At 61.6% G+C, this 57,671-nt stretch carries 43 protein-coding genes and 1 pseudogene (1 of these 44 cut by a window edge); 23 read left to right on the top strand and 21 right to left on the bottom strand.

The features are described 5' to 3' along the window. The 4 genes in view from EN804_RS29725 to EN804_RS29710 are tightly spaced (at most 31 nt apart) and all read left to right on the top strand, a layout consistent with a single transcriptional unit that may run on beyond the window. Window positions 1-670: the 3' portion of a carbohydrate ABC transporter permease gene (locus EN804_RS29725; RefSeq protein ID WP_127275490.1), read on the top strand. The gene continues 221 nt to the left of window position 1, outside the view; only the last 670 of its 891 coding nucleotides appear in the window; the start codon falls outside the window, past its left edge; its stop codon occupies window positions 668-670. A gap of 10 nt (window positions 671-680) precedes the next feature. Continuing rightward, window positions 681-1,778, top strand: a complete 1,098-nt coding sequence (locus EN804_RS29720; RefSeq protein ID WP_135921911.1) for an ABC transporter ATP-binding protein — start codon at window positions 681-683, stop codon at window positions 1,776-1,778. Window positions 1,779-1,809: 31 nt separating this feature from the next. Next, window positions 1,810-2,973: a mandelate racemase/muconate lactonizing enzyme family protein gene (locus tag EN804_RS29715; protein WP_135921910.1), complete on the top strand. Its 1,164-nt coding sequence runs from the start codon at window positions 1,810-1,812 to the stop codon at window positions 2,971-2,973. 23 nt (window positions 2,974-2,996) lie between these two features. Next, on the top strand, window positions 2,997-3,737 hold the full coding sequence (locus EN804_RS29710; RefSeq protein ID WP_135881784.1) for a ribonuclease activity regulator RraA: 741 nt from the start codon (window positions 2,997-2,999) through the stop codon (window positions 3,735-3,737). A 97-nt stretch (window positions 3,738-3,834) separates the two neighbouring features. On the opposite strand, the gene EN804_RS29705 is transcribed toward EN804_RS29710, so the two are convergent. From EN804_RS29705 to EN804_RS29685, 5 genes are all read right to left on the bottom strand, one after another. Beyond that, entirely contained in the window at window positions 3,835-4,887 is a 1,053-nt protein-coding gene (locus tag EN804_RS29705; RefSeq protein WP_127275494.1) for an ABC transporter permease, read from the bottom strand. After that, window positions 4,884-5,681, bottom strand: coding sequence for an ATP-binding cassette domain-containing protein (locus EN804_RS29700; protein ID WP_127275495.1), 798 nt, complete (start codon window positions 5,679-5,681; stop codon window positions 4,884-4,886). Before EN804_RS29700 ends, EN804_RS29705 begins: the two co-directional genes overlap by 4 nt. A gap of 86 nt (window positions 5,682-5,767) precedes the next feature. Continuing rightward, complete coding sequence (locus EN804_RS29695; protein ID WP_135921909.1) at window positions 5,768-6,781, bottom strand: substrate-binding domain-containing protein; 1,014 nt, start codon at window positions 6,779-6,781, stop codon at window positions 5,768-5,770. A gap of 98 nt (window positions 6,782-6,879) precedes the next feature. Continuing rightward, window positions 6,880-7,788: a sugar phosphate isomerase/epimerase gene (locus tag EN804_RS29690; protein WP_135864922.1), complete on the bottom strand. Its 909-nt coding sequence runs from the start codon at window positions 7,786-7,788 to the stop codon at window positions 6,880-6,882. After that, on the bottom strand, window positions 7,785-8,816 hold the full coding sequence (locus EN804_RS29685; RefSeq protein WP_135921908.1) for a Gfo/Idh/MocA family oxidoreductase: 1,032 nt from the start codon (window positions 8,814-8,816) through the stop codon (window positions 7,785-7,787). The genes EN804_RS29690 and EN804_RS29685 overlap by 4 nt, the downstream gene beginning before the upstream one ends. Window positions 8,817-9,009: 193 nt before the next feature. Between EN804_RS29685 and EN804_RS29680 the strand changes: the two genes are divergently transcribed. Then, window positions 9,010-10,035: a LacI family DNA-binding transcriptional regulator gene (locus tag EN804_RS29680; RefSeq protein WP_135921907.1), complete on the top strand. Its 1,026-nt coding sequence runs from the start codon at window positions 9,010-9,012 to the stop codon at window positions 10,033-10,035. Between the two features lie 251 nt (window positions 10,036-10,286). Here the strand turns inward: EN804_RS29680 and EN804_RS29675 are convergent, their stop codons facing one another. Next, window positions 10,287-11,183: a LysR family transcriptional regulator gene (locus tag EN804_RS29675; RefSeq protein WP_135921906.1), complete on the bottom strand. Its 897-nt coding sequence runs from the start codon at window positions 11,181-11,183 to the stop codon at window positions 10,287-10,289. Window positions 11,184-11,458: 275 nt separating this feature from the next. Between EN804_RS29675 and EN804_RS29670 the strand changes: the two genes are divergently transcribed. From EN804_RS29670 to EN804_RS29655, 4 genes are all read left to right on the top strand, one after another. Further along, window positions 11,459-12,193, top strand: coding sequence for an SDR family oxidoreductase (locus tag EN804_RS29670; RefSeq protein WP_135921905.1), 735 nt, complete (start codon window positions 11,459-11,461; stop codon window positions 12,191-12,193). Window positions 12,194-12,275: 82 nt separating this feature from the next. Next, window positions 12,276-12,875 (top strand): NAD(P)-binding domain-containing protein, encoded by a 600-nt coding sequence (locus EN804_RS29665; RefSeq protein WP_246693504.1) that lies wholly within the window; start codon window positions 12,276-12,278, stop codon window positions 12,873-12,875. A 200-nt stretch (window positions 12,876-13,075) separates the two neighbouring features. Further along, window positions 13,076-13,984 (top strand): MBL fold metallo-hydrolase, encoded by a 909-nt coding sequence (locus tag EN804_RS29660; RefSeq protein WP_135864905.1) that lies wholly within the window; start codon window positions 13,076-13,078, stop codon window positions 13,982-13,984. 10 nt (window positions 13,985-13,994) lie between these two features. Next, entirely contained in the window at window positions 13,995-14,462 is a 468-nt protein-coding gene (locus tag EN804_RS29655; protein ID WP_135864903.1) for a metallophosphoesterase family protein, read from the top strand. Between the two features lie 166 nt (window positions 14,463-14,628). On the opposite strand, the gene EN804_RS29650 is transcribed toward EN804_RS29655, so the two are convergent. The 11 genes from EN804_RS29650 to EN804_RS29600 form a co-directional block, all read right to left on the bottom strand. Then, window positions 14,629-15,966: an HlyD family type I secretion periplasmic adaptor subunit gene (locus tag EN804_RS29650; RefSeq protein WP_135864900.1), complete on the bottom strand. Its 1,338-nt coding sequence runs from the start codon at window positions 15,964-15,966 to the stop codon at window positions 14,629-14,631. A gap of 19 nt (window positions 15,967-15,985) precedes the next feature. Beyond that, complete coding sequence (locus EN804_RS29645; protein WP_127870428.1) at window positions 15,986-17,680, bottom strand: type I secretion system permease/ATPase; 1,695 nt, start codon at window positions 17,678-17,680, stop codon at window positions 15,986-15,988. A gap of 64 nt (window positions 17,681-17,744) precedes the next feature. Beyond that, complete coding sequence (locus EN804_RS29640; protein WP_135921903.1) at window positions 17,745-21,743, bottom strand: VCBS domain-containing protein; 3,999 nt, start codon at window positions 21,741-21,743, stop codon at window positions 17,745-17,747. 594 nt (window positions 21,744-22,337) lie between these two features. Further along, window positions 22,338-23,054, bottom strand: coding sequence for an ABC transporter permease (locus EN804_RS29635; protein ID WP_135921902.1), 717 nt, complete (start codon window positions 23,052-23,054; stop codon window positions 22,338-22,340). Beyond that, a complete protein-coding gene (locus tag EN804_RS29630) occupies window positions 23,051-23,764 on the bottom strand; it encodes an ABC transporter permease subunit (protein ID WP_135921901.1) in 714 nt (237 codons plus the stop codon). The genes EN804_RS29635 and EN804_RS29630 overlap by 4 nt, the downstream gene beginning before the upstream one ends. Window positions 23,765-23,840: 76 nt before the next feature. Next, complete coding sequence (locus EN804_RS29625) at window positions 23,841-24,638, bottom strand: transporter substrate-binding domain-containing protein (RefSeq protein WP_127276468.1); 798 nt, start codon at window positions 24,636-24,638, stop codon at window positions 23,841-23,843. 69 nt (window positions 24,639-24,707) lie between these two features. Further along, window positions 24,708-26,717 (bottom strand): DUF2817 domain-containing protein, encoded by a 2,010-nt coding sequence (locus EN804_RS38740; protein ID WP_135921900.1) that lies wholly within the window; start codon window positions 26,715-26,717, stop codon window positions 24,708-24,710. A 22-nt stretch (window positions 26,718-26,739) separates the two neighbouring features. Beyond that, window positions 26,740-28,248 carry an FAD-binding oxidoreductase gene (locus EN804_RS29615; RefSeq protein ID WP_135921899.1) on the bottom strand — a complete coding sequence of 503 codons (1,509 nt, stop codon included), beginning with the start codon at window positions 28,246-28,248 and terminating at the stop codon, window positions 26,740-26,742. Continuing rightward, complete coding sequence (hisC, locus tag EN804_RS29610) at window positions 28,245-29,366, bottom strand: histidinol-phosphate transaminase (protein ID WP_127873496.1); 1,122 nt, start codon at window positions 29,364-29,366, stop codon at window positions 28,245-28,247. Before hisC ends, EN804_RS29615 begins: the two co-directional genes overlap by 4 nt. A gap of 47 nt (window positions 29,367-29,413) precedes the next feature. Then, window positions 29,414-30,541, bottom strand: a complete 1,128-nt coding sequence (locus EN804_RS29605; RefSeq protein ID WP_135921898.1) for a 2Fe-2S iron-sulfur cluster-binding protein — start codon at window positions 30,539-30,541, stop codon at window positions 29,414-29,416. Then, on the bottom strand, window positions 30,538-31,578 hold the full coding sequence (locus EN804_RS29600; RefSeq protein WP_127276478.1) for an aromatic ring-hydroxylating dioxygenase subunit alpha: 1,041 nt from the start codon (window positions 31,576-31,578) through the stop codon (window positions 30,538-30,540). The genes EN804_RS29605 and EN804_RS29600 overlap by 4 nt, the downstream gene beginning before the upstream one ends. A gap of 123 nt (window positions 31,579-31,701) precedes the next feature. Between EN804_RS29600 and EN804_RS29595 the strand changes: the two genes are divergently transcribed. Both EN804_RS29595 and EN804_RS29590 read left to right on the top strand, forming a co-directional pair. After that, window positions 31,702-32,622 (top strand): LysR substrate-binding domain-containing protein, encoded by a 921-nt coding sequence (locus tag EN804_RS29595; protein WP_135921926.1) that lies wholly within the window; start codon window positions 31,702-31,704, stop codon window positions 32,620-32,622. Between the two features lie 523 nt (window positions 32,623-33,145). After that, a complete protein-coding gene (locus EN804_RS29590) occupies window positions 33,146-34,486 on the top strand; it encodes a calcium-binding protein (protein WP_135921897.1) in 1,341 nt (446 codons plus the stop codon). 347 nt (window positions 34,487-34,833) lie between these two features. Here EN804_RS29590 and EN804_RS29585 read toward each other — a convergent pair whose 3' ends face one another. From EN804_RS29585 to EN804_RS29575, 4 genes and pseudogenes are all read right to left on the bottom strand, one after another. Beyond that, window positions 34,834-35,271 (bottom strand): hypothetical protein, encoded by a 438-nt coding sequence (locus tag EN804_RS29585; RefSeq protein WP_127873499.1) that lies wholly within the window; start codon window positions 35,269-35,271, stop codon window positions 34,834-34,836. Between the two features lie 552 nt (window positions 35,272-35,823). After that, window positions 35,824-36,279 (bottom strand): annotated as a pseudogene (locus tag EN804_RS38255) (IS630 family transposase); the annotation flags it as partial. A gap of 156 nt (window positions 36,280-36,435) precedes the next feature. Further along, window positions 36,436-37,062: a Crp/Fnr family transcriptional regulator gene (locus EN804_RS29580; RefSeq protein WP_189522182.1), complete on the bottom strand. Its 627-nt coding sequence runs from the start codon at window positions 37,060-37,062 to the stop codon at window positions 36,436-36,438. Between the two features lie 407 nt (window positions 37,063-37,469). Continuing rightward, window positions 37,470-38,057, bottom strand: a complete 588-nt coding sequence (locus tag EN804_RS29575; RefSeq protein WP_135921896.1) for a hypothetical protein — start codon at window positions 38,055-38,057, stop codon at window positions 37,470-37,472. Between the two features lie 421 nt (window positions 38,058-38,478). On the opposite strand from EN804_RS29575, the gene EN804_RS29570 reads away from it, so the two are divergent. The 12 genes from EN804_RS29570 to EN804_RS29515 form a co-directional block, all read left to right on the top strand. After that, window positions 38,479-40,575, top strand: a complete 2,097-nt coding sequence (locus EN804_RS29570) for a polysaccharide biosynthesis tyrosine autokinase (protein WP_135867761.1) — start codon at window positions 38,479-38,481, stop codon at window positions 40,573-40,575. A gap of 14 nt (window positions 40,576-40,589) precedes the next feature. Then, entirely contained in the window at window positions 40,590-41,144 is a 555-nt protein-coding gene (locus EN804_RS29565; RefSeq protein WP_135921895.1) for a transcription termination/antitermination NusG family protein, read from the top strand. A gap of 196 nt (window positions 41,145-41,340) precedes the next feature. Then, window positions 41,341-43,146, top strand: a complete 1,806-nt coding sequence (locus EN804_RS29560) for a hypothetical protein (protein ID WP_246693503.1) — start codon at window positions 41,341-41,343, stop codon at window positions 43,144-43,146. 254 nt (window positions 43,147-43,400) lie between these two features. Then, the gene (locus EN804_RS29555; RefSeq protein ID WP_127276025.1) at window positions 43,401-43,844 is read left to right on the top strand and encodes a GFA family protein; all 444 of its coding nucleotides are present in this window, start codon (window positions 43,401-43,403) and stop codon (window positions 43,842-43,844) included. A 60-nt stretch (window positions 43,845-43,904) separates the two neighbouring features. Further along, window positions 43,905-45,125, top strand: a complete 1,221-nt coding sequence (locus EN804_RS29550; protein WP_135921894.1) for a glycosyltransferase — start codon at window positions 43,905-43,907, stop codon at window positions 45,123-45,125. A 125-nt stretch (window positions 45,126-45,250) separates the two neighbouring features. After that, window positions 45,251-46,603: a polysaccharide biosynthesis/export family protein gene (locus EN804_RS29545; RefSeq protein WP_246689240.1), complete on the top strand. Its 1,353-nt coding sequence runs from the start codon at window positions 45,251-45,253 to the stop codon at window positions 46,601-46,603. A gap of 129 nt (window positions 46,604-46,732) precedes the next feature. Beyond that, complete coding sequence (locus EN804_RS29540; RefSeq protein WP_246693502.1) at window positions 46,733-48,928, top strand: type I secretion system permease/ATPase; 2,196 nt, start codon at window positions 46,733-46,735, stop codon at window positions 48,926-48,928. 30 nt (window positions 48,929-48,958) lie between these two features. Further along, complete coding sequence (locus tag EN804_RS29535; RefSeq protein ID WP_127873503.1) at window positions 48,959-50,275, top strand: HlyD family type I secretion periplasmic adaptor subunit; 1,317 nt, start codon at window positions 48,959-48,961, stop codon at window positions 50,273-50,275. A gap of 68 nt (window positions 50,276-50,343) precedes the next feature. Continuing rightward, the gene (locus tag EN804_RS29530; protein ID WP_135921893.1) at window positions 50,344-51,222 is read left to right on the top strand and encodes a sulfotransferase; all 879 of its coding nucleotides are present in this window, start codon (window positions 50,344-50,346) and stop codon (window positions 51,220-51,222) included. A 186-nt stretch (window positions 51,223-51,408) separates the two neighbouring features. After that, on the top strand, window positions 51,409-52,914 hold the full coding sequence (locus EN804_RS29525) for a lipopolysaccharide biosynthesis protein (RefSeq protein WP_245511849.1): 1,506 nt from the start codon (window positions 51,409-51,411) through the stop codon (window positions 52,912-52,914). Window positions 52,915-53,076: 162 nt separating this feature from the next. Next, window positions 53,077-55,587, top strand: a complete 2,511-nt coding sequence (locus tag EN804_RS29520; protein ID WP_246693501.1) for an RTX toxin — start codon at window positions 53,077-53,079, stop codon at window positions 55,585-55,587. A gap of 200 nt (window positions 55,588-55,787) precedes the next feature. Next, on the top strand, window positions 55,788-57,671 hold a 1,884-nt coding region (locus EN804_RS29515; protein ID WP_189524612.1), incomplete at its 3' end, for a cadherin repeat domain-containing protein.

Genomic DNA, 57,671 nt, shown 5'->3' with positions numbered 1-57,671 from the left:
GCTGCTCGATCCGCAGAACAGCGTCGGCCAGGACTTCCTTCGCTTCTTCTGGAACAGCCTGTTCGTGTCGACCGTCACGACAATCCTCTCGGTGATCGTGGCTGTCCCCGCGGCCTACGCGTTTTCGCGCTTCACCTTCCCGGGCCGCAACTTCCTGTTCTTCGCAGTGCTGCTGCGCAACATGTTCCCGGCGGTGATCTTTCTCGTGCCGCTCTTCATCCTGATGCGCGCGATCGGGCTGGTGAACACGCATGGCTCGCTGGTTCTCACCTACCTCACCTTCGGCCTGCCACTGGCAATCTGGCTACTCAAGGGTTTCTACGACAACATTCCGGTGCAGCTCGAGCAGGCGGCGCGCATCGATGGCGCAACACGGTTCCAGGCCTTCATCATGATCGTGATGCCGCTTTCGACGCCGGGGATCATCGCCACCGCGATCTACTCCTTCATCGGCGCCTGGAACGAGTACATCTACGCCTACACCTTCCTCTCCAAGAACGAGCAGCTGACGCTGCCGGTCGGCATCCAGCGCTTCTTCTCGGAAAACACGACGGACTTTCCGGGCCTGATGGCGGCGAGCTTCATGATGAGCGTGCCCGTCGTGGTGCTGTTCCTCGTCCTGCAACGATACTTCGTACGCGCCCTGACAGAAGGCGCGGTCAAGCATTAGGGAGTTGCCGATGGCCCACGTGGTCCTCAAAGATCTCGTCAAGACCTACGGCAACTTCAAGGCCGTCAACGACGTTTCGCTGACGGTCAACGACGGCGAGTTCGTTGCGCTCGTCGGCCCTTCAGGCTGCGGCAAGACAACCACTCTCAATCTCGTCGCGGGGCTGACCCCGATCACCTCGGGCGACATCGTCATCGGCGACCGGGTGGTCAACGACCTCGACCCCAAGGACCGGGACATCGCAATGGTGTTTCAAAACTATGCGCTCTACCCGCAAAAGTCGGTTTACATGAACCTGGCGTTCCCGCTGCAGATGCGCAAACTGCCAAGGGACGAGATCGACAAGAAGGTCAAGGAGGCGGCGCGGGTGCTCGACATGACGCACCTGCTCGAGCGCAAGCCACGCGAACTTTCGGGAGGCCAACAGCAGCGTGTGGCCCTCGGCCGCGCCCTTGTGCGCGATCCCGCCGTGTTCCTCATGGACGAGCCGCTCTCCAACCTCGACGCCAAACTGCGCGTACAGATGCGGTCCGAGATCAAGCGCTTCCACCAGGACCTCAAGGCGACGATCATCTATGTGACGCACGACCAGCTCGAAGCCGTGACGATGGCCGACAAGATGGCGGTGATGAACGGTGGCTTCCTGCAGCAATACGATTCGCCGGCGCAGGTCTTTGCCCATCCGGTGAACATGTTCGTCGCCAGCTTCATCGGCAGCCCGGCGATGAGCCTCATTCCGCTGGAGATATCGACAGCAAACGGCGGCACCGTGTTGACCAGCGCGGAGGGCTGGAGCCTCGGGCTCTCGCCGCGCAACGTCCAGAAGGTCACGAAGGCAACGACCAAAAAGGTCGTGCTCGGCGCACGCCACTCGACGATCAAGCTGCACAAGACTGCAGTGCCAGGCAGCATTCCGGCCAAGGTCTACACGGTGGAGCCAACCGGAGACGTCACCTTCGTGCAGGCGTTCCTATCCGGTGCCATCGTCAACGTCAGCGTGCCACCGAACATTGCCGTGACGCCCGACGAGCGGATCTGGCTCGAGTTCGACCAGGAGCGGATGCATCTGTTCGATGGCGAAACCGAAATGGCCCTCGAGGCCAGTTGAGCAGGCGGATGCGTATGGAACGTGGGCGTGGATGACCAGGAAGCTTAAGATTACCGCGATCAAGCCCTATCCAGTGTGGGTGGGAACGCGCAACCAGATGCTGGTCAAGGTCGAGACCGATCATGGCATCTTCGGCTGGGGCGAGAGCGGCCTGAGCGGCCGCGAGAAGGCCGTGGCCGGCGCGGTCGAGCACTATCGCGAATTTCTCGTCGGCCGCGACCCCATGCAGACCGGGCGGATCTGGCAGGAGGTTTATCGCAGCCAGTATTTCGAAGGCGGGCGCGTTCTGCAGGCGGCGATCTCCGCCATCGACATCGCCCTTCACGACATCAAGGGCAAGGCGCTGGGGGTACCGGTCTACGAGCTGCTGGGCGGCAAGCAGCGCGACCGGATCCCCACTTTCGCCTCGACCGGAGACGAGGCCGAGGGGGACGTGGCCATCGAACGGGCCCGCGAACTGCACGCGCAGGGCTGGCAGGCAATCCGCTTCTTTCCCGTCGGGCAAAACAGCAAGGATGTCTTCGAGCCGCGCGAGTCGATCGGCGCAACAGCGACGATGCTGAACAAGGCGCGCCAGGCGCTGGGCGACGACGTCGTCCTCGGCATCGATTATCATCATCGCCTGTCGGTGGCGGAGGCGGCGAGCTTCTGTAACAAGCTCGACCGCGGCGTGCTCGATTTCCTCGAGGAGCCGATACGCGACGAGACGCCGGAAGCCTACGAATCCCTGCGCAAGATGACCGAGATCCCCTTCGCCATCGGCGAGGAATTTGCCAGCAAGTGGCAGTTCCTGCCCTATGTCGAGCGCGGCATCCACCAGTTCAACCGGCTCGATATCTGCAATGTCGGCGGCTTCACCGAGGCGATGAAAGTCGCCGGCTGGAGCGAGGCGCACTATGTGGACCTGATGCCACACAATCCGCTGGGTCCAGTGTGCACGGCCGCGACCGTGCATCTCGCCGCCGCAGTGCCCAACTTCTCGTGGCTCGAGACCAGGGCGCCCGAAGCAAAGCTCGGTTTCGACAATTCCGACTTCTTTCCGGTGCAACCACGGCTCGACGGCCCCGATTATCCCGTCACCGATCTGCCGGGGCTCGGCGTCGAGGTCAACGAAGAGGCGGTCCAGGCGCAAAGCTTCCGTTTCTGGGAAGCGCCCCACCTCAAGCGCCGCGATGGTTCTGTCACGAACTGGTAGTTCCCATTCAATCGGAGTCCACAATGACGCATACTTCCGACATCACGCGGCCGCCCAGGGATCTGATCGACGCGCTAAAGGAGATCGGCGCCGCGACGGTTGCCGGCACGCTTGGCCATATGGGTTTCCGCAATCCGCATATGGTCGGTCCGGTGGCGCAGAACCACGGCAAGTCGATCGTCGGGCCGGCGCTGACGCTGCAGTTCCTGCCGCAGCGGCCCGATCTTTTCAACGAGGGAGAATATGCCGATCCGGAGACACAGCTCCACCGGCATGTGCTGTACCACGCACAAGAGGGGGATGTGGTCGTGGTCGACGCGCGCGGCGACATGAGCTCGGGCGTGTTCGGCGATATGATGTCGACATACTTCAAAGGCAGAGGCGGCGCGGGTATCGTCATCGACGGCTGCATGCGCGACCGGCCCAATGTCGAAAAACTCGACCTGGCCCTATGGCTGCGCGGCTGGACGCCCAACTACCATGTGCAAACCAGCATCTATCCCAATGCCGTCAACGTTCCGATTGCCTGCGGCGGCGTCACGGTGATCCCCGGCGACATCATCGTCGCCGACGATGACGGGGTGGTCGTGCTGCCCGTCGCAATGGCCGCGAAGGTGATCGAGGAATCCCAGAAGCATCACGACTGGGAGGAGTTCTCGCGTGAGAAACTCATGCAGGGCGGGTCGTTGCAACGCTACTATCCGCTCCACCCAAGTGCAAATGATGAGTATGAGGCTTGGCGGAAAGCCAACCCGAAATCTTGATGGACGGACGAGGTCGCGGGTATCTCCCAGTCGTCCATTGCCTTGTCAGGCACGGGCTTATTGCCGCGCCGTCGGCTCTCGCACCAAGCTGATCGTGTCACCGATACCGTGCCTGGTTCCATTTGTGGCCAAGCAGCGAAAGGATGATGATCAGCCCGTTGAAGAACTGGACGTAGAAGCCGCTCAGGCCAGCCGCCACGACGCCGGTTTGGATAAACGACACCGTGACGGCGCCGATCGCGCCGCCGGCCACCGTGCCGATGCCGCCCCAGGTCGGCGTGCCGCCGACGAACACCGAGGCCAGCACCGGCAAGAGATAACCGTCGCCGGCCGTTGGCCACCAGGTGAAGTTGATCATTACGGAGAACGTGCCGGCGATCGCGGCCCCGATGCCGACGAAGACGAACACTTTCACCCGCACGCGCTTGACGTCGATGCCCATCTGCTGGGCACTGTCGGGATTGTCACCGACCACCCTCACCTGCGCGCCGAAGCGGTGGCGGTTGTAGAGCATCGCCGAAAAGACGACGAAGGCGATCGCCCAAAAAATCTGCACCGGAATGCCCCAGATCTGGCTGGAGAAGATCCGGTAGGCCCAGCTGTCGGCAAGGCTGGTCAGCGAGGTCGATCTGCCCTCATTGATGATCTGGATCAGGCCGCGCAGCAGGAAATTCATGCCGAGCGTGGCGATCAGCGACGACAGCCCGCCATAGACCACCAACGACCCGACGAGGAAACCAAGCAGCGTGCCCGTGACCAGCGCTGCCGCAATGCCGAGGAACGGATCATAACCGGCCTGCACAACCAGCGCGAAAACCCAGGAGGCGAAACCCATCGTCGCGGGAAACGACAGGTCGATCTCGCCGCACGTGACGACGAAGACCAGCGGCACGACCACGAACAGCGCCACGGGAAGCGTGGTGAGCACGGCGCTGTAGAGATACCAGGTTGTGAAGACCGTCGGGTTGGCGATCATGAAGACCGCCATCATGACGATGAACACGGCGAGCGTGCCAAGCGACGCCCGATTGTCGAGGACGAAGCCGCGCAGCCAGTGGTCGGACGGGTGCTTCCACTCGTTCCGGGAACTGCCTTGGCGGGAGATGCCAGCCGACGGCTCGTGCAGATCGGGCTCCATGGTCTTGCTCATCGTGCTCTCTGCTCCGCGTCGCCGGTGTCGTGCAGTCCGGCCAACCCGCCCGGATGCGCGACGTCTTCCATGAAATTGATGAGGTCTTCGGCCGACTTGACCTCGCTCCGGTCGGCGGTGAGCGCGACCTTGCCGCGATCCAGCACCACGAAGCGATCAGCGATGTCGAAGACATGATGGATGTTGTGGCCGATAAACAGGATAGAGCGACCGCTTGCCCGCACTTGGCGCACGAAATGGAAGACCTTGGCGGTCTCGGTCAGAGACAGCGCCGTCGTCGGCTCGTCGAGTACGATCAGTTCCGCCTGCTTGTAGATGGCGCGCGCGATCGCCACGCCCTGGCGTTCGCCGCCCGACAGCTGGCCGACGATCGAGTGCGGCGTGAATACTTTCGAGGTGAAGCCGATCTCGCGCATCAGCCGACTCGCCTCATCGATTTCCTTGCTGACCTTCAGCCAGCCGAGAAAACCGGTGAGTTCGCGGCCCATGAAGATGTTGCGCACGATCGTCTGCTGTACGGCCAGCGCCCGGTCCTGGAACACCGTTTCGATGCCGGCCTCGCGCGAACGTGCCGCATTCCAACCGGTCACCGGCTTGCCGCGGATGAGGATCTCGCCGCTGGTCGGCTTGACCACGCCGGAGAGGATCTTGATCAGCGTCGACTTGCCGGCGCCGTTGTCGCCGATGAGGCCGACCACCTCGCCGCGGTCGACGCTGAGATTGACCCCGCCAAGTGCATAGACGTGGCCGTAGGACTTGGCGATATCGCGCAGTTCTATGAGACGTTCGGCCATCGGATCCTCGCTTGATTGTCTCGCACCGGCCTTCTCGCCGGCGGTGCCGCCGGCCGGGGCCTGATCCCGGCCGGCGGCTTGGGAGGTCAGCGCAGCGCCTGCTTGGCGAGTTCTGCGACGATCGCGTAATTTTCGGGCGTCACGAAACCGGCGCCGGTGTCGACATTCATCGGCGCCAGACCCAGCACCACCTGCTGGCAAAGGCTGAGGATCGGCAGATAGCCCTGCAGGAATGGCTGCTGGTCGGCCGTCAGTTGCACCCAGCCGCCCTTGAAGCCCTCGACGATCTGCGGGCTGGTGTCGAAACCGAAATTGAAGATATCGCCGGGCTTGCGCCCCGCCGCCTGCATGTAGGTGGAGACATTGCCGAGCATCTGTCCGCCGGGATAGCCGACCGCCTTGATGTCGGGGTGATTGAGGAGCGCCGCCGTGATCACCGGAATGGCGAGGTTGGGGTCGGACGCCCATTCGCCGCTCGGCGGCGAGGACAGCTGGATGACCTCGACCCCCGCTTCCTTCAGCGCCGCCACCGTGCCGCGCTCGCGCGCGCCGCGGTTCTCGTTCTCGAACGGGCCGATCATGATTGCCTTGTCGCCGGCCTTGAGCTTGCCGAGCTTGAACGCTTCGGCGCCGAGCGCGCGGCCCTGCTGTTCCTGCTGCGCGCCGACATAGCCGCCGCCGAACGCCGCCGTCACCTTCGGCACCGGGACGTTCTGGTACATCATCTTGATGCCGTCCTTATGCGCCTCTTCGGCGAGCGGCATGATCGCGGCATCGCCCGGATGGCCCATCATGGCGATGCCCTGGGGCTTGACCGCGACCGCTTCGCGCAATTGCTGCACCATCTTCTCCGCATCCCACTGGGAGAAGATGTAGTCGACCTTCGGCCCGAGATCGGCCGCGGCCTGCTTGGCGCCATTGTAGACGATTGTGCCGAAGGCGTCGCCCTCGGCTCCGCCGACGAAGAAGCGGATGTGGACGTCCTTGCACCATTGGGCGTCGAGCGCCTGCGCCGGCAAGGTGGAGATTGCGGCGGCAAGCGCCGTGGCCGTCGCCACGACGGTCGTGCGCAGAAGTGTCGTTCTGGTCGCGATGCTCATGCACGTTCCTCCCATTGTTTCCCTCGTCAGCCGAGGGCCTTTTCGAACGATTGCCTTGGCAGTACCACTTGCGGCCGGCTCCTCCCGCCGGCCGGTCCTCACGCCGGATTTGGCAGGTAGCTCGCACCTCCCCGGCATAGCTTGAGATACTCCAGGGCGCGTGCCTGTCCCGTGATCTCGAGGTCGCCGCGATAGACCGGGTCGTGCCAGCCTTCGATGTCGATGGCGCCTTTGTACCCGGCCAGCCGCAATTCGCTGATCACCCGCGTCCAGTCGCTGTCGCCGAAGCCCGGCGTGCGCATCTGCACGAACGGCAGGCGGCCGAACACGCCGTGCTCGCGAATGACGTCCCAGCGCACCGTCGCGTCCTTGCCATGAACGTGGAAGATGCGCGGCGCCCATTTGCGGATCTGTGGCATCGGATCGATCAGATAGACGAGTTGGTGGCAAGGCTCCCATTCGAGGCCGAGATTGTCGTCAGGCAACTCGTTGAACATCAGCTCCCAGGCGTCCGGATTGTGGGCGATGTTCCAGTCTCCGGCAGCCCAGTTGCCGTCCATCGCACAGTTCTCGAAGGCGATGCGAACGCCCTTGTCGGCGGCTCGCCTGGCCAGCGGCCCCCACACCTCGCGAAAGCGCGGCAGGCTGTCTGTCAGCGGCTTACCGCGGAGCCGGCCGGTAAAGCCGCAGACCATCGAAGCGCCGAACAAATGGGCATTGTCGATGACCGTCTCCCAGGCCTGGAGGACGCCACGGTCGACATCGCCGCCCTCCAGCGGATTGCCGAACACGCCGATCGAGGACACCGTGACATCGGCATCGCCGATCGCCTCGCGGATCTGCCCGGCCAGCCGGGGTAGGTCCTTGCCACCCAGGGTCTGCCAGAAGAAGGGTTGGATGCTCTCGAAGCCGAGCGGCAGGATTGCCTTGATGTAGGCGGCCGGGTCGTCGAGGTTGGCCCGCACCATGGTGCCGATCCTGATGTCGAGAAGCGGGTTTGGCATCATTGTGCTTCCTTTGCGATCATCACGCGACGTCCGGTTTCGGCGCTTTCGATGGCGCCAAAGACCATGGCCAGGCTCTTGATGTTGTCGGCGCCGCGCGTTTCCGGTTCTGTGCCGGTCTCGATGGCGCGCATGAAATCCCTGATGATGCCGAGATGGCCGTCGATGCGGTCGGCGGGATCGAGCGCCGGCACCTCGATTGGCTGGATCTTGTCGAACATGCCGTCGCGGCCCGGCATCACCACTTCCGCCTTCAACCCGTCATGGCCGTCCCAGATCAGGCTGCCGCGCTCGGCGACGATGCGCCAGCTGCCCTCCCAACTGGTGCGGAAGCCGGCCGCGCACCAGCTGCCCGCATAGGTGAAGACCTTGCCGCCGCCGAGATCGAAGACAGCGCTGGCCGATGAGCCCTGTCGGTACCAGGAATTGGCCGGTTCCCATTCCTGGCAATGGACCGCGGCCGGCTCGCCATTGACCATGTAGCGGGCGGCGTCGAATGTGTGGATCGCCATGTCGAGCAGCAGCACGTGCGCCATCTCTTCGCGAAAACCGCCGAAATGCGGTGCGACGAAAAAGTCGGCGTGGATGCTGGTCGCGGCACCGATGGCGCCGGAGTCCAGAAACCTCCGGATGCGCCGGACATTGGCGACGTAGCGGCGGTTTTGGACGACGGCATGGATGCGCCCGGCCTGGCGGGCGGCCTCGACGATGGCGCGGGCATTCTCCGGGCTATCGGCGAGCGGCTTTTCCGTCAGCAGATGGCAATGATGGGCAAAGGCGGAAAACGCAACGTCGCGCCGGGCGGCGGGAACCACCACATCGAACACCGCTTGCGGTCGGGTCTGGTCGAGCACGGCGTCGAGACTGGTGCCGATGACGGCACCACCGAGATCGTATTCGCGCGCCCTCGCCTTCGCCCTGTCGGCATCGAGGTCGACAAGGCCGACAATGGCGAGCCCGTCGATCTGCCGCGCGGCATCGAGCCAGGCCTTGCTCATCGCTCCGCAGCCGACAAGAACGGCGTCGATCATCCAGCTCTCCTCCTCTCGGCCCCTCCAGGCCGATCGTTCCGGCATTCACGGCGTGACCGTAAACGTTTTTCCGTAAACGTTTACGAGAACACACCCGAAGGCGTAGAATGTCAATCGGCCGCCGGCGAAAATCGTCGTTGCGCCTTGGCCCGGGCGGCCACCGGTGCTAGCCAAGCAAGGGGAGAACAGTCACTTGGCGTCCAGCATTCACGACCTTGCCCGTCACCTGAACATTTCGATCGGCACGGTGTCGCGGGCACTGAACGGCCGCGCCGACGTCAATGCCGACACGCGCCAGCGCGTTCTCGAGGCGGCCAGGGCTCTCAACTATTCGCCGAACCAGTCCGGCCGCAGTCTCAGGCAAGGCGCTACCCACTCGATCGCCTTCATGCTGCAGCCGCATCCGGGCGACCAGGAATATGGCGAGCCGTTCTTCATTCCGTTCCTGACTGGGTTGCAGGGCCGGCTCGCCGAAAGCGGACTGGACCTGATCGTGGTGATGGGCGCGCCGGGCGACTATCAGCAGGAGCGCCTGCGGCGTGTCGTCGAGACGCGCCGTGCCGATGCGGTGGTGCTGGCCTGGACGCGGCGCGAGGACGAGCGCATCGACTATCTCACCCAGGCCGGCTTCCCCTTCGCCACGCTCGGCCGTAGCCGCTCCGGCGGCAAGGCCTACCCCTCGCTCGATCTCGATTTCGAAAAAGCAGGCGCCGACGCGGTCGACCGGCTGGTGGAGCGCGGCCACCGCCGCATCGCTGCCATCCGCCCATCGCTCGATCTGAATTTCGGCTATCTGTTCCTCGACGGTTACCGCAAGGCCTTGCGCCGGCATGGCATCGCGGTCGATCCCCACCTGATTGCCGACGGCTTCATCAACGAGGCCGGTGGCTACGAAGTGACCCCGCGGGTGATGCGCCGCAAGGACCCGCCGACCGCCATCATCTTCAACAATGACGCAATGGCGCTAGGGGGATGCAAGGCGCTGGCCGAGATGGGGATCAAGCCGGGTCACGACATGGCGGTGACCGTCATCGTCGATACGCCGCTCTGCCGCTATTTCTCGCCGGCGCTGACTGCTTTCCGCCCGGCGCTGCAGCCGATGGGACGGCGGCTCGCCGAAATGCTGCTGGCGTCGCTTCCTGCCTTCGCCGGCCCGGAGGGTCCACGTATCATGCGCGAGGTCTGGCCGCTGGAGCTAATTGCGCGCGATAGCGATTGATGTACCAGATCCCGGTGCAGATCGAAGCCGCGGGTCGCCTGAACGAGTAGCTTTGCCGGATACCCTGATCCTCGATCATGGCCGCATCGTCGAGATTGGCAGCCACGACGATCTTGTTGGTGCAAGCGGCCACTGCAGGCGGCTTTCGATGATCGGGAAAGCCATCGCCGCGAACGGAACCGCCGCTTCAGGCGCTCGCAGCTCGGCTTCCGACCTGATTGCGGCAAGCGTCGCCAGTGACCTGCCGGGCGTCAGTCGCGCGATATGGACAGCCCCGTGAGGAGCGGAGCGTACGCGGCGAGCCTGCCGGATACGAACTCCGTGAAGAGCCGCACGCGCTTCGTCTTGCGTGTCTCCCCCTGGGTGAGAAGCCAGAGCGTTCCGTACATGTGCAGGTCGGTGCCTGGCACCCTCACCAGTAGGGGGTCGGCATCTCCGACGAAGCACGGCAACGTCGTGATCCCGAGCCCTTGCCGTACGGCAACGATCTGCGCCTCGCCGTCCGTGTTCCTGAACGGAACCCCCGTTGTGCGAACCTCACCCTCGCTGGCCCAGTCTGGTATTCCATGAATGCTTATGACGATCCACCGGATGGGATCCGGCGCGCCCGCACGCCACGCGGCCAGTCGATCGCGGGAGATGTAGACGCCGCCGAACAGCTCCGGTCCCTTCAGTCCGTGAAGATTGAGCGGCAGGGTTTTGCGGTCGTAGACGACACGGATCGCCACGTCGGCCTCTCGGTTGGTCAGATTTGCCAGCTCGCCGACCGACAAGATTTCCATCTCGATGTCGGGATGCAGACGCGCGAAATCGGCGAAGTCCGGCATGAGCAGGTGAGTCGCGAGGGGCGGTGCCAGCGTCACCCGAAGAAGCCCGCGCACACTCTGGTCGCGACCGAAGACGCGGGTCTCCAGCTGGTGCGACGACGCTTCCATCTGGTTCGCGAGCTCGAGGACCTCTTCGCCCGCAGCCGTCAGGCGGTAGCCCGAAGGCAGCTTTTCGAACATCTGCGCCCCGAGGCGTTCCTCGAGCTGTGCGATGCGTCGCAGCACGGTCGAGTGATACACCCCGAGGCCCTCGGCGGCAGCCCGCACCGAGCCTCCGCGCGCGACGGCAAGAAAGTAGCGAACGTCATCCCAGTCGATCATGGTGCAATCCCGCACCGCGCGGTGCGCCTTACAAAGCCCGTGTCCAACGCCATCGTACAGCAGTACGGCCGTCATCATAGCCTATGTCGCCGGGCGCGGCCCAATTCCCAACGGCAGACACCGATCGCCGCGGCTGGCATCAGTCATTCAGCCGGATCGATTTTGCACCACCGATGTGCGCGTTTCCGCACTCAATGCCTGGCTGCAGCGGACCCATCTTGAGGGTCTCGGGGGCCTCCCCGAACGACCAAAGTTGGAGTCTGAAAGGAAAAATCATGGGAAAGCTTGAAGGTAAGGTTGCCGTCATCACGGGTGGATCGAGCGGCATGGCGCTGGCGACCGCCAAACGGTTCGTTGAAGAAGGCGCCTATGTTTTCATCACGGGCCGGAGGCAGGAGGCGCTCGACGAGGCCATCAGGCTGGTTGGCCGGAACGTGACCGGCGTGCGGGGCGATGCGGCCAATCTCGACGACCTCGACCGCCTGTTCGATACGGTCAAGCGGGAAAAGGGCAAGATCGACGTCCTGTATGCGAGCGCCGGCACGGGCGAAGCCGTCCCACTGGGTGAGATTACCGAGCAGCATTTCGATGCGACCTTCGGCCTGAATACGCGCGGCACACTGTTCACGGTGCAAAAGGCGTTGCCGCTGTTCAACGATGGCGGATCGATCTTCATGACCGGATCAGTTGCTTCGGTGAAAGGTTTTCCTGGTTACAGCGTGTATGCGGCGAGCAAGGCGGCGTTGCACGCATTCGCACGCGGGTGGCTCAACGAGCTGAAGGGCAGGAATATCCGGGTGAACGTGCTGCACCCCGGGCCGATCGCCACACCGATGCAGGACCAAGTTCTCGACGAGGAGGGGAAGCGGATGTTCGAATCCCTGATCCCGCGGGGAAAGATGGGGCGTCCTGAGGAAATTGCGACGGCCGCGCTGTTTCTTGCTTCAGACGATTCGAGCTTCGTGAACGGGCTGGAGTTGTCCGTCGACGGAGGCTTCTCGGCCATCTGAAATCGCGTCGCCATGCAGCGAACGGATAACCCAGCGCCGTTGAGGCCGGGAAATCAATACCAACACGGATCGGAGAAGCATCATGAGCTATGCGATTATAGGATTCGGTAAGATAGGCCAGGCCCTCGCCCACGCCTTCGCCCGTAATAACATCGACGTGACCGTCGCGAGCCGCCGGCCGCCCGAGGCGTTGGCGCCGCAGGCTCGGGCAATTGGACCCACGGTCCTCGCCAAGTCGCTGCGGGATGCACTCGAGGCCGACACAATCATCCTGGCGGTCCCGTTCGGGGAGCACCGCGAGGTTGCGAAGGCCCTGCCGAGCTGGAAAGGCAAGACGGTCATCGACGCGATGAACGCGTTTCCAGTCCCTGAAGAGTTGGACGGTCTCCCGTCCTCCGCCTTCGTCGCCAAGGCGTTCAGCGGCGCCAAGTTCGTGAAAGGTTTCAATCACCTGATTGCGGCCACGCTGGCTGCCGATCCGATCGTCGAGGGCGGGCACCGGATCGTCTTTCTGTCAAGCGACGACGAGGACGCGGTCGCGCCCGTGGTGGCCTTGGCCAAACAACTCGGGTTCGCACCCGTCAAGCTGGGAAAACTCGACGAGGGCGGCGCGCTGGTGCACGCACGCGGCCGCATTTGGGGCCAGCTCATCTTCCAGGATTTGTTCAAGAAGGAGCAGTAATCGATCTACGATCCGTATGATCGATGCCGAGAACCGGTCGCGTGCCAATTTCTTCGAGCAGCGCGCGACCGGCATCCCTCCCACCGGCGTTCTCGGCCGGCAAGTTCGCCAACAACTGTTGCGCCGCTTACGCTAAGTCTATCCAGGACCGCTCTTTCGCCGGCTTTGAGGTCTCGTTGCCCGCGAGGTAGACTGCTCGCATGACCTTCAGGCTCATCTTCCTCGGCACCTCGGCCAGCGTGCCCTCGGCCGAGCGCAACCACCCGGCGCTGCTCGTTGAAGCCGGCAGTCAACGGGTGCTGGTCGATTGCGGGGAAGGCACCCAGCGTCAGCTTCTGCGCAGCGGCGCCGGATTCAGGCGACTTGATCGCCTGCTCCTCACGCACGCGCATTTCGACCACGTGCTCGGAATTCCGGGCTTGTTCTCGACGCTGCGGCTCCGGCAGAGCGAGGACCTTGTGACCATTCATGGCAGCGCCGACACTCTCGAGGTCGTCGCCCGCATGCTCGCTGGCCTTTGGGGTGAGGGACGCGCGCCGATCCCGCTGCAACTGGTGCCGCTTGTGCCCGGAGGCGTGTTCGACGTGGATGAGTTCACGGTCGACTGCTTTCAAGTTCGCCATCGCGACACCGACAGCTACGGCTTCGTCTTCGAGACGCCGGCGCGTCGTCACCTCGTTTCGGACCGCTTGGCAGCTCTCGGTGTGCCAGACGGCCCGATCCGGAAGGACTTGGCCGAAGGCCGCTCAATTTCTCTCCCCGACGGCAGGACGATTGCTCCCGAAGCAGTTCTCGGACCACCCGAGGCTGGCAAGAAGCTGGTCATTGTAGGTGACACCGAAACCACCGATGGATTGGCCGACAAGGTGAGCGGCGCCGATCTGCTTGTCATCGAAGCCACATTCCTGGAACGAGATGCAACGATGGCGCGCGACTACGGACACCTGACAGCCGCGGAGGCAGCATCGCTGGCAGCGACCAGTGATGTAAAGCAACTCGTTCTTACGCACATCTCCGGCCGCTATCCCGACGACGAAATTCTCGCGGAAGCCGTCCGGACGTTTACGAACAGCCTTGTCGCAACGGATTTGAGCACCCTCACCGTCTGATGGCAGAGCCATGACATTCAGAATTGGCATCATCTCGGACACGCACGGTCTGCTGAGGCCGCAGGCGCTGCGCTGCTTGGCCGGGGTCGACCACATCATTCATGGAGGAGACATCGGTCGCCCTGAGATCATCGCAGCGCTTCGCGGTATCGCACCGGTTACCGCAATCAGAGGAAACGTGGACACCGGTGGGTGGGCAGTGGAATACGCGGAAACCGAGCTCGTCCGCCTCGCCGGGCGAGCAATCTATGTGCTTCATGATCTCAAGACGCTGCAGATCGACCCGGTTGCCCAGGGCATCGATTTGATCGTGTCCGGTCACTCGCATGTGCCAAGCATGGAGACAGTGGATGGCGTGCTCTATTTGAATCCGGGCAGCGCTGGCCCACGGCGGTTTAAGCTGCCTGTCACCCTTGCGACGGTCGACATCACCCGGGACAGCATGCAGCCCTCGATGTGGAGCTTGGTAAGCGGCTGAACCGCGCAACCATACACACGTCCACGCTTATATCCGACGGTCTCCTGGATTCTTCACCAGACGGCCAGACGCGCCGCAACGCGGAGAGAAGCATTTTCCACGACAGGTCGGCGGGGGTTCTCGCCGCGTCGGGAGTTCTCGCCGCGCGCGGTGTTGGACTGAACCGTCATTTCTGGCGAAACGCGGAGTGGAACGACACAACCAGCGGGCCTAAAATGTAGTCGAGTGCCGTGCGTTGCTCGGTAACGATCATGACCGACGCCGGCATGCCCGGATAAAGCGCGATCTGTGGGGCCGCGGCTAATTCCACCGGATCGACCGCCACGTCCGCGAGATAATAGGGAAAGCCGGTCTTGGTGTCGGTGATGCGATCCGCCGAAATGCGGGTGACGCGTCCATGAATGATGGGTATCGAACGCTGCTTGTATGATGTGAAACGAACTTCGGCGGCCATGTCGGGACGCAGGTTCGATATATCCTCGACGCGAACCTGTGCCTGGACGATCAGCGAATTCTCGGTCGGCACGATGTCGAGGATGGTCTGGCCCGGCGCCACGATCGCACCGATCGAGAAAACGCTTAGATCCATCACTTGGCCGTCATAGGGCGCGCGCACCTCGGCCCGGTCCATGGCAGCCTGGGCGGCGAACATCTTGGGTATGAGGTCGGACAGGTTCGATTGCGTATCGATCAACATGGCCGACAACTTGGTCCGGCGCTCATTGGTCAATTGTGCGATCTGGCTCTCGAGTTCGGCTTTGCTCTGTTGGCTGCCGCCGATGGCGCCGAGATTATCGTCGATCAAGCCCTGCAAATCCGAGGCCGACCTTTCCAGTTCCAGGATGCGTGGGCGGGTCGTCAAACCGGCCTTGAGCAGCTTCGACAGGCTGGCCTTCTCGTCGATCGTCGATTTGAGCTGGGCCTGGTAGGATTCGACTCGGGACTGCTTGCCCCGTATCTGCTCCTCGAGCTCGGCAATACGCCGCTGAAGGATCTGTTTGGCGCCGGCCATCGAGGCGCGTTGGCTTTCCAGGTCGGCGATCTGGTTTGCCATTGCGTCCTTGAGGTAGTCCTCGTGCTCTTTGAGGATGTCCTTGGGAAAGGCAACAGCCTCGCTGCCGTCCAGTTCGGCACGGATCCTGGCATCGGCTGCGCGCAACAGCGCATATTGCTGGGCATAGAGATTGAACTCGGACCGAATCCTGGTGTCGTCCAGCTTCAGCATTATGTCGCCCTTCCTGACGACGTCGCCATCCTTGACGCGGATCTCCTTCACCGTACCGCCGTCGAAATGCTGGACGCTCTTGCGATTGCCTTCCACCTTGACGATGGCATCGGCGAGCACGGCACCGTTCAGAGGGGCAAAGGCTGCCCAGCCGCCGAAAATGCCGAAAAAGGCCATTATGATCAGCAGGCCGATATAGGCCGGCACCCGGATGGAATCCGGAGCCAGGATGCCGGCCTCGCCGGGCAGGCTATGGTAAGTGAGGGCGCTGTCGCTCATCGATCTCTCCGACCACGGCTCATTGGGTCGCCACCGCCATTGGAGCCGCGCGCTGGTTGAGCAGCGCCACGATCTCGTTTCTCATGCCGAACGCCTCGACGGCGCCATCGCGCAACAGAAGTATCTTGTCGACATTCGCCAGGGTCGAGGGACGATGCGAGACGATGATAACCGTGCTGCCGCGGCGCTTGAGCTCGATCGCGCAGTCGCTCAGCGCGCGGTCGCCATCGGCGTCGAGGTTGGAACTCGGCTCGTCGAGAATGATCAGTTTCGGCGTTCCAAACACCGCCCGGGCAAGAGCAATCCGTTGCCGGTATCCTCCCGACAGCACGGCGCCGCCCTCGCCGATCTGCGTCTCGTAGCCCTGCGGCAGGCGGATGATCATCTCGTGTACGCCGGCGAGCCGCGCGGCCTCGATCACCTCCTGGTCGACATTGGTCTTGAAGCGCCCAATGTTGGCGGCGACCGTATCGGAGAAGAGTTCGATATCCTGCGGCAGGTAGCCGATGTGATCGCCGAGCGCGTCGTGCCCCCATTGCGACAGGTCGGCGCCATCCAGCCTGACCGTGCCTCGGCTGGGTTGCATGACGCCGGCAAGGTGGCGCGCCAGGGTCGACTTGCCGGCGCCGGAGGGGCCAACGATCCCGAGCGCCTCGCCAGCCTCCAGCCGAAACGACACCTCGCGCAGAAGCACCTTCTGCTGGCTGAGAATTGCAAAGCTGACCTGTTCGACGGAGATCGTGCCACTGGGCTTGGGCAGGTTGAACGCCCTTTCGTTGCGCGCGCCGCCGTCGACCAGCTTCTCGACCCTTGCCAAGGCAGCCCGCGCCAGGATCAGGCTGCGCCAGAGGCCGACGATCTGCTCGACAGGCTGCAGCCCCCTGCCCAGCAGGAGACTCGCCGCGAACATGGTGCCGCCGGTAATTTGCCGTTCGATCACCAGATAGGCGCCGAGGCCGAGGATCAGCGATTGCATGGTGAGCCGCAGGAACCGGATAAGGCCCGACATCAGGGCGGCGCGGTCGCTTGCCTCCGCCTGGCGCCGCAGCGCCAGGTTGCGGTCGCGCCCCCAGCGGCGGATTAGACCGTCGATCATCCCCATGGCGCGAACGACTTCCGAGTTCCTGAGACTCATCTCGGTGAAGTTATAGTTGTTCGTCGCCAGCTCGTTGGCCTGCTTCAGCGGCGAGCGCACGAGATACTCGTTGAGCACGGCCATGCCGATCAAGAGCAGCGAGCAGCCGAGCGCGAAGAAGCCGAGCCAAGGATGCAGCAGGAAGATGATGCCGATGTAGATGGGCGACCATGGCAGATCGAACAGGGCGTGGATGCCGCTGCCGGTGATGACCTGCCTGAACGTATCGAAGTCGCGGATCGGCTGGCTCGGCGAGGAGCCGGGCGATGGGGTTTCCACGGACGCGGCGAGGATCCTTGCCGAGAGCAACCGGTCGAGCCGGGCGCTGGCACGCGTCAGGATCCAGGCGCGGACAAGGTCGAGACCGGCCAGCGAAAGGAACGCCGCCAGCAACACCAGGGTCAGCATCACCAGCGTGGTTTCGCTGCCGCTGGTGACAACCCGGTCGTAGATCTGCAGCATGTAGAGTGGGGAGGCGAGGTAAAGCAGGTTGATCGCCAGGCTGAATGCCGCCGCAACCAGGAAATAGCGGCGGCATGCCCGAAGCGCATCCTTCACAATTCGAGACTTGCTATCCACTTCCAGAACCCCACTCGATACTCGTCAGGTCAAGGGAGCCGCCGCAGCCGGCGGCCCTGTTCGCTCACACCACCAAGTCGCTCGAAATCGCCCCACTGCCGATGCCGGTCAGCGTGAATTCCGCCGGATTGTACGAAACGACGGTATGGCCCTGGCCATCGTCGGCAAGCTTGAAGGCGTTCGCATCATAGCTGCCGACCAGATGCAATGCGGCGCCATGGGTGCCGTCCGAAACGGTCAGCGTTCCGCCGCTGCCATCCTGGTTTGCCTGATAGACGGCCGTCGTTCCCGCACCGAACAGGATATCGCCGAGGTCCAGTCGGTCATCATTGGTGATGCCGCCGATGCGTCCGCTGTAGTCGAAGGAATCGTCGAGTTGCAGCGTGCCGGCAGCGTCGTGTCCAAAGGTGACGTCCGTCGACGAGGCGCCGCCGAACTCCAACTTCGACAAGTTGCCGATGGTGGCATCGCCGTCGCCGGTGACTTGGCCATGGATTACGATGTCACCGCCATTGGCCCAGAGCATGCCCGAATTCGCCAGGCCGCCGGTGATCGTCAGCCCGCCCGAACCCGTTGCTTCCAGCGTTCCGGAGTTGGTGACGACACTGCCTCCGGTATCGATGACCAGCGCATTCGAGCCGGAGGCGATGATGGTCCCCCTATTGTCGAGGCTGAGCATGCCGCCGCCCAGCTGGCCGGCGCCCGAGATCGTGTTGTCGACGTTGACGAGAGTGACATTCGGCCCTGTGCCGGAAATCATGTTGGCGGCGCTGTCGGAGAGCAGGATCTGCCCGCCCCCCTGCAAGGTCACGCCGTGCTGGATAACCTGCAGCAGCGTATCGCTGCCGGTCGAGTCGAGCGAGATCAGGCCGCTGTTGTTGATGATGCCGCTCAGCGGCAGCAGAGCGCCGTCGCCGATCGTCATGGTGCCTGAATTGTTGACCACCGGTGTCTGGTCGAAGACGAAATTGCTTGCCGTGAGTGCGCCCGAATGCACGCCGTCCAGCGTGATCGACTGTCCGTCGCCGAGCGCGATCACCGCATTGCCGTTGGCATCGTCGGCGATGTGCGTCTGGAGGTCGGCAAAGTCTGCCAATCCACTGTAGCCGATGAGGTCGATCTGGTCGGCCGCAGCGTCGAAATTGTGCACCGTGTCGGCGCCGATCGGCTGCGAGAAGACGAAGAGGTCGTTGCCGTGCGAGCCGGTCAGCACGTCGTCGCCGGACCAGGCAAAGATCGGCGATCCCGGAGCGTAGGCCTCGACATTATCGGCGATCGACGCGCTGCCCAAGGTACCGTCTGCGTTGATCCAGGTCATCTGGACGTCGAGCACGGCTGCCCCGGTGAAGTCTGCCGGGGTGGTCACGGTCAGCCCGTGCAGGTCGTTGGTCTGCACCGTCCAGCTGCCGTCTGCATTCTGGGTTGCGCCGTCGATGGTCCAGCCTGAGGGCACGTCCTTCACCGTAACGGTGATGAGTGCGCCTTCATGTGAGGGGTCGGTGAGGGCGAGGTTGATGGGCTCGCCGGAGGTGCCGGCGGGTAGATTGAAAGCTGGAGTGCCGATCCCAGGATTACCGGCTATGTCAGTCCAGAATGAGGTACCGGTGCCACTGGACAGGACTTGGACAGTATGCGCGCCACCGCCGACTGGCTTCGTAACATCCAAGGTGTAGATGTCGTGTCCGGTGCCGTCGATGCCGACATGTATGAAGGTCCCGGCTGTCGCAGTTGCGCCTACCAGCGCGATGTCATTGATGTCGAAGCCCGAGACCGCCTCACTGAAGGTGAAGGTAATCGTCTGCTTGGCACCGTTGTTGTCGTGCGAGATGACGACCGTAGGCGCTGTGGTGTCGCCGCCCGTCACATTGATCGTCGCTGTAGCCGTACCGGTGTCCGTGCCGCCGCTAGCCGTGCCATCCCCGTCGACCAGAGTGTAGGTCACTGTCTTTGTCGTGGTAGCACTGGTCGCATTAGAGTAGCGAATGTGATCCTCAAGCGCTTGCGCCGCGGCTTGCGTGGCGCTGGCGTTAAAGGTGATGACGAGGTTCGTCCCGTTCGTTCCGCCAGTGAACGTTCCAATGGTTGTTCCGCCATAGGTCACATTGCTGCCGCTGACCCCGATCTGACCGGCGCCAGTACCCTGGTTCTGGATCGTCAATTGGTCCGCTGACGTGCCGTTTGCCGTAAACGAGACAGTCAGCGAGCCTCCGTTGAAATCAGCGGAGTCCACATCGGCGACTGTTCCGGTAGGAGCGATTGCGGTCGCAGCCGATCCGGCAGTGTAGCTGAGGCTTGTAGATGTGCCGGCCAGCGCGCCATTGAGATCAACCGTTGGCGCATCGTTGGTGCCGAGGATGTCGATATGCACCGAGGTCGGAGTGCCGTCGGCGCTGACCACGTTGAAGTTCTCTGTGTAATGCTGGCCGGCGGCGAACTCGTTGTGGGCCGAGCTTGCCGTGTAGGTCCAGGCGCCGGCACTGTCGATGGAGAACGAGCCATAGGTTCCAACGGTCCCGGCCTGGGCGACGAAGGTCGCCGGGCTGTCGACATCCGAGATGGTCAGCGTGCCGGAGCTCGAGATGTCGGTGGCCGAGTTGGTCTCGGTCAGGTTGCGCACATCGGCCGACAGGATGGCGGCATCGTTGGTGCCGTCGATGTTGATGGTCACCGAGGTGTGGGTGCCGTCGGCGCTGACGACATCGAAGGTGTCGGTGTAGGTGGTGCCGGCGGCGAACTCGTTGTGGGCCGAGCTTGCCGTGTAGGTCCAGGCGCCGGCACTGTCGATGGAGAACGAGCCATAGGTTCCAACGGTCCCGGCCTGGGCGACGAAGGTCGCCGGGCTGTCGACATCCGAGATGGTCAGCGTGCCGGAGCTCGAGATGTCGGTGGCCGAGTTGGTCTCGGTCAGGTTGCGCACATCGGCCGACAGGATGGCGGCATCGTTGGTGCCGTCGATGTTGATGGTCACCGAGGTGTGGGTGCCGTCGGCGCTGACGACATCGAAGGTGTCGGTGTAGGTGGTGCCGGCGGCGAACTCGTTGTGGGCCGAGCTTGCCGTGTAGGTCCAGGCACCGGCACTGTCGATGGAGAACGAGCCATAGGTTCCAACGGTCGCGGCCTGGGCGACGAAGGTCGCCGGGCTGTCGACATCCGAGATGGTCAGCGTGCCCGAAGTGCTGATCGCGGCCGGCGTATTGCCTTCCGTGAGGTTCCGGACATCGGTCGACAGAACGGCCGCATCATTGGTGCCGGCAATATTGACGACGATATTGTAGCTGGCGCTTCCATCTGCCGATTTTACCGTCAGAGTGTCGGTGACATGCTGGCCCTGCGTCAACGGATCGGCAAGGGTCTGGTTCAGCGTATAGGCCCACACACCAGTTGTCGTATTGAAGGTGAAGGTGCCATAAGTGCCCTGAAGGCTTGGGGGAGCCTGGAAATGGTCCTGGCCGACATCGGGGTCGGTGATGATCAACTGTCCATGCGCGTTGGGATCATTCAGCGTGCCATTGGCAACGCCGCCGGCCTCCACCACAGTCAAGTCAGCACCCGGGGCGGCGGTGATAATCGCACCGTCATTGGTGCCCTGAATGTTGACCGACACGCTGGCCCAACTCAGCGTTCCATTGCCGAGCTTGATCGCATAGGTGAAGGTCTCGTTGATCTGGTCGCCCGCACCCATGGCTTGCAGGCTGGCGAAGCCATGCGCCGCCAGATATACACTAAGGTCCATCTCGACCTTGCCGTTGTTGATGCGGATGGAAACCCCGCCGCCGATGCTTTCCCAGGCGGAAATGCCGGTCGCCTGAACGTCCTGAGTCGTCAGGTCGATGGGGGCGTATTGCTTCGTGGCCGTCGATGCGGAAATCCCATCGTCCACCGAAAAGAGGGACTTCGCGTTTCCACCCTGATCGTTCGCCATCACATCGAGAACTATGATGGTTTGCGAACCTGAAGCGAGGACGACCGTATCCTCGTTGAGATTGAAAACGTCATTGTTCGCTTGCGGTGTATTGGAGAACGACGTCGTGGTGCCGCCGGCACCGGTGACCTGAGTAGCCATTTTTCAACCCCTTTTCCCTATGACAGACGCCCCTACGCCTGTTTGTTGACAGCCCTGCACGACCACGCCCTGTCCAGGCGTCGATCCCAAAAATCGGCACACAACTGGGTTGGAAGTGCAGTGCGCCATCAGCGCGCCTGCCGGGCAAGAAATGCCGGCTGGAGCTAGCGGATGATGATCACATGATGGCGGCGGCGACGACGTTGGTCGCTGCGCTACGTCTCCCTACCCCAATTACATCCTCTAAATCGTCGGGTTTCCGATCATGATATTTAGAAGATGCTTATATTAGGAGATTATTAACTCTACTGGAGAGGAGGCGTCAACGCCCAACTTTGGAGGACAGTTAATATTCGAAGTCAGATGCGGCATGAGTTCACGGCCTGGTGCACAGGTGACGGCTCGCGGAGCCTGCCTGACGCCTCCGAGAGAGATAACCCACGCCCGGCCCAATCGTGGGCACTGCGAAAGAAAAAGCGACTGACATAGCCGTCAGCGCCACAGCTATGGTGGGCGATCCGTCATGCTTGCCCGCCAAGGCTAATGAAGGCGGCCAGATCGCGAGGAATGAGCTTTAGACAGCGTCATGAGACGTCAGATCGATTTGAGTGCGGTCGATTTCTGGCTGGAGGACGACTCATGCCTGGTCAGAGAACGCTCGATGGATCGGATGATCGCGATCAGCAGCAGATTGATCACGAGGTAGAGCAGGCCAGCAATTGCGAAAATCTCGAAGATCGCGAAGGTCTGGCTCATCAGCCGCTTGGCGTAGCCGGTGATTTCGAGCACCGTGATCGTCGAGGCGAGGCTGGTGCCCTTCACCACAAGGATAAGCTCATTGCCATATGCTGGCAGCGCCTGGCGGATGGCGAGCGGGAACTCGATGCGGCGGAACCGCAGCATGCGCGACATGCCGCATGCCTGGGCCGCCTCGACGAGACCGACCGGAACCGACATCAATCCGCCGCGCAGTATCTCGGATGTGTAGGCGGCCGTATTCAGCGCGAGTGCCAGGACGGCGCAACGCGATCCGTCGCTGATCACCCACCACAAAACCGCGTTGTCCTTGATCAGCGAAAGCTGGCCGAGCCCGTAGTAAAATAGGAAGATCTGCACCAGCAGCGGGGTCCCGCGAAAGACGTTGCTGTAATATTTGGCGAAGCCCGACAGGAGCCAGTTCGACGACAGCCGCATAAGCGCCAGTCCGAGGCCCAGATTGAAGCCGATCAGCACCGAAACGAAGGTCAGCGCGGCTGTGACCCACAGGCCCTTGAGCAGAACGGGAACCGCAAGCTGGATGAGGTCTATCATACTGCTTTTCTCGTCCGTAGCCTGAGCAGGCGTTCGATCCCGTCGAAGCCGGCCTGGCTTACAAGCGTGATGGCGAGATAAACCACCGCCGCAATCAGGTAGAAGATGAACGGGTGGCGGGTGGAGTTGGCGCCGATGAAGGAAATGCGCATCAACTCCTGAAGGCCGACCACGGAAACCAAAGCGGTGTCCTTGATCGTCGTCTGCCAGACATTGTTGATGCCGGGAACGGCGATGCGCAGCATCTGCGGGGCGATGATGCGGCCGAAGATGCGTGCGCCCGGCAGCCCGAGCGCTCGAGCTGCCTCGATATGCCCATTGGGGATGGCGCCGAGCGCCCCGCGCACGACCTCGGTCGAATAGGCCCCGGAGATCGCGCCGATGGCGATGACCGCGATGACGAACGCATAACCGCTTTCCGCGACTCCGGCATAGCCGAAGGCAGTCACGACCTTGGTCACGAATTCAACCGAACTGAAAAACAGCAGGTAGATGATAAGCAGTTCGGGCACGCCACGCACAAGCGACGTATAAGCATCGACCACCAGCGAAAGTGGAAATATCCGGGCCCATTTGATCAGCCCGCAGACAATGCCGATCACCAGACCGGCCGCCATGCTGACGAAACCCACAAGGATTGTGATCGCCGCGCCACGCAGGATGACGGTCACCCAACCCGCTTCCCAAACTTGCCAGAGACCGAATTCCATCCGAGTTGCCCTAGTCTGTCGTGCCAATGAGACGCATGCGCCCGGCTGGCCGGGCGCATGCCAGAATTCCAAGGCGTTATTTGCAGGGCCGGGAAATGTCCGTCTTGAACCATTTCTGGCTGGCCTTGCCGACCGAGCCGTCGGCGATCAACTCGCAGAGCGCCTTGTCGATCTTGGCCTTGAGCTCGGTGTTGTCCTGCGCGATGCCGACGCCGATGCCTTCGCCAAGCGTCGGGTCGAACGTGCTCTTTATCTCAACACCTATCAGCTGGAAGTTCTTGCCATCCGGCTTGTCCAGAAAATCCTGCAAGGCGGATTGATCGGCGAAAGCCGTGTCGATACGGCCGCTCGCCAGGTCGATCTGCATCTGATCGAGCGTGTCGTAGGTTTTCAGGTCGGCATTCGGCGCACGCTTCTCGAGGAAATGCGCGTGCGTGGTGCCAGCCTGCACGCCGACCTTCTTGCCATCGAGCGATTTCAGCAGCGTGTCGACGTCGGTGATGGCGGCGAGATCAGAACCCTTAGCCGCGACGAACATGTTGGCCAGTTCGGCATAGCCGACGCTGAAGTTGATCTCCTTCTTGCGATCGGCGGTGATCGACATGCCCGAGATGATGACGTCGAAGCGCTTGGCCTTCAGCGCCGGGATCAACCCGTCGAAGGCCTGCACCACGAAATGGCAGGTCACGCCAAGTTTGGTGCATAGCAATGCGCCGACATCGGCGTCGAAGCCGGTGACGTTGCCGTTGGCGTCGGACATGCTCCATGGCGGGTAGGCGCCTTCCGTACCAATGGACAGCTCGCCTTCGGCCGCCCATGCGCTGCCCATGCTTCCCGCCAGACAGGCGAGCAGCGTCAAGACTTTCAGTTTCATATCAGTTCCCCTTCTTGTTGATCTTCATTGCCGTTGTCCGGTGCGAGCCGAACGCTTCGAGGGCTTGCTTCACAGTGTCCGTGCCAGGAATTGGCGCAGACGCTCCGAGCGCGGGCTGCCGAACAGCTCCGCCGGCGCACCCTCTTCCTCCACCTTTCCCTGGTGGAGAAACAGAACCTTGTGGGAGACCTCGCGCGCGAACTGCATCTCATGCGTCACGAGGATCATGGTGTTGCCTTCCTCCGCCAGTTGGCGGATCACCCGCAGCACCTCGCCGACCAGCTCGGGGTCGAGCGCCGATGTCGGCTCGTCGAAGAGGATGACCTTGGGCCGCATCGCCAGCGTGCGGGCAATCGCCGCCCGCTGCTGCTGGCCGCCGGACAACTGGCCGGGATAGTGGGCATGCTTGTCGGCGAGCCCGACCTTCTTCAGCAGGGCATGCGCGTGTTCGAGGGCCTTCTCTAGAGGCTCCTTCAGCACATGCCGGGGCGCTTCGATGATGTTCTCCACCACCGTCATGTGCGGCCACAGATTGAAGTTCTGGAACACCATCCCGACCCGGGCGCGGATGCGTTCGACCTGCGCCATGTCGGCCGGCCCGAGACGGCCGTTCGACAGCGGCTTCATCTTGATGAGTTCGCCGTCGATGGCGACCTTGCCGCCATCCGGCTGTTCCAGAAGATTGATGCATCGCAGGAACGTGCTCTTGCCCGAACCCGACGAGCCAATCATGGAAATGACTTCGCCGGCATGGGCGGTGAGATTGACGCCCTTCAACACCAGAAGCGAGCCGAAGCTCTTGTGAAGCTCGTCGATCTGCACTGCCGGCGTCGTGATCTTCGCTTCGTCAGCAGGCGTCGGATCGGCCACAGCGGCCGGAGCGGTTGGCGGCGTCTGTTCGCGCCTTATGGCCTCGTCCTGGGCTACCTCGACAGTCTGTAGCTCGGCCAGTGCACGGTCGAAATAGCGCAGGCTGCTGGACAGGCAAGTGCGCTGCCAATCCGGATCATCGGGAATGAAGGCCGAGCGCAGCGTCTCCCGGATACGCTTGCCCAGCGGCGAATCGAGCTTCCCGAACAGATGCAGCCAGTTGTCGGCTTGCACCGCTTCCATGACCGAGGGGCCGTCCAGCGTGCCGCATTCGACGACAAGCGGCAGCACGCGCGCGTCCGGCATTGCCTTGCGGACGGCGTCGGAGACATAGCCGGTCGCAGTCGCAGCGATGCCGGTGCCGGTCTTGGCGCCCGGGCCGGTCAGCACGGTCGACAGCGCCGGCCCGAAGATGGATTTGCCCCAGGCAAGGCCAGCATGCTCGGAACTCGCGACCGAAAGCAGAGCCGGGTAGCCGTAAGGCCCCGCCCCCGTATGCAGGTCGAAAACGATGACCTGGCGCGCCGCGCCGGCAAAAGCCTTCAGGATCTCGTTCAGCGTCCTGTTCGACCAGACCGGGCCGCCACCGCCGTAGAACATCCCGTCGGCGAATTCATACTGGCCGGCCTCGACGATCGCCGCCAGCCCGGCATGCCCAAGCCTCTTGCGCGCCGCGGCGAGTTTCTCGTCGGCCGCTGTGCGGTCCGGCCCTGCCCATTCGCGGTATGCCACGGCGTCGTGGAGGCCGGCATAGCCGGTGTTGACCGGAGCGCCCGCCGACCAGTCGATGAAATTGCGGTTGAGGTCGACATTGTCTTCGTTGACGCGCCGCGACCACGCCGTACCCCAGGGATTGATGAGGTGGATGGCAAGGATCGCCATGTCGTCAGGCAAGCGCCGCAGGTTCTTCTGGCCGAGCCAGGCGGTCTGGCAGGTCGAGCCGAACGGCCCCTCGACACCATGCGTGCCGGAAATGAGCACGATCAGCTTGCGCGCGTCGCGACGGCCAAGCAGTGCCACATCCGTCGCCAGCGGCCCGCCATCGGGCCCGTTCAGCGGATGAACATATTCAGACAGCTCCGCGCCCGCCCGCTCGGCCGCTTGCCGAAATTCCTGGCGCAAGGCGCCGAAATCAGAGGCATAGGCCGGGGCCGGCTCGTCATGGCGCTTCGTCGATCCCAATGGACGACTGGCGGTCAATCCGTTCATTCCTTGTGGTTCCAGCATGGGGTTACTCATCGGTGAGGTCGCTCACGTTCTTAAAGCTGCCGGAATGAGATGGCCTGGAAGACCGAACGAACCAGGCATCGTGGGGAAGCACCTTGTCGGGGTTCATGATCGACTGATCGTCCAGCACTCGTTTCACCCGCTCCATCACGGCGAGCTTCGTCGGGTCGGCTGTCGCCAGCAGGGAATGGATGCGCTTCGACCCAACACCGTGCTCGGCGGAAAAGGAACCGCCAATCTCCCGGAGCTGTTGATACAGGACACCCTCGACACCCTCGGCAATTTCGGGCGCCAGCGGACCCCGGCGGTTGAGGATGATATGCAGGTTCCCATCGGCCAGATGTCCGAAGATATAGGGAGCCAGACCGGGTTCGATCGCAGCGAGCTTAGGCAGGATTCTGTCGAGATATGCTGGAATTTCCGACAATGGCACCGACACGTCGAAAGAAGGCGCATCGGGATGGGCGCGATAGAGCACGCTGGTGTCCTCGCGCAGCCGCCACAGGTCGTCCTCTTGCCGCCGCGAGCCGGCGATGATGCCGGTCGCTTCGGGATAGCGCTCCATTACTTCCGAATAAATCCGCTCGAAATCCTCGCGCAGCGCCTCTTCGCGCGCGCCGCCAAGCGACAGCAGCAAGAACAGCGGCTGGTCGAGCGGCACGCCTTCGGACCATCCATGCGCGGCGGCGGCCAGACCGAAATACGAGGTCCACATCGCCTCGGCCGCGCGCAGATGCCCGGCCTCCGATTCAAGAGCCAGGCGAATGGTCCGCAGAGCAGCCTCGACCGATGGCAGCCCGAAAAGCGCGGTGGCGCTGGCTAGCGGCGAAGGGTCGAGCTTGACGACCACGCGGGTGACGATGCCGAGCGTGCCCTCGGCGCCGATGAAGAGATGTTTCAGATCATAGCCGGCCGAATTCTTCACCACCCGGGTGAGATCGGAATAGACCGATCCGTCGGCCAGAACGGCCTCGAGGCCAAGCACGCGGTGGCGCATCACGCCGTTGCGAAAGGCCATCACGCCGCCCGCATTGGTGGACACCATGCCGCCGATCGTTGCCGAGCCGCGCGCGGCAAGATCGATGCCCGGTTCCAGCCGGTGTTCGCGCGCGGCCTCTTGCAGCGCTTCAAGAGTAACGCCGGCGTCGACGACGGCCACCCGCTCGACAGGATCAAGCCGCTCGATGCGGTTCATGCGCGTCATCGAAAGGACGATCTCGCCTGGCCGCGAAACACTGCCGCCGACCAGGCCTGTCTTTCCACCTTGCGGCACGATCGCGATCCCGTTCTGGTGACAGATGCGCACCACCGCCGCGACTTCACCGGTCGATAAAGGCGCAACGACGATGCCGGCGCCACAATTCGCGCCATTCGAGCCAAGGTCGATCGCCTCGGTATCCTCTCCGGTGCGCACATTCGAAGCGCCGACGACATCGCGGAGCGCGTCGACAAACGACAACGGCACCGCCTGGTCGATCCAGTTCGTTTGCCCTTGGGGCGCGAGGCCGCTCATCGTCCCACCAATTCCTGAAGTGCCGCAATCAGCCGGTCATTGTCCGCCGGCAAGCCGATGGTGGCACGCAGATAGCGTTCGTAGCCGGCTTCTCGCCACGCCTTGACGATAATCCCCTGCTTCAGAAGATCGGCGGCGAGGCTCGAACTATCACCCTTGCAGTCGAAGAACAGGAAGTTTGTCTGCGACGGCGCAACCCGGAAACCAAGGCCAACAAGAGCGGTGGCTGTGCGCACGCGCTCGGCCCTGACCCGGCTCGCCGACGCCTTCATCCAGCTTTCGTCGGCGAGTGCCGCGATGGCGGCGGTCTGTGCCGCTGCGTTGACGTTGAATGGCGTCTTGGCAGCGGCGATCACCCGTGCCAGTTCGAGGCTCGAACAGACGGCATAGCCGACGCGCAGCCCCGCCAGCCCATACGCCTTCGAAAACGTCCGCAGCACCACATGGTCGATGCCGTGACCGCGCAGAACCTCGATGCCGTCGGGCGCACCTGGATCGGCAAATTCGAAATAGGCTTCGTCGAGGACAAGAAGCGTGCCTGGCCGCACGGCGCCGATCAGCCGTTGCAAGCCGGAATGGTCGAGACCGGGTCCGACCGGGTTCCATGGCGAGGATATGAAAACGATCCGTGGCCTGGCGGCGATCGCCGTTTCCAGCGCGGCAAGGTCGAAGCCCATTCCAGGCGTCATCGCAACCTTGACGACATCAGCCCCCACTGCCAGCGGCTCTATCTCATGCAGGCCGAAGCTCGGCACCGTGGTGACGACGGAGGCGCCCGGCACCAGGACGGCGCGCGAGATGGCGGCGATCATCTCCTCGGAGCCATTGCCGGCAACGATCAGGCCGGGATCGACCGCCAGTCTTTCGCCAAGCACTGCCCGCAGCGCCGTGCAAGCCGGATCGGCATAGCGCCATGGTTCGAACGATGACGAAGCCAATGCGGCCATGACGGCGGGAGAACAGCCGTCCGGGTTCTCATTGCTGGCCAGCCGGGCGATGTCTTGGCGGCCACTCAGCGCCCGCGCCATCGCGATGTTCATGCCGGCATTGTAGGGCGGCAAGGCGGCGATATGCGGATTGAGCGGCAGGCTCGACACTGGTTTGACCGACTGTTCCAAATTCCGACTTCCGTTTCCCCGCGCCCATACGCGGCATCGCGATCTTGTCAAATATCCAGGACGATTGATCCGCTCGGCCTGGAGCAGCACAGCAGCACTTCGCCTGCCCCAAGCTCGTCCAGCGGTTCTTCGAAATAGGCGACGTCACCCGAGACCAGCCGCGACTTGCATGTGCCACAGATGCCCGACCGGCAGCTGAATTCCGGTTTCAGACCGTGATCCTCGGCAAAGTCGAGCAGCGATGCGGCGGAGCCGTCCCAGATGGCCTTGAGTGCCGATTTTCGGAACTCCACGGTCGTCGCCTCGTCTGTCGGCACGATCCTTGCTGGCTGCGCAACAACCGCCGAGGTCCGAAATGCATCAGGCTCAAGCACCGTCGACGGACCGAAAAATTCGTAGGCAATGCGGAGCTTTGGAACGCCAAGCGCTCGCAACATGGCGTAAATCGCCTGCATGAACGGCGGCGGACCACAGAGATAGAAATCATAGTCGTCGATCGGCAGCAGGCGTTGCAGCACGTCCCGCGAAATCATGCCTTCGCTGTGGAACCGCTGCTTGGCTTTGTCGCGTTCGGACGGAGACCGATAGCAGTAGTGGGCGGTCAGGCCGGGCCGTGTCGCGACAAGGCCGCTCACCTCGTCGCTCAAGGCATGCACGTCGCCATTCTCGCAAGCGTGGACGAAGAGGGCACGGCGGTCCGGCATCGAAGCCAGCGCGTGCAGCATCGACACCATCGGCGTCAGCCCGACGCCGCCGCTGAGCAGCACGACCGGACGGCTGCTCGCCTTGTCGAGCACGAAATCGCCGCGCGGCCCTTCCGCCTGAAGGACGTCACCGACGTCGATCCGGTCATGCAGGAAGCATGAGCTTATCCCATCAGGCAGGCCAGGCGCGGATGCTGCTTCCCGCTTCACGCTGATCCGGTAGCGACCCTTGCTGGCCGGAGAACAGGAGACGCTATAGTTGCGCAGCACATATCCCTTTTCGCCTGCCGCGTGCGGCACGGGTATCTTGAACACCAGGAACTGGCCCGGCTCGAAATCGCGCCAGTCCAGTGGATTGACCGGTTCCATGTGGAACGACGTGATGATGGCGCTTTCGCGCACCTTCGCAACCACCCTCAGGTCGCGAAACCCGCTTCTTGCGATGGTGTCGCGAGCGGTGAATGCGTTCATTCGGCGGCCGCCAATTGCTGGCTCTCGCTGGCGATCAGCTTGGCCAGGTTGCGGCGAAAACGCAGCGGCCCGACATCGATCTTGAGATCGAGATTGGGCGTGCGCTTGTTGGCCATGCCCTTGTGCACCGCGTTGAGCACGGTGCGGTCCTCGTCGAAAGCGCCGCGCACGGAGGTGGCGAACCGGCGCGACACCTCCAGATCGTCGGGAGCGAAATTGCGCATCTGGAACCAGTAATATTTCGTCTGGTTCTCATCGACAGGCGTCATGAAATTGTAACTGTCCATGAGGAACACGTCCTCGTGCAGCGGCTTGCCTTCGCCGCCGGTGCGTGCCGGTACGAAGATCGCCTTGATGATCGCGTTGGACGGGTAGCGCACCTCGTAGTGCTGCTTGCGGTCGCAATTGCCGGAGAATTTGAGGAAGGGTGCATAGAAGGGCGCCGGTGCGGCATCGACCACCCAGCGCCATACCGTTACGCCGTCTTCGCCCACGGTGGTTTCGAGCGGCGCATCCTCCATGGCCTGGACACCACCGAAGGAGGACTGATGGACCCAGGACACATGCGAGGGGTCGAGCAGGTTGTCGGTCATGTAGAGATAGTTGCAATCGAGCGCCATCGATTCGCCGCGGTTGACGCCCCATGCCGGGTCGCCCCAGTGATCGACAGCGAAAATCAGGTCGGGATCGGCCTTTGCCGCCTCGCCCATCCAGATCCAGAGCAAGCCGTAGCGCTCGGCAATCGGATAGGAACGGACGCAGGCGACATGGGGTATCTTTTCCGCGCCCGGCACCCGCGTGCAGGTCCCCGTGCTGTCGAAGGTCAGGCCGTGATAGCCGCACTCGACCGTGTCGCCCTTTATGCGACCCATGGACAGCGGCAGCTTGCGATGCGGACAGGCGTCTTCGAGCGCCGCTACCACGCCATCGGTCCGGCGGTAGAGGACGATATCCTCGCCAAGAATCCGGGTCGGCACCAGCCGGTCGGCGACCTCATGGTCCCACGCGGCAACGTACCAGCAGTTCCGAAGAAACATGGCGTCCTCCCCAGCTTGTGAACCCCCAAACGAATATCTTGCGGATCCTGGACGACATAGGGCTTGCATCTGCGTTCTATTTTAGAAAAACTAAATCAAGATGACCCCAGGATCCTTGCCCAGGTGAACAAGACGCCGCCGCTGCGTGCGATACAGGCCTTCGAGGCCTTCGGCAGACGCGGCAGTATGACGGCGGCCGCGACCGAGCTTGGCGTCTCCGTTGGCGCGGTCAGTCAGCAGATACGCAAAGCGGAAGAGGCCCTCGAGGTCAGGCTGCTGGAACGGCGCGGCAGAAGCGTCGCCCTCACAGCGCTGGGACGTGTGTATCACGCGGCGGTTTCCCGCGGATTCGACCAGATTCGTGCGGCTCAAGACATCATCGATCGCGCCCAGTCCGCGAACACGCTGACAATCTCCTGCCTGCCATCGCTGGCCAGCAAATGGATCGGCCCGCAATTGCTGGATTGGCAGATTGCACACCCGGGCGCGACGGTACGTCTGGTCGGCGCGGAGACGGAACCCCGATTGGATACTGAAGGGGTCGACTTCCGCATTTCGTACGGCGAGAAGTATCGCGATTTCAACCACTATATCGAACTGTTCACGGATTGGGTGGTGCCGGCATGCTCACCGGCGCTGCTCGCAAGGCACCCGGTGCGCAAACCCGCCGACATTCTCGACCTGCCACTCCTCAGCATCGAATGGGCTCGCGACCACCGCTCACCGCCCAGTTGGACGGAATGGGCAGCAAGCATCGGAGCGATGTACCGAAAGGCTTCAGGCGAAGTCGCCTTCTCCTTGTCGAGCGCCGCTATCGATGCCGCGACGAATGGAAGAGGCGTTGTGCTGGCGCAGCTATCAATGGCCGCCGAGGATATCGCATCCGGCCGCCTCATCGTACCTTTCAATCAACGGCTCAAATTGTCTCAGGCCTATTTCCTTGCCTGGGACCGTGCAGCTCTGGAAAAGCCCTTCGGCCCGGAACTGCGCGCGTGGATCGTGTCGAATTCCAAGCGGATGGGCGCAGCTTTAATGGCTAGCTGATGTCCTCAACTGTTCACTCCCACTCGATTGCCTTTTGTCCCTATTAGGTCATTGATCGCTGACATGCCGGACTACAGGCGGTATCGCGTGATCGAGATGCGCTCGGGCGATCGATCCTCAATCACGCCAGCCCGAGCCGGGCGACGACGAGCAGAACCACCCGCTGGTTGATTGAACCTAGCCCTCTACTCTGCTTTCGTCGGGACCGTCATCCTGATGCAGGTGCCGCGGGCCTAACAGTCTGCTGGCATGGCCGGTTGGCTTCCGCGATCGCGTGACAACTGGGATGTCACCAGTGTTAGCCTTTCGCTGGGGCAAGCCGTCGCCTACTCGACGTTGTAGCGCAACCATTCGAGCAACGTGACCGGGGCGGGTTTCAGACGCCTCTCCGGCACGAGCCACCGTGGGAACCTGTTACATTTTGTGATTTGCACGATACCGCTGACGGGCGTTCTGATGAATGGAGGCCTTTCCGGCTTCAGGCACTTGGCGGAAAGGGCGGGGGTGTGAAAGGTGGCCAACCATGGCCCAGGCAAGCTCCATTGTCTTAAGCGGCGATTATGGCTACACCCAGTATAAGGCATCCGGCCTGCCCGCCGACACCACTATCGATGCCACCGACGCCTCGTGGATCGTCGCCAATCAGGGAAGCCCCACCAACCGCTATCCCTTCGCGATCACCAACCCCGGCGACAACCTCCTGGTTTTTGGCGGCACGATCAACGGCACCGTCTCCCAAACTGGCGACTGGGAGAACATTTACGTCAACTCCGCCGCAGTCCGTATAAATTCAGCCCACAACTTTGTCATCGACGATTGGACGGTTACCCAGCCCTGGGATGGCATTCGTGTCGGCGGCACTGGCCACTTCGTCATCGAGAACAGCTATGTCGGCAACTCCCGAGACGACGCGGTCGAGGACGATGACGTCATCGGCGGCACGATCAAGGATTCCCTGTTCGACCACGTGTTTTCCGGAGTGAGCCTTGGCGATGGTGAAGTGGATGGGCATAACAACACGGTTACCATGGATGGCATGCTTCTGGGCATGGGAGAGTACCTTCGCAAAGGCGTGATGACCCACGGTTCGCCATTCAAACTCGACAACGGCACAGGCGCTAACGATATCTCGCCCAGCCTGCACTTTATCGACTGCGTGGTGGCGATCGCCGACGTTCACCACAACGGCCAGGGGCGGCTGCAGCACGCCTGGGACAAGACGGTCGAGTCGCACGGCAATTACTATCTCAATCTCTCTGACACGCCGCTGCCGTCCAGTTATCCAATGCCGCCCGCCGGCTGGACGGTCCTTCAAGGCCAGGCGGCCCGCGATTACTGGGCCAACGCCAAGGCGGTCTGGCATGCAGCCCATGACGGGACCGACCAGCCGCCGCCACCGCCGACCGACCCGGCCAAGGGAACTACCGGGAACGACACTTTTATCGGCACTGGCGCGGCCGATAACTATGATGCCTTGGCTGGTAACGACATACTGTGGGGCCGAGGTGGCAACGACGTGCTCCACGGAGGCGCCGGCAAGGACACCTTCGTGTTTGACACGGCCTATGGCCCTGGCAATGTCGATAGGCTCCCGGACTTCCACGCAGCGGACGACGCGCTCTATCTCGACAATGCCGTCTTCACCAGCCTCGGCCCCGGTTCCTTGTCCAGCCCGACGCAGGTGAACTCGTCGTATTTCGAGTTGCGCGAACACGCCACCAGCCATAACGACTACCTGCTCTACGACCGGACCACGGGCATCCTGTACTATGACCCCGATGGCTCGAGATCGGCCCCTCAGGTGGAAATCGCCCACCTACAGGCCGGGGCGGCCCTGACCTATCATGACGTGTACATCATTTGATCGCCCATGCGATCGCACATGGCACTACGAAGCGCGAGCGCGTCACCGCTGGTGTTCCAGTTGCCACTAACAGCGATCAAAAATAGCGACGGATAGCGCCGATCTAGTAGCTCTGCACAGAGGTTACGACTCTTTGGAAATCGGCTTGGGATAGACTTCGACCAGGCGCTCCCATGCAGCCCTGTCTGCGACGAGGAGATCCTAGCTGTCGATGCGACGATCGAGGCACCCCGAGCCACAACCACCCTTGCTCTCCTTTGGCAAAGGGGAGACCTGGCGAGTTCCAATTCGCAACCGAAGGCGATTATCCGGACCGAGGGTGGACGTCGGCTAAGAAGCGTGCGCGACTAGTGCTCGCGCGCAACCAGCCAACCAGATACTAGCCGGCCGAGTGGGCCGATGATCACGCTTGTCCAGGTCGTGGCGCGCTCTCGGCGGTCTTTGCATTCTTGACGGATCATATTTTGGACTTCAGAGCAACCAAGTGGCGTCAGTATCCAGCTGTCAAGCTGAGACGATTTTCTCCACATTGGACTGTTGTCGTCCGCGTAGCCAACCGGGAGATTAAGACGCTCCGCCTTCCGGATCAGTCGCCGGGTTTTTATCTCCGCAATCTGTTCATAATATAATAACGTTTCCCAATAATGTCGGTACTCGGCCTTTTCCCGCTCCGCAGGCGTGCAAGCATTTGTCAGGTCGATGTTATAGGCGTGGTCGAGCGTCCTGATGGTTAGCCGGTACGCCATGACCTCCAATAAATCTTTGATTTCTAATAATATCGTCATACGACATCCCCGAGCCATCGTGTCCAAAAAAAGAACGCTACAACCTCCTATGACGTTCAGTCCATTCCACTACTTGGATGAACTTAGAAGGCAAAAGAACTAGATAGCGAGTAACATCAGGACGATCTGGTTCTCGAAAAGCTCCGGCTCGCCAAAAGCCGCCACGAATCGGCGATAGCAAAGACAAAGTGGTCTCGCCAGCAAGGCCGGTTAAATCAAGAAGGTATCGGCGAAGCGGAAGACGAAAACCAACTTCAAGTAACAGCCGTTGCTTAAGAGCGCATTTTTCCCTTACCGGCCAACGACCGAACAATCCTGACATCGGCGCTACACTGGCACCACCGATAGGATTAATTGCGCATTACCTAATGTCCCCTGTAAATTGACCGGTGCGGGTGCGTACTTAAGCCCGCCGCAGTGGCCGGTGCGGTCCTCACGTCCCCGGAGGGCTGCCCGCCGCACCGGCCATTTTGCCTACGCTTTGGTTAGCGGCGACGTTCGCTTTGGCCTCGATGCGCTGGGCCGCCAGCGCCCAGCCCCTGAGCGGCGACTGTTGGTCTTGGTCCAGGTCTCATCAATGAAGACCCGTCGCGTGGATCGATCCGGCCCCGATATTTCATCCACTGCAGCCGCCGTCGTGCGACATCGGGGCGATTCTGTCCGTTGGCGATCAGCGTCTTTTTTGTGAGTGAGCTTCTCGGCATGCACGAACTCCCATACCAATCGGTAGTCGACCTTCAGACCAGCTCGGCCACAAGGCCGCGCAAGGTGAAGCCCGGTCGTGAAAGCGCTCGATCAAGCTGTTGGGCCACACTCCCGAGAGTTTCTTCGGTTTGTAGCCGCGGACCTGGCGAGGCGCCGCACTGCCAGTCTCTTCGACACGCTATTAGCCACGCTATGGCCCCGCTGTAGCTGACGCTAAAGCGCGCCGTCGCGGCGCCGCGACAGCCCTTCCATCTTGACCGCGGCAACAACCCGCCCGCGAAAATCCATCGAATATCCTGCCATCCCGACTGGCCTCCTCCAGTATGAATGTTGAATCAGAGCAAAGGTGATTTGCGAATCTCACGACTCCATCCCGCTCTAGCAAGAGAGTCCGGGGCACCGAAGCACATACCCGCGAGGAAGCGCCAGTTGCGGTTGAGACCAGAACTAAGCTTGATGTCAGCTCGAAATGTAAGACCGATCAAATCCGGCCGTTTTTATAAGTTCCGCGTGGTCATGCAACTCGACCACACCATTGCGGAATGAAGCCAGTCCACTTTCCCGCAAATCCTTCAACACGCGACTTACATGCACAGCCGAAAGCCCCAACGCGTCGGCCATCTCGGCTTGGGTCAGCGGGCATTCAAAGCGGTCCGGATAACTCGTTGGCGATCGATGTGCCCGGCAGCCCAGTTCGAGAAGAAGATGCGCCGTGCGTTCGACAGGTCCCCGTCTGCTGACTCCTGCCAGATGTTCCGCAACCCTTGCGTACCGCCTTACCTCAGCCAGCAGGATAGCCTCGCAAATGGACTGCGGGTAGCGCGAAAAACAAGTATGGACAGGACCGGTCAGCTCGATCGCGGTTACGTCGGAGAGCGCAGTTGCCGTCTCGCCCCCTTCGCCGGAGAACTCGATCAAGGCAATTTCGTGAGGAAGCGCGAAATCAACGATGAGACGCGAGCCATTCCGCAACGTTTTGCCGAATGCCGCCCAACCCGCAGTCATAACCAGGATGGAGGATTTGGCCTGATGCTCGCGTGCAATCGTGGTGTTCGCCGGATAGAGGCGGCGCAAAGCCCCCGGCAATACTGAGATTGTCCTTTCCCAACTCGCGTCGGCAAGCGCGGGTCGCCTCTCCAATTCAAGAGCCTGCTTTGATAAGCCCATTTGTCTTGATTACCCCACTCCGCGATCGTCCCTCCGATCAATCTGCAGCTTCAACCCATTAATTACACAAACGTTCCGCCTATCTTTTCATCCAAATGGCGTCGCGGCCTACCGCCATGGGATGCTACCCTACCACCTTGGGGGTACTTGCACCATGCAGAAGGTTCTCAGCCCACTTTACTGGACGGGCTTCAGCAAGTTCCCGTGGCCTGCTCGCATTCAACGCCGGCAGTCGAACTTGTCCTTTGGCTGCTGCGCCCCGGCGGACCATCACGGCTACTTTCACGTCCCTTCTTTGGTTGAAAACCCTCGCCAAGCAGAGCTGCTCAACTTGAAAGCAGCCGCGTTCGATGCCCTTCAGAAAGCACGTCGGGTCCTGCTGGTCGCGTTGATGCCGGAAGCGCGGATCCCACTGGCGGATCGGGCGGTTGCAACTCTTGCCAAGGCGGACTGGGGATCGCCTGCGCCGTGCTTCCGGGACTCTCCGTTGCACCTGCTGTAACGACTTGCTCCATTGTGCTGACTGCCGGTTTTCGGCGCGGGTAAAGCCGCGAGGGACGCCTGGCATTGTAAGTCTGCCGTCTTTCCTCGGCAACTTCCAGGTCATCGATTGCGGATATGACCGATGCAAGACGATCCTCGATTTGGCTAAGACGCCTGCGGGTGGAAAACAGGGCGACTGAAACCAGCAAACTGTAGGCAAGTACGACAATGACTGCTCCTACGGGAGTTTCGATGCCGAACACAATTAAAGTACCAGCCCCAATAAAAACGGCAGGAGCTCCGTAGCCCAGCAACCTGTCTTTCTTCATAGGAAGCATCAACGGCCAGGTTGCGGACAGCATAAGAATGGCTGCCGGTCTGTTGATCACCCAATCTAAAAACCCCGGAACGATTTCGCTGAGAATATCCATATCAACCTCAAGCAAGACACGGCCGGCTGCTTTGTTGTCGTCAGGAAGTGCAGGCTCTCCTGCGCGCCCTGGACGCTGCAGCGCCTTAGACCTTGCGGAAGCGCGATCTATGGTCCAGGCGACATCCTAAAGGTCTGGAAGGCTTGTCGGGTAGACCAGATCAACCTTTAGCCGATTTACTACTCAATAATGGTAATGGCGGGGATATCCGCGAAACTGTTATGTTTCCAACTGACCGGCGACGCGATCGCTCGGTGGGCGGGAAGAGAGCGACTGCACATGCCGGATGGCGGGACGCGAACCCTTACATTTCACGCGCTCTGAGCGCTTACACGCAACTGCCCGAACTACTTTGAAGTGAAGCAAATTCAGCCGACGCTGGAGGGGCGGGAGTTGTGCTGTTGATTGCAAGGATTCGGAAATGGCAAGTTCAATTGACAGTCCTACCATGACCAGAGAATTACTGCCGCTCGACGTGCGGGAGATTCTTGATTTCTTTCTCCGCCGCTGGAAGCTGGTGTGCAGCATTGCTGCGCTCACCTTCGCCGCATTTGTCGCCGCCGCCTATCTCCTTCCACCATCCTACACGGGCGTCGCACAAGTGTTACTTGACGCCCCGATAGACTATATGACTCCGCAGGATTATTCGAATTCTGATTTTGCCGACAATTCAACATTTATCGAAAGTCAGATTGCGGTCCTGAGATCCACCTCGCTCCTTCAGAAGGTGGTCGACAGTGAAAAGCTGACGGAAGACCCAAAGATCGGACCGGGGGCATTAATATGGCTACAGGGCGCCCTTGGAGTTTCGCGCGTTGGATTGGCTGATGTTATCGAGATCTCGGTGACCGCCTATGACCCGGGGAAAGCAGCATCGCTGGCGAACGCAATCTCCCAGGCCTACCTCGCTGATCGAGTAAGGTCCCGCTACGAAGGGGCCAAGAAAGCGTCCACATGGCTCAGCGAGCGGGCCACATCTCTGCGAGCGGAATTGAGCCTTTCGGAACAAGCCGTCCAGAAGTTTCGGATCGATCACAATCTATTGGCGACGCCAGCAGGCAGTTTGACTGACCAGCAGCTGTCTGAATTGAATGTCGCATTAATTACTGCACGCGCCGAATTGTCGGAGAAACGGGCGCAATATCAACAAGTTGACAAATTGCTGACCAGCGGAGGCGACATCCAGTCGATGCCGGACGTCTTGCAGTCCGTAGTTATCAGCGCGCTTCGGGCCCAGATCGCTGGAGTGACACGGCGGGAAGCCGACCTCAAATTGAAATACGGCGATCGGCATCCGGATGTCCTGGCGGCGCAAGCCGAGCGCCGCGACATCGAGGGGCAGATTACCGCCGAAGTCCAGCGTCTCATCGGCAATCTGAAGAATGAAGTGGACGCTGCCGAGGCCCGGGAAGCTTCTCTCAGCCGAGCCTTGAATTCGGTATCCAACCGATCCGAAGTCGAAGGTCAGGTTGGCGTGCAGTTGCGCGACCTGGAAAGGATTGCCGCCGCGAACAAGGAGCTGTTTGAGACATTCCTTTCACGCGCCAAGCTCACCGAGGAGAAGTCTACCCTGCTGAACAGCGGCGTACGCGTGATAACCGATGCGGTTGTTCCGGGTTCGCCAAGCTTTCCGAACAGGCCTCTATTCGCGGCGTTGGGACTTGTGCTCGGCTTCTTCGTCGGGGGGGCAGGGGCAGTTCTTCGTGAACTTTTCGCTTCCGGCTTCATGGCAAAGAAGCAGATAGAGGAAGAGCTGTCCGTTCCGGTTCTTGCATCCATCCCACGGATGGCGGGCTGGTCGAGAGACGCCCATTCCCAAGCCCAACCTGTGGCCTATCTCGAGCGCAGACCACTATCCAGGTTTAGCGAAGCCGTGCGGCGGCTCCGCCTGGGCATCGATGCGACGCCCGAACAGGCCCGCTTGCCGCGCCTTATGCTGGTGACATCGGCGATGCCCGGCGAAGGAAAGACAACCTTGGTATTGAGCTTGGCCTGCTCCGCAGCGGCCGACGGCGAACGGGTTCTGGTCGTCGATGCGGACTTGCGGCTTTCGGCCACCACGGCCTTCTTCGGCATGGTGGACAAGGTCGGGCTGGTCGACCTTCTGACATTGCCGGTGAAGGCAGCAAACGCAATTCATCGGGACGAACGCTCGGGGATATCCCTACTCCCTGCCGGCGCAAGGACCCGGAACCCGCCTGCCCTTCTTGCTTCGGCGCGGATGCGCTCGGTTTTCGAAGAGCTTCGCGGAAAGTTCGACACGGTGATCATTGACGCACCACCTGTTGGAGCCGCGGCCGACGCCACGATCCTGGCGCGGTATGTCGACAAGGTCCTCTTTGTCGTGAAGTGGCGCGAAACTTCGCGCGAGGCCGTTGCAGAAGGGATTCGACACCTTGGCGGTCGGTCGAAGATTGCCGGCATCGCCTTGACAATGGTGGACGAACCAAAGTTGCCAAAATATGGCCGCTACACGTCCATCGAAAGTAGTGTTTCGGACAGTTACTACCTCAACTAGAGAAATATTTCGCCATGCAGCACGCTGAATTATACCAGGATCGCTTCCCGGTAGGAAAAATTTACGGCGGGGACCCTACGCGTTGGTACGTGATCCAGACGCACCAACATTCCGAGAGCTTGGCGGAGCGGCACCTGCTATCGCAGAACTTCCGAACATACCTGCCCAAGCGAAGGCGAACCGTTCGCCACGCTCGCATTGTCAGAAACGTCGCAAGTGCGTATTTCGACTGCTATCTGTTCGTCTCGCTGGCTGCTCAGCAGAGTTGGTACCCGATCAACTCAACCGTCGGCGTGCGAAAACTTGTCATGAGCAAAGGAATGCCGGTCCCGGCACCATACGGTGTGATCGAGTCCTTGATAGCCGCAACCGACGAGGACGGAATTTTGCACCCCGATATCTTATTGAGGCCAGGTCAAAGAGTTAGAGTCATAGACGGGCCGTTTTCGGAGCAGCTTGGCGTTCTTGATCACGTCGGAAGTGCTGGAGCGGTAAAAATTCTTCTTGATATAATGAACCGTTCTATTCAAATCACGATCGACCGAGATAAACTTTCGATTATATCCTGAATTCTATCCGTTATTTCTCGTATACTATTTTTTGCTCGGACGATGCCGAAACTATCCGGCGAAGGAAGGATGAGTTGGCCACCCAATTCACCCTCGATGCGGCAGCTTGCAAGGCGACGTCCGAGGCTGCAGCCCGGCATCGAAAACATCGGGGGCTGCGTCTCAACGAAATCAGCGCCAATAGGCTGCCGATACGATGACCGGCGACGATGAGCGAATGACGCTCGACGCGATCAACCAGGGGAACCCCTTGCAACCTTCACGTAAATCCAAACCCGGAAGCTACTGTCCGGCGGATCCTGGAGAGCCTAGGGACGGCCTGCAGCCGCAACAATATCGGCGCTGGGTTCCAAAAGCCAAGGCAAGCATGGTGGTCGAAGCGTTGACGCCGGGGGTGAACGTTCCAGCGCCAGCCAGGGCGGTTGGGGCGAGCCCGTCGATCAACAAAGCAGATGTCGGTGTTTCTCAAACCGACGCAAGCGCCGCCTTGCTGCCCCTCGAAACAGTCCCGGCCCTTCCGACCGCCACCGAACTGTTTCGAGCATTCAATGAGAGCGGCCTGAAGTACGGAATAATTCAGGATCTCGCGTCCCTGCAAAGCGGACTTGCGGGCCGCGACGATCTGGATCTCCTTTTGGACAAGCACGACTACCCGGTGTTCTGTTCGATCGTGAGCAAGCTGCACGGTCGTCGCGGCGTCAGCCTGTCTTGCTACGACAATGTCTGTGCCGGCCGGGAGGACTGGTTCCTGCCTGACTTTCCAAATGGCCGCTATCTCCATCTCGACATGCATATCGGGATCCGCGTCGGCTGGGAATTCCGCAAGCGATATCCGGTATTCGACTATGCGGCGATTACACGATGGGAGTCAATTTGTGTGGATGGGGTGTCTATTCCGGTCGTCTCCCCCGAGGACGAGATTCGAATAGCCATTGCCCGCTTCGCCTTCCGGACCTGGGCATTGCCTTGGCGACAGTGGATCACCGTTGGTGGTGATTGGAGGGACCAGTTTGCGCGCCCGCCACTGCCGTCAGGCCAGCAAGGCCTGGATGTCGCGGAATACACGCTTGGCGGCAGCAGACTGGCGAGCTGCAGGTTTCTGCAAAGCGTCGACGGTTTGATGGCAAACCGCAGGGATCTTGCCAGGCTCCGGCGTTCAATCCGTGAAGCCTGCGGTTTTGCAGGAGGTTACGGGATCGCCGATGCCGTTGTTCACCTGGCCCGCAAGACCTCATATCTGGCGTTGAGGGCCCTTCAGCGCCTGATGCCCGGCACATTCCCACCAAAGAGACGGCCTGCGGCTGGTGGCTTTGTAGTGGCGCTCGTCGGTCCTGATGGCATGGGAAAGAGCACTCAAGCTGATCGGCTGACACGGATATTTCGATGGAAATTCGGGTGTGCGCAAGCCTATGTCGGAATCGGAGACGGCAATGGGTGGTGGCTCCGCAAGGCGTTGCAGACTCTGGTTTTTCCCTACAGACGCCGCCTAAAGTCGTTGGCCCAGCACGATGGTGGCAACAGCTCCGTCAGCCGAAATTGGTCGAAGGGAGGACTCGCCGCTACCGCGCTGGCATTCTGGGCAGTTTTGATCGCGTTTGAGCGATACGCTGTCGTGAAACGTGCGCATCGATGGGCTACGCGCGGCCTGATCGTCATTTGTGACAGGTGGCCGCAGGCGCTGTGTAGCGGATATCTGGACGGGCCGACCATCCCACCGCACCTCTTCTCCGTCCCAGGCCTGTCAGTTCTCGCTCGCCTCGAGCAAAGGCTCTATCAAAAGATGGCACAATGCCGGCCACACCTCACTTTGCACCTGGTTTCAGATTTTGCCGTCTCCGAGCAGCGAAAGCCGGGAGAAATCAGGAAAGAAGCCTTCGACGCGCGGCTATCGCTGATGGCGGAGTTGCGAGCCAAGGATAAGAACATCCGAACCGTTGACGCAAGCGCTGGCATCGAGGCGGTCGGACGGGAACTGTTCAGGCATATCTGGCTATCTTTGTGAGAGGCAGGGCAGCTCATCGGCCAGTATCCAAACAGACCCGATGCGCCGCCTTCCGCCATCGCGAAACGACAGGTGTTCCCTGCGAGGCGTGGGAAAGCCGCCGAACGCTCGCGCTCGATAGCGGCGCGCCGATAGAGCCTGTTTCATCCCACGATCGGCACGGGGCTCTGACTTGAACGAGTGAATATGGCTCCGTTTCGGGGCGAGCACCTGTCCCATCCGGCCCACAACAGCACGCAATGACGGAGGTTGCCATGTCCGAAACCATACGCAGGACCGGCAGTTGCCTGTGCGGCGGCGTGCAGTTCTCGGTCCGCGGTCCGCCGCTCCGCATTGGTCTTTGCCATTGCAAGGATTGCCGCAAGGCCGGCGGCTCGACCTATTCGGCCTTTGCCATCTGGCCGCGCGAGGCCTTCGAAAAGACGGGCCTCGTCAGCTCCTACGGCACGCGCAGCTTCTGCCAGACCTGCGGCGGCCGCGTCGCCCGGGTCGACGACAATGAGGCTGAGGTGATGATCGGCAGCCTCGACGTCGTGCCGACCGATCTCGTGCCCGAATATGAATTGTGGACCTCAAGACGCGAGACCTGGCTCCATGCCTTGCCCGGCGCCGAACAGTTCAAGCATGACCGGCCAGCGGCGAACAGCGCAGAAGTGCCGGCGCCGCGGTCGCTGTCGGACGTCGATGCGGCCGCGTGAAATTCGATTTTGCGCTCGAATGCGCCGCCCTGGATTTCATGTCCCCTAAGGTATTGGCAAATGAAAATCCTCCATGTGCTCACCCGACTTCTTCGGGGAGGTTCCGAAGAGAACACATTGGCCTGCTGTCTCGCTCAGGCGCGGCACGGCCACGAAGTGCGTTTGGTTCACGGCGAGGAGTACGATCCGAATTTGCGGATGTCAGTTGCCGAAGCCGTTCGGGTTGAGACTCTTGAGCGGCTCATCAACTCGATTTCGCCATCCCGTGACATTTCTGCATTTGGCCAACTCACGCGCCTTATGCGCGACTGGCGGCCTGACATCGTGCACACCCATCAAAGCAAGGCCGGCATCGTCGGCCGCCTCGCTGCAAGGGAAGCCAATATCCCCTGCATCATACATGGCGTGCACATTTTGCCCTTCGTGCATGTGGGCAATGCGCAGAGGCTGATGTACCTGGCTGCCGAACGCCTGGCCGCGAAGTGTACACAGGCTTTCATCGATGTCAGCCAGGCTATGCGTGACATTTGCATCGCCAATCATTTGGGTAGCGCCGATCAGCACCACGTCGTCCACTCCGGCTTCGATCTGAAGCGCTTCGCGAACGCGCAATGGCCACAGCAATCGCATCTGCTCCTGGGGACGGCTGTCGGAGAGCCTAAGCCACCGGTGATCCTGATGCTGGCCGCGCTGGAACCGCGAAAACGCCATATAGAGTTCATTGAAGCATTTGGGCAGGTCGTCGACCGAGTTCCGAACGTGCGGCTGCTCTTGGCCGGCGAGGGGCCGGCGCGATCCGCTATTGAGTCGGCGATTGCACGATCCCCGTACGCAAACAACGTTCGCATGATCGGCTACCATAGCGAGCCCGAGCGACTGATCAGTCTGGCGGACGTGTGTGTGCTGACCTCGATGCGAGAAGGACTGCCTCGCGTCATGATGCAGTATCTGGCGGGCGGTCGAGCCAGTGTGGTCTCGCATCTGCCGGGAGTGGAAGAGGTTGTAAGGCATGGCGTGAATGGAATTGTGACGCCGGCAGAAGACGTTGGCGCCGCGGCGGCGGCGATCGCCGACCTTCTCCAAAATGAACACTACCGCGCTCGATTGGCTGAGAGCGCGAAACTCACCGACCTGGCATCCTGGGGGTTGGATACAATGTGCGATAGGGTCGAGCTGATCTATCAATCCGCTCTCGAGTCAACCCTTTCAGCAGGAAGGCCAAACGACCCGCGAATTCGCGACGGCCTCGCCAAGCAACCTTCAGGACTGCCCGGATTTTGATCCCCTTTCTCCTTCGACGGAGTCCGGATTTTCAAGGCTTACTGCTCGAACCCTACCTTGCTGTCACGCTCCGGCCGACGAATGTCGATTGGTCCTGACCGCAGGCAAGACAACGGAGTACGACGATGCGTTTGCGCGCAGACCAGCACTTTCCTTCCGGGCCTTCGCTAATGGAGGATTGGGTCCGATGGCTTTTTCCGGCCAGCCGCACGCTCGCAATGATTGGCGGTCTGGCCATTGCCTTTGTTCTGCTGACCGCAGATGCATCCCGTGCGGACGGCTATACGTTCGACACCGGTGACGTCCTGCGTGTATCCGTGATTGGCGAGCCATCCTATCCGCTGGAAGTCGTGGTCGATGATCGCGGTTCGATATCGCTTCCCATGTTGGGCGATGTTCAGGCGCGCGGCCTCACCACCGTTGTCCTTTCGAAGGCCATTCAGCGTGCATTTCAGGAGCAGAAGCTCATCCTCGATCCTTTCGTGAAAGTGGAGATCGGTCAGTACCGGCCATTCTTTATTTCCGGAACGGTGGCTCATCCCGGATCGTACCCGTTTCAACCCGGAATAACGGTTCGTCATGCACTGGCTATAGCAGGTGGCTTTCGGGCTACCGCCGTGGGAAACACGGAGCCGGCCTTGCAAATAGCTGATCTGCGCAGCGCGCGGGCAGGTCTGGCGATCGAGGAATATCGCCTAAAGGTTCGGCTCGCCCGGCTCCAGGCGGAAAGCCGCCAGGACAAATCTTTCGTTGCTCCGCCCGATCCGCCTGTCGAGTTTGGCGGACACTTGATTGACGACATCGTAGCGTCCGAACAGGCGCAGTTGGACGCCCGCCTCGCCGCATATCGAGACGACATTTCCTACCTTGATGTCTCGTTGGAGCGGGCCAGGAAGGAAGCGGATATGGTCGCTGCCACTCGAAAGGAACGAGAAAAGACCGCGGACATTCAACTCGAGGAACTGCAGTCTGCCCGGTCATTGCGGGAAAAAGGCCTGGTCACCAATTCGAATGTCATGACGGCCGAACGAGCACATACCAGCTATCGCGCCGAACTTTCGCAGACCGAGCTGCAGCAGGAGCAGGCGCAGCAGGCGATGCTGACCGCTGAAAGCGAGCTTCGAAAAAAGAAGCAGAGTTATGAAATGGACTTGATCTCGCAGACCCAAGACACGCAGGTCGAGCTGGGGAAAATTCAAAGCCAAATAAGGTATGTCGCCGACAAGCTTCTCTTTATATTTACATATGGCGAACAGCGGACCTTCGACGACTTGCAAGGCTCCGTGAAGATCTCGATCTTCAGGCGCGACCGGAAAGTCGCCCACGACATCATCGCCAATGAAAATACGGAAGTTCTGGCTGGCGATGTCATCGAGGTTTCGATCGCGGCCAACAAAGGGTTCTACGCGCCGGACACTTCCGGAACAATGGGGAGCCCAAATGCGGAGGGCCTCCAGCCAAGCATTGTCGGCCAATAGCACGAATATGCCCACTTCCTCGAGTAAAGCTTTGCTTCAGGGCCGCGATCGTTGCTTCGCAACGCTCTTGGGTTCGTTGTGCCTTGAACGGCCTGAGATAGTCCGACCTTGGCACCTCAGGGGTTTGACATGAGCCTTGGGCCAGCACTGACAGTGGTGGGAAATCGCTTCCGCCGGGCGAATTCCCACGCCAAAGCGGAGCAGAGGCGGCTCAATCTCCTCCGTGCAACGGCGCGCCGCAAGACGACGGTGCGTTACGCCCCGCGCCACCGCGCCATCATCCGATCGCGCATTCCAGGTGCAATCCTGCTCCTCCTCGCTCTTGCGCTTGCGGGAGCTGCATTTCTGCAGCGCCACGTTGACCTCGGCCGCAACTGGCTGCCGCGACCGTGGACCGATTTCGTGGTGGACCGGGGATACTTCTCCGATCCACTGGTCTTGCTGGCTGGTCCAGACGCTCTTCCGGTTTGGCTGGGGTTCGCGGCGGTGGGCTTGCTGCTGCTCGCAGCCGCCCGCAAGGCAAGGCGAAGGGGCGGCTTGCCAAGCGCGTCCACGAACGCCGGCGCCAGCCCCTCGGCAAGAGACATCCAGCCGGCGCCCGGTTCGGAACTGGCCTGTGCGTTGCGTTCCTGCAAGGCGGCATTCGCGGGAGTCGCGGTTTTTAGCGGCGTGAGCAACATCCTCATGCTGACCGGAGCGATGTTCATGTTGCAGGTCTACGATCGCGTACTGCCAAGCCGCAGCGTTCCGACTCTAGTAGCCATGGCGATATTGGCCGGCGTTCTGTTTGTCGGGCAGGCGGTCATCGATCTCGTGCGCAGCCGCATTATGACCAGGATCGGTGGAGAACTGGACGAAACGGTCGGGGGACGCGTATTCACAGCCGTGTCAAGGCTGCCCTTGTACATCGGCCACCAGGGCGATGGGCTGCAGCCGCAACGCGATCTCGACAACATCCGCGTGTTTCTGTCGAGCCCGGGGCCAAGCACACTCTTCGACTTTCCGTGGATGCCCTTTTATCTGGCAATCATATGGAGCCTTCATCCGACCCTCGGAATTGCGGCGATTTGCGGTGCAATCGTGTTGGTGGCGCTGACGGCGGCGACCGAGGTCTTTACGCGCAAACCAATGGGCGCCGCGGTTTCGACGGGCGTGAAGCGCAACGGCTTAGCCGAAGCCAGTCGCCGCAACGCGGAGGTTCTCGCGGCAATGGGAATGGGCAGCCGCCTACACGACCATTGGCGGGAGGCGAGCCGCGAATATCTCACGCAACAGCAGCATGTCAGCGATATCGTAGGCGGCTTCGGCAGCTTCGCCCGCGCCTTGCGGCTGATGCTCCAGTCGGCAATGCTTGGTATAGGGGCCTGGCTGGTGATCCAAGGCGAGGCGACGTCCGGGATCATCATCGCCGGCTCCATCCTCGCGGGCCGTGCGCTTGCGCCTGTCGATCTTGCCATCGCCCATTGGCGCAGCTTCGTGGCCGCACGCCAGAGCTGGAGCAGGCTGAGCCAGTTGCTCGCCCGATTGCCGCAAGACGCTCAGCCGATGGCACTTCCGGTGCCCGGTTCGAACTTGACGATAGAGAACATCACGATCGGTGCACCAGGCGTGCAACGGATCATCGTGCGAGGTGTGGACTTCAGCCTGGACGCCGGCTCGGTGCTTGGCATCATCGGACCAAGTGGCTCCGGCAAATCCAGCCTGGCTCGTGGGCTGGTAGGCGCATGGCGACCGCTGGCGGGGCGTATCAAGCTTGATGGTGCCGCGCTCGATCAGTGGTCGTCGGAGCGTCTTGGCCGCCACATAGGTTACCTTCCGCAGGACGTCGAACTGTTCGCTGGAACGGTTGCCGCCAACATCGCCCGCTTCGATCCTGGATCGGACCCGCGGGCCATTGTCGCCGCCGCCCGCGCGGCGGGCGTCCATGAGCTAATCATCGGTTTTCCGAATGGCTACGAGACGCAGATCGGAGAGGGCGGGACCGCGCTGTCAGCCGGGCAGCGCCAGCGCGTTGCCTTGGCACGGGCACTCTATGGAAATCCGTTCATGGTCGTCCTCGACGAGCCCAACTCCAATCTCGACATGGAAGGCGAAAGGGCGCTCGCCGAGGCGATCCTCGCAATCAAGGCGCGCCGCGGCATCGTGGCGATCGTCGCGCACCGTCCGAACATTCTCACCACTGTGGATTTCGTGCTGATGATGAAGGAAGGGCGGATGCACATGTTTGGAACGAAGCAGTCCGTTCTGTCCAAGCTCTTTCCGATGTCACAGGCCAATACAGCGGACCTGCAGCCGGTTTCAACCTCGCCTCGACTGCCGAATTGACGACTTGCGGCATATGGGAAACAGGCAATCATGGCTCCTGTCTTGAACCGATCGCTTTCAAACCGGCGATCCATTCGCCGCAATCTGCTCGGTGGGATGACTGTCGTCGCACTGCTCCTCGGCGGAATGGGAGTCTGGGCCGGGACAGCGGACATTTCGGGAGCCATCATTTCGCATGGCTGGGTGGTCGTCGAGAACAGCGAAAAGAAGGTGCAACACCCGACGGGTGGCGTGGTCGGCAAGATTCTCGTGCGCGATGGCGACCGTGTCCGGGCCGGGGATATCTTGGTCCAGCTTAGCGACACTATCCCGCGTGCCAGCCTGGCTTACGTGACAAAGAATCTGGATGAGCTCTACGCGCGAAAGTCCCGGCTCGAGGCGGAGCGTGACGGCAGCGGGCGGATGACACTTGCTCCGATGCTTGCCACGCGAATGAACAACCCGGAGATTGCCAGCACCGTGGCTAGCGAACAACGACTTTTCGAACTTCGTCGAACCGAGGTTTTTGGCAACAAGGCGCGCTTGCGCGAACGCATCGAGCAGTTCGGAAAGCAGATCGAAGGTTACTCGGCTCAGGAATCGGCAAAGAGCAAGGAGATCGAGTTGATCAACGATGAGCTCGTCGATATCCGCAGCCTTGTCGACAAGAAGCTCACACTCAAGTCGAAGCTGACGGAATATGAACGCGAGGCAACACGCATCGAGGGTGAAAGGTCTCAGCTTGTGTCAAGCATGGCGCAGGCACAAGGCGCCATCGCCGAAGTTGAGCTCCAGATCCTTCAGCTGGACAAGGAGTTCTCCAGCGAGACTGGCAGCGAACTGCGCGATGTCGACGCCAAGATCGCCGAATTCGAGGAACGAAAAGTCACCGCCGAGGACCAGCTGTCACGCATCGATATTCGCGCTCCCTCCAGCGGCACGGTCCATCAATCTTCAATCCATACCGTGGGCGGCGTGATCAGTGCGGGCGAGCCGATAATGCTGATCGTTCCCGACACCGACACTCTCACGGTCGAGGTGAAGGCCGCTCCGCAGGACATCGATCAGATCTTGGTCGGCCAACGCGCACTTCTTCGCTTCACCGCCTTCAACGTCCGCACTACGCCCGAAACGGAAGGCGTGGTGTCCATGATTGCGGCCGACGTAACGCGCGATCAGCACACCAATGAAGTCTACTACGTAGTCCGCATCACCCCGGACCCGAAGGATTTGACGAAACTTGGCCCTGCCTCGCTCATTCCCGGCATGCCGGTGGAAGCGTTCATACGGACTGGTGACCGCAAGATGCTCTCCTACCTGATGAAGCCTTTGACGGACCAGATGATGCGTGCGTTCAGAGACCAATAGCCGCGCGGCGACGCTTGTCGCGCGGATCGGCGCGACCCCGGCTAACCTTTTAGCGACGGAGACTTGTCATGGCAGCAACAGAGCTGAAACCTCCGATTTTTCTGATCGGCAACTATCGGTCGGGGACCACAATTGCACAAAAATTGATCGGGCTGCATCCCGACATCGTTACCTGGTACGAGCCAAAAACATTGTGGCTATATGCCGATCCGGCGCGGCGTCATGACGAATTTGGCGAAACCGATGCAACCGAAAGGGTCGCACGTTACATTCGCGGCAGGTTCCTCGAATATCAGTCGCGGCACGGCGGCCGACAGATCATGGAAAACACGCCTGCCAATGTCTTGCGCGTGCCGTTTGTCCACGAGATATTTCCGGAGGCCATATTTCTCTATATTACGAGAAACCCATTTTCGTACATAAGCTCGATGGAGCTTAAGTGGCAGAGAGCAAAATCTTTCAAAGGTTTAATACGCCTTTTGAAGATGACTCCGGTAACGCAAATTCACTATTATGCAAAAGATATTATAAAACAGGTGATCGCGAAAAGGGTATTGGGAAGGAAATACACATCGATCTATGGGCCGCGTTACAACGGGATAGAGCGAGATTTGAAGGACAATGAGAAATTGACGGTGATCGCGCGCCAGTGGGCGCGCGGCAATCGAAAGGCCCGAGAAGATCTCGCCAAGCTGGGCGACGGCCGCGTGCTGTCTTTTCGCTACGAGGATTTGATACAGGATCCCGAGTTGGTTTTGCGCCGCATCTTTGAACATTGCGGGCTGAACTGCACCGACGATATCGTCCGAACGGCCAAGGAGATGATCGATCCCGGCCGCCAGCAGAAGTGGCTCCGTCTCGAAAGGAAGGATCTAACGGCGATCATACCGGAGGTCCGGGACGAGATGGAGTTCTATCGCTACGAGATCCCCTCGCTCCTTCGATAGGTAAGGCGCGCTGGGCGCGGGCGGACGGCACCGCAGCGGAGGACCCTTCATGACCCATGCGATCATAACTTCGTGCAGGCGCGGGCGCGTGGCTGCGCATCATCCAACGTAATCGTGTCACTCGGCGGATCCGGCAAGGACGCAGTGGCCGCCTGTTTGGGTCGGCCGAGGCGATTGGAGAGAGGCGTGAGCAACAACCAGCGCGGGCTAGCAAAACAAAGTGTCGTGGGCATGTTCTGGACGTCCCTGTCCATGGGTGCCCTTGCGGTTGCGGAGCTTGTCGCCCTTCTCATCCTGGCTCGGCTGCTCTCGCCCAATGAGTTCGGCCTCTACTCCGCAGCGCTGATCGTCATCAAGTTTTCGGCGATCTTCCAGGGACTTGGCATTACCCCCGCGATCGTCCAGCGGCCGGTGCTGGACGAGCGACATCTTCGGGTCGGCTTCACTTTGTCATGCCTCCTCGGCCTCGCTGTGTCCGCGTTGGTCTGGGCGATGGCACCGGCAATTGCCGGGCTGCTTCGCCTCGCCGATCTGGCTCCGGTCGTTCGTGCTATCTGCTTCGTGTTCCTTTTCCAAGGCGCTTCCATGGTGGCATTGGCCGCGGCCCAGCGCGCGCTGCGGTTCCGCTGGCTGGCGTTGGTCGACGCCAGCGCCTTTGCCTTGGGTTACGTCGTTGCCGGTCCGATTCTGGCATGGCTCGGCTTGGGCATCTGGGCGCTTGTCGGCGCGCTCCTGATCCAGCAATTCATCCGCATGGTCGTGCTGCTCGCCGGCCAGCCGCATCCGATGCGGCCTTTGCTGGAGCGGCGCGCCATCGTCGAACTGCTCTATTTCGGAAGCGGTTTTACCATCGCCCGGGTCTTCAATTACCTCGCCACCCAGGCGGACAGGCTTGTCGTGGGCCGCTGGCTCGGCGCTGATGCGCTTGGCCTGTACGGCCTGTCGTCACAGTTGATGACGACGCCCGCGGTCATCGTCGGTCAGGTTCTTGATCGGGTGCTGTTCCCAACCATGGCGCTGGTCCAGGAGCAGCCCGCGCGGCTTGCTCGTGCCTATCGCAGCGCAGTCGCGGGGTGCGCCCTGCTTGTCCTGCCGGCCAGTGTGGTCGTGGCCATCGTCGCGCCGGAGTTGGTTGCCGTCATTCTCGGGCGAGGATGGGTAGCGGTCGTCGCCCCGCTCCAGATCCTGGCGTTCAGCATGCTGTTCCGCACGAGCTACAAGCTGAGCGATTCCGTCTCGCGCGCAACAGGGACTGTCTACGCGCGCGCCTGGCGTCAGGCGGTTTTCACCATCGGCGTCTTCGCCGGCTCCCTCATAGGGCAACTCTGGGGCATAGAAGGCGTGGCGTTCGGCGTCGGCGCGGCTTTCGGGATCAACTTCTTCCTGATGGCACAGTTGAGCCTTCGCGTGACCGGCATGACCTGGGGAGACTTCCTTATGGCCCACGTACCCGGTCTGGCACTCGCGGGCGTGGTCGGAACCGGCGTATGGGGGCTCGTGGAATGGCTACGCGAGTTCCGTCTATCTCCCCTTCCCCTGCTTATCGATACGGCATTGCTGGCATCTGCCGGGGGCTTGCTGCTGTGCTGGATCCTGCCGTCGCTGTTCCTTGGGCGGGACGGGCTATCACTGCTGCGCTTGCTCGCGGCCGTTGCGCCCGCGTGGCCAAGGATGAGGAAGGTAACTGACTGATCCCGTAGAATTCAACGCTTGACCGCACGGCCATGGATTTCGGGCGACGGCTTTCATGTCCAACGTTACCCATCGCCATGCTCGATCTGGGGTCGCAACAGCCACCGGGTCGGGCACGTCGAGATTCCGATTTAATCGAGAAATGTGCAGAGGAGATTCGACGTGGTAAAACTCGCTGGGCTTCCCTGGAATGACGCGAAGCTCTTGATGACGGAATCCGGCACTGACTCCGGCATCAATGACGACTGGCTGACCGACGACAATTGGACCCAGCCGAGCGGAAGAGCGATCGGCAACGAAACGGCTCGGGTGCTCTCCGATATCGGCGACGGGCTGGCTGCCGAAACCGGCAATGGTAGTCACACTACCAGCTTGGATCCAGCCGCGAACAAGCTGGATCTCAGCACCGCAGATGGGGTCACGCCGACTTTGGGGGGCGATGGCGGATTGAAACTGACCGGCCTCACCGAGACGGCAGCCGGACTTGGCATTCATCCCGACAGCAGCTTTCTCGACTTGTGGCACGATGCGGAAATGGGCCATGCCGACAGCCATGTCACCTACATCGCCACCACCCCTGAAGCAGTTGCCGACATCGGCACGGTCTCGACGCGCGCAGCGGTCACAACCAGCAGCCTTCTCGCCGCCAGCTCTAGCGCGATCGACCCGATCTTCGAGACAAGGGTGGCGACCGCCGGCGACGATGTCGAGGAGAAGGGCTCCGGTACGATATCGGGCAATGTCGACGATCTGGAACTGGGCTATGACGGCAGCACCCGCCAGACGGTCGGCCTCCGCTTCACCAGCATCGACCTCCCGAAGGGCGCGATCATCACCAGCGCCTATATCCAGTTCCAGGCCAATGAGGTGAAGACCGGCGCGGCGTCGCTGCTCATTCAAGGCGATAATGTTGACGACGCCAGCCCCTTTACGGCCGCCAGCTTCAACGTGTCCGCGCTTCCGAGGACGACAGCCTCCACGGCCTGGACGCCGGACCCGTGGACCATTGTGGGCGAGCATGGCGCTGCCGAGCGCACGCCTGACCTCTCGGCGATCGTGCAGGAGATCGTCAACCGCTCGGGCTGGGCCGCGCTCAACGACATGGCATTTTTGGTCAGCGGCACTGGCACGCGCACGGCCGATTCCTACGAATACAATCCGGCCAGCGCGCCACTGCTGCACATCGAATATCTGCTGCCAGGATCCGGCAATCCGGTCGCCTTCAACTCCCCGCCGGATGCCAACACTGCCGCCAACAAGATCGCCGAGCTTGCCGCGGCGGGGGCAGCCACCGGGATCACAGCATCGGCCACCGATCCCGACGCGGGCTCGACCGTCACCTACAGCATCAATGACACGCGCTTCGCCATCAATGCCAGCACCGGCGTCATCACGCGCTCGGCCACCGGCACGCTCGACTTCGAGACCCAGTCGTCGATCAATCTGACAGTGACGGCAACCTCGTCCGACGGAAGCACCGCCAACCAGGCCTTCAGCCTCGCCGTGCTCAACAGCCCTGAGCCGGTCGCTTTCAACACCCTGGCCGACGCTAACGCTGCCGCCAACCAGATCGCCCAGACCGCCGCCGCCGGCACGGCGGTCGGGATCACCGCCTCGGCCAGGGATCCCGATGCCGGATCGACGATCACCTACAGCATCGACGACTCGCGCTTTGCCATCAACGCCAGCACCGGCGTCATCACACGCTCGGGCACCGGCACGCTCAACGCCCAGTCCGAGCCGTCGGTCGCCCTCACCGTCACGGCGACCTCGTCCGATGGCAGCATCGATACCCATGCCTTCAACGTCAACGTCACGGCCCACCAGCTGCCGACGTCGGTGACCTTGTCACACACAATCCTGACTTCGCAGTGGTCGCCGCCGAGTCCCGACCCGACTGATATCGTCTATATCTCTCACCTCGGCACGTTGCTGGTTGCCGACAGCGAAGTCGAGGAGATACCTGCGCTTTTTACTGGCAAGAATCTCTACCAGATGAATTTGAACGGCACCCTTGCGGGCACGCTCACGACCGTCAAGTTCTCCGATGAGCCGGCCGGGGTGGCTTATAATCCTGCTAACCACCATCTCTTCTTCGCGGACGACACTGCCCCGAAGAGCGTGTACGAGCTCAACCCCGGGATAGACGGGCTTTACAACACGTCCGACGATAAGGTGACCTCTTTCAAGACATCCGCGTTCGGCAGTTCGGATCCGGAGAGCGTCGCCTATGACCCGAACCATAAAGTCTTGTATGTCGCGGATGGCTCAACCCAGACGATTTACGCCGTCTCACCGGGTCCCAACGGCAAATTCGACGGCGTCGCGAGTACGGGCGGCGACGACATCGTGACGAGTTTTTCTGCGCAAGCGCTGGGGAACCCTGGCGACGAAAGTATTGCGTATGACCAAGTCAACGACCTCCTTTATATCATTACGTCGACAAAGTCGGTAGCAATGGTGACGCGTACCGGGCAGTTATTGGGCACGCTCGATATCTCCGCAGCCCACGCGCACAAACCATCGGGAATAGCGCTGGCGCCGAGCAGCGACGATCCGAGCCACCATATGAGCCTGTACATCGTGGATCGGGGCCTGGATAATGACCCATATCCAACCGAAAATGACGGCAAGATCTATGAATTCCAATTGAATGGTTGGCTGCTCGCCTGATCCGGCAGGACGCGTTGCTTCAAGGTCCTGTCGTGATCCATTTCACTGCAGCCTGCCCGGATGCCCAGCAAGCACATCGCCTCCACACACGCCTCTGACAGCCGGAGTCCTCGATCACCGCGGATCGGACCTGGCCGTGGCGTCGATATCAGGGCCTAGCGAGGCCCAAGTGCGGAAAACGGCGGCAAAGGAGTTCTGCGATGTCCAAACCACATCGGCTTCCAGATAGCGGCAATGCAATCGGACTGCTCGCGACGGAGCTCGGGTCGACGCCCCTCCTCAAAGGCCTTCAACCGCTCGATGACGGCTCGGTTGCGGAGCACGTGCATGGCGATGACGGCGTGTCGCAGGCTTCCGGGGCATCCGATGGCGTCAGCCTCGCCGTCGAAACCGGCAAACAAAGTGACAGTCATAGCGCCGTCCCGATCACGGCAACCGGTGGCGAGCTGATCGGGCTGGCGGACGCGGCAGCCGGGCTTGGCATCCATCCGGATAGCACCTTTCTCGACAGCGTGGCGACGAAAGACACCGGCCTCAGGCAGTTTGCGGGAACGGGCTATGCCGGCAGCGGCGTCACCTTCACCGCCCCTACCCCCACCGCTGACGCCGGCACGGTCTCGACCGGCGCTAATGTCATCACCACCAGCAGCAGCTTCCTCACCGCCAGCTCTAGTGCGATCGACCCGATCTTCGAGACAAGGGTGGCGACCGCCGGCGACGATGTCGAGGAGAAGGGCTCCGGTACGATCTCGAGCAACATCAGCGATCTGGAACTGGGCTATGACGGCAGCACCCGCCAGACGGTCGGCCTCCGCTTCACCAGCATCGACCTCCCGAAGGGCGCGATCATCACCAGCGCCTATATCCAGTTCCAGGCCAATGAGGTGAAGACCGGCGCGGCGTCGCTGCTCATTCAAGGCGATAATGTTGACGACGCCAGCCCTTTTACGGCCGTCAGCTTCAACGTGTCCGCGCTTCCGAGGACGGCCGCATCCACGGCCTGGACGCCGGACCCGTGGACCATTGTGGGCGAGCATGGCGCTGCCGAGCGCACGCCTGACCTCTCGGCGGTCGTGCAGGAGATCGTCAACCGCTCGGGCTGGGCCGCGCTCAACGACATGGCATTTTTGGTCAGCGGCACTGGCACGCGCACGGCCGATTCCTACGAATACAATCCGGCCACCGCGCCACTGCTGCACATCGAATATCTGCTGCCAGGATCCGGCAATCCGGTAGCCTTCAACGCACCGCCCGACGCCGATCCCACCACCAACCAGATCGCCGAACTCGCCGCGGCGGGGGCAGCCACCGGGATCACAGCATCGGCCACCGATCCCGACGCGGGCTCGACCGTCACCTACAGCATCAATGACACGCGCTTCGCCATCGACGCCAGCAGCGGCGTCATCACGCGCTCGGCCACCGGCACGCTCGACTTCGAGACCCAGACATCGATCAATCTGACAGTGACGGCAACCTCGTCCGACGGCAGCACCGCCAACCAGGCCTTCAGCCTCGCCGTCCTCAACAGCCCGGAGCCGGTGGCGTTCAACAACCCGCCGGATGCCAACACCGCCGCCAACCAGGTTGCCCAGAACGCCGCCGCCGGCACGGCGGTCGGGATCACCGCCTCGGCGACGGATCCCGATGCCGGCTCGACGATCACCTACAGCATCGACGACTCGCGCTTTGCCATCAACGCCAGCACCGGCGTCATCACGCGCTCCGGCACGGGCACGCTTAACGCGTCCTCGGAGCCTTCAGTCAACTTCAACGTGACGGCAACCTCGTCCGACGGCAGCATCGATACCCACGCCTTTACAGTCGGCGTCACGGCCAGCCAGTTGCCGGTTGCCTTCAACGCACCGCCCGACGCCGATCCCACCACCAACCAGATCGCCGAACTCGCCGCGGCGGGGGCAGCCACCGGGATCACAGCATCGGCCACCGATCCCGACGCGGGCTCGACCGTCACCTACAGCATCAATGACACGCGCTTCGCCATCGACGCCAGCAGCGGCGTCATCACGCGCTCGGCCACCGGCACGCTCGACTTCGAGACCCAGACATCGATCAATCTGACG

Origin of the sequence: Mesorhizobium sp. M8A.F.Ca.ET.161.01.1.1, assembly GCF_004792105.1 — a bacterium.
Classification (GTDB): domain Bacteria; phylum Pseudomonadota; class Alphaproteobacteria; order Rhizobiales; family Rhizobiaceae; genus Mesorhizobium.
Note: the sequence above shows the minus strand (reverse complement) of the source record. Positions and strands in the feature narration are given on the sequence as shown.

Coding starts and splice junctions, on each gene's coding strand:
- EN804_RS29570 (WP_135867761.1), top strand. CDS start 38,479: ATGGCAAGTTCAATTGACAGTCCTACCATGACCAGAGAATTACTGCCG.
- EN804_RS29545 (WP_246689240.1), top strand. CDS start 45,251: ATGCGTTTGCGCGCAGACCAGCACTTTCCTTCCGGGCCTTCGCTAATG.
- EN804_RS29670 (WP_135921905.1), top strand. CDS start 11,459: ATGGGAAAGCTTGAAGGTAAGGTTGCCGTCATCACGGGTGGATCGAGC.
- EN804_RS29655 (WP_135864903.1), top strand. CDS start 13,995: ATGACATTCAGAATTGGCATCATCTCGGACACGCACGGTCTGCTGAGG.
- EN804_RS29555 (WP_127276025.1), top strand. CDS start 43,401: ATGTCCGAAACCATACGCAGGACCGGCAGTTGCCTGTGCGGCGGCGTG.
- EN804_RS29640 (WP_135921903.1), bottom strand. CDS start 21,743: ATGGCTACTCAGGTCACCGGTGCCGGCGGCACCACGACGTCGTTCTCC.
- EN804_RS29710 (WP_135881784.1), top strand. CDS start 2,997: ATGACGCATACTTCCGACATCACGCGGCCGCCCAGGGATCTGATCGAC.
- EN804_RS29565 (WP_135921895.1), top strand. CDS start 40,590: ATGCAGCACGCTGAATTATACCAGGATCGCTTCCCGGTAGGAAAAATT.
- EN804_RS29705 (WP_127275494.1), bottom strand. CDS start 4,887: ATGAGCAAGACCATGGAGCCCGATCTGCACGAGCCGTCGGCTGGCATC.
- EN804_RS29540 (WP_246693502.1), top strand. CDS start 46,733: ATGAGCCTTGGGCCAGCACTGACAGTGGTGGGAAATCGCTTCCGCCGG.
- EN804_RS29590 (WP_135921897.1), top strand. CDS start 33,146: ATGGCCCAGGCAAGCTCCATTGTCTTAAGCGGCGATTATGGCTACACC.
- EN804_RS29700 (WP_127275495.1), bottom strand. CDS start 5,681: ATGGCCGAACGTCTCATAGAACTGCGCGATATCGCCAAGTCCTACGGC.
- EN804_RS29600 (WP_127276478.1), bottom strand. CDS start 31,578: ATGTTTCTTCGGAACTGCTGGTACGTTGCCGCGTGGGACCATGAGGTC.
- EN804_RS29715 (WP_135921910.1), top strand. CDS start 1,810: ATGACCAGGAAGCTTAAGATTACCGCGATCAAGCCCTATCCAGTGTGG.
- EN804_RS29560 (WP_246693503.1), top strand. CDS start 41,341: ATGACCGGCGACGATGAGCGAATGACGCTCGACGCGATCAACCAGGGG.
- EN804_RS29635 (WP_135921902.1), bottom strand. CDS start 23,054: ATGATAGACCTCATCCAGCTTGCGGTTCCCGTTCTGCTCAAGGGCCTG.
- EN804_RS29585 (WP_127873499.1), bottom strand. CDS start 35,271: ATGACGATATTATTAGAAATCAAAGATTTATTGGAGGTCATGGCGTAC.
- EN804_RS29660 (WP_135864905.1), top strand. CDS start 13,076: ATGACCTTCAGGCTCATCTTCCTCGGCACCTCGGCCAGCGTGCCCTCG.
- EN804_RS29650 (WP_135864900.1), bottom strand. CDS start 15,966: ATGAGCGACAGCGCCCTCACTTACCATAGCCTGCCCGGCGAGGCCGGC.
- EN804_RS29695 (WP_135921909.1), bottom strand. CDS start 6,781: ATGAGCATCGCGACCAGAACGACACTTCTGCGCACGACCGTCGTGGCG.
- EN804_RS29615 (WP_135921899.1), bottom strand. CDS start 28,248: ATGAGCGGCCTCGCGCCCCAAGGGCAAACGAACTGGATCGACCAGGCG.
- EN804_RS29535 (WP_127873503.1), top strand. CDS start 48,959: ATGGCTCCTGTCTTGAACCGATCGCTTTCAAACCGGCGATCCATTCGC.
- EN804_RS29685 (WP_135921908.1), bottom strand. CDS start 8,816: ATGATCGACGCCGTTCTTGTCGGCTGCGGAGCGATGAGCAAGGCCTGG.
- EN804_RS29530 (WP_135921893.1), top strand. CDS start 50,344: ATGGCAGCAACAGAGCTGAAACCTCCGATTTTTCTGATCGGCAACTAT.
- EN804_RS29550 (WP_135921894.1), top strand. CDS start 43,905: ATGAAAATCCTCCATGTGCTCACCCGACTTCTTCGGGGAGGTTCCGAA.
- EN804_RS29720 (WP_135921911.1), top strand. CDS start 681: ATGGCCCACGTGGTCCTCAAAGATCTCGTCAAGACCTACGGCAACTTC.
- EN804_RS29675 (WP_135921906.1), bottom strand. CDS start 11,183: ATGATCGACTGGGATGACGTTCGCTACTTTCTTGCCGTCGCGCGCGGA.
- EN804_RS29690 (WP_135864922.1), bottom strand. CDS start 7,788: ATGATGCCAAACCCGCTTCTCGACATCAGGATCGGCACCATGGTGCGG.
- EN804_RS38740 (WP_135921900.1), bottom strand. CDS start 26,717: ATGAACGGATTGACCGCCAGTCGTCCATTGGGATCGACGAAGCGCCAT.
- EN804_RS29575 (WP_135921896.1), bottom strand. CDS start 38,057: ATGGATATTCTCAGCGAAATCGTTCCGGGGTTTTTAGATTGGGTGATC.
- EN804_RS29625 (WP_127276468.1), bottom strand. CDS start 24,638: ATGAAACTGAAAGTCTTGACGCTGCTCGCCTGTCTGGCGGGAAGCATG.
- EN804_RS29605 (WP_135921898.1), bottom strand. CDS start 30,541: ATGAACGCATTCACCGCTCGCGACACCATCGCAAGAAGCGGGTTTCGC.
- EN804_RS29630 (WP_135921901.1), bottom strand. CDS start 23,764: ATGGAATTCGGTCTCTGGCAAGTTTGGGAAGCGGGTTGGGTGACCGTC.
- EN804_RS29665 (WP_246693504.1), top strand. CDS start 12,276: ATGAGCTATGCGATTATAGGATTCGGTAAGATAGGCCAGGCCCTCGCC.